The sequence below is a fragment of the Brevundimonas sp. UBA6550 genome (assembly GCF_002434505.1).
Classification (GTDB): Bacteria; Pseudomonadota; Alphaproteobacteria; order Caulobacterales; family Caulobacteraceae; genus Brevundimonas.
In genome coordinates, this window is record NZ_DJKE01000006.1 from 217,149 (window position 1) to 271,812 (window position 54,664).

Annotated in this window: 55 protein-coding genes, 1 tRNA gene and 1 other RNA gene (1 of these 57 running past the window's edge); 22 read left to right on the top strand and 35 right to left on the bottom strand. The window is 68.3% G+C overall.

The features are described 5' to 3' along the window. Positions 1-41: 41 nt before the first annotated feature. The 8 genes from B3Z70_RS07075 to B3Z70_RS07110 form a co-directional block, all read right to left on the bottom strand. Positions 42-1,214, bottom strand: a complete 1,173-nt coding sequence (locus B3Z70_RS07075) for a benzoate/H(+) symporter BenE family transporter (RefSeq protein ID WP_292045213.1) — start codon at positions 1,212-1,214, stop codon at positions 42-44. Between the two features lie 94 nt (positions 1,215-1,308). Beyond that, entirely contained in the window at positions 1,309-2,130 is an 822-nt protein-coding gene (locus B3Z70_RS07080) for an enoyl-ACP reductase FabI (RefSeq protein ID WP_292045214.1), read from the bottom strand. A 76-nt stretch (positions 2,131-2,206) separates the two neighbouring features. Further along, positions 2,207-3,085 carry a UTP--glucose-1-phosphate uridylyltransferase GalU gene (galU, locus tag B3Z70_RS07085; protein WP_292045215.1) on the bottom strand — a complete coding sequence of 293 codons (879 nt, stop codon included), beginning with the start codon at positions 3,083-3,085 and terminating at the stop codon, positions 2,207-2,209. Positions 3,086-3,206: 121 nt separating this feature from the next. Then, a complete protein-coding gene (locus tag B3Z70_RS07090) occupies positions 3,207-4,277 on the bottom strand; it encodes a substrate-binding domain-containing protein (RefSeq protein ID WP_292045216.1) in 1,071 nt (356 codons plus the stop codon). An 80-nt stretch (positions 4,278-4,357) separates the two neighbouring features. After that, on the bottom strand, positions 4,358-5,170 hold the full coding sequence (gene phnE, locus B3Z70_RS07095; protein WP_292045217.1) for a phosphonate ABC transporter, permease protein PhnE: 813 nt from the start codon (positions 5,168-5,170) through the stop codon (positions 4,358-4,360). Then, a complete protein-coding gene (gene phnD, locus B3Z70_RS07100) occupies positions 5,167-6,183 on the bottom strand; it encodes a phosphate/phosphite/phosphonate ABC transporter substrate-binding protein (protein WP_292045219.1) in 1,017 nt (338 codons plus the stop codon). Before phnD ends, phnE begins: the two co-directional genes overlap by 4 nt. Then, positions 6,180-6,989, bottom strand: a complete 810-nt coding sequence (gene phnC, locus B3Z70_RS07105; protein WP_248119368.1) for a phosphonate ABC transporter ATP-binding protein — start codon at positions 6,987-6,989, stop codon at positions 6,180-6,182. The genes phnD and phnC overlap by 4 nt, the downstream gene beginning before the upstream one ends. A gap of 91 nt (positions 6,990-7,080) precedes the next feature. Then, on the bottom strand, positions 7,081-8,304 hold the full coding sequence (locus tag B3Z70_RS07110; protein ID WP_292045222.1) for a DUF2254 domain-containing protein: 1,224 nt from the start codon (positions 8,302-8,304) through the stop codon (positions 7,081-7,083). A gap of 242 nt (positions 8,305-8,546) precedes the next feature. Between B3Z70_RS07110 and B3Z70_RS07115 the strand changes: the two genes are divergently transcribed. After that, positions 8,547-9,812: a type III PLP-dependent enzyme gene (locus B3Z70_RS07115; protein WP_292019369.1), complete on the top strand. Its 1,266-nt coding sequence runs from the start codon at positions 8,547-8,549 to the stop codon at positions 9,810-9,812. A 214-nt stretch (positions 9,813-10,026) separates the two neighbouring features. Continuing rightward, positions 10,027-11,079, top strand: coding sequence for a 1,9-bis(guanidino)-5-aza-nonane synthase (locus tag B3Z70_RS07120; protein WP_292045223.1), 1,053 nt, complete (start codon positions 10,027-10,029; stop codon positions 11,077-11,079). Here B3Z70_RS07120 and B3Z70_RS07125 read toward each other — a convergent pair whose 3' ends face one another. The 6 genes from B3Z70_RS07125 to B3Z70_RS07150 all read right to left on the bottom strand — a co-directional run bounded on the left by B3Z70_RS07125 (position 11,080) and on the right by B3Z70_RS07150 (position 16,279). Next, complete coding sequence (locus tag B3Z70_RS07125; RefSeq protein WP_292045225.1) at positions 11,080-11,496, bottom strand: endonuclease domain-containing protein; 417 nt, start codon at positions 11,494-11,496, stop codon at positions 11,080-11,082. A 67-nt stretch (positions 11,497-11,563) separates the two neighbouring features. Next, entirely contained in the window at positions 11,564-12,679 is a 1,116-nt protein-coding gene (locus B3Z70_RS07130; protein WP_292045226.1) for a CobW family GTP-binding protein, read from the bottom strand. Positions 12,680-12,723: 44 nt separating this feature from the next. Continuing rightward, on the bottom strand, positions 12,724-12,948 hold the full coding sequence (locus B3Z70_RS07135) for an alkylphosphonate utilization protein (RefSeq protein WP_017506643.1): 225 nt from the start codon (positions 12,946-12,948) through the stop codon (positions 12,724-12,726). Between the two features lie 189 nt (positions 12,949-13,137). After that, positions 13,138-15,180: an NAD(+) synthase gene (locus B3Z70_RS07140; protein WP_292019360.1), complete on the bottom strand. Its 2,043-nt coding sequence runs from the start codon at positions 15,178-15,180 to the stop codon at positions 13,138-13,140. 122 nt (positions 15,181-15,302) lie between these two features. After that, a complete protein-coding gene (gene map / locus B3Z70_RS07145) occupies positions 15,303-16,070 on the bottom strand; it encodes a type I methionyl aminopeptidase (RefSeq protein WP_292045228.1) in 768 nt (255 codons plus the stop codon). Then, the gene (locus B3Z70_RS07150; RefSeq protein ID WP_292019356.1) at positions 16,067-16,279 is read right to left on the bottom strand and encodes a ParD-like family protein; all 213 of its coding nucleotides are present in this window, start codon (positions 16,277-16,279) and stop codon (positions 16,067-16,069) included. Before B3Z70_RS07150 ends, map begins: the two co-directional genes overlap by 4 nt. A gap of 118 nt (positions 16,280-16,397) precedes the next feature. Here B3Z70_RS07150 and ftsY point away from each other — a divergent pair, with 118 nt between their 5' ends. From ftsY to B3Z70_RS07165, 3 genes are all read left to right on the top strand, one after another. Further along, a complete protein-coding gene (gene ftsY / locus B3Z70_RS07155; RefSeq protein ID WP_292019354.1) occupies positions 16,398-17,333 on the top strand; it encodes a signal recognition particle-docking protein FtsY in 936 nt (311 codons plus the stop codon). A 1-nt stretch (position 17,334) separates the two neighbouring features. Next, complete coding sequence (locus B3Z70_RS07160) at positions 17,335-17,955, top strand: inner membrane-spanning protein YciB (protein WP_292019352.1); 621 nt, start codon at positions 17,335-17,337, stop codon at positions 17,953-17,955. Positions 17,956-18,054: 99 nt separating this feature from the next. After that, positions 18,055-18,669: a MarR family winged helix-turn-helix transcriptional regulator gene (locus B3Z70_RS07165; protein ID WP_292019349.1), complete on the top strand. Its 615-nt coding sequence runs from the start codon at positions 18,055-18,057 to the stop codon at positions 18,667-18,669. 180 nt (positions 18,670-18,849) lie between these two features. On the opposite strand, the gene B3Z70_RS07170 is transcribed toward B3Z70_RS07165, so the two are convergent. The 5 genes from B3Z70_RS07170 to B3Z70_RS07190 are packed head-to-tail and all read right to left on the bottom strand — an operon-like array spanning position 18,850 to position 23,468. Next, positions 18,850-19,284 (bottom strand): phasin family protein, encoded by a 435-nt coding sequence (locus B3Z70_RS07170; RefSeq protein WP_292045230.1) that lies wholly within the window; start codon positions 19,282-19,284, stop codon positions 18,850-18,852. Positions 19,285-19,316: 32 nt separating this feature from the next. After that, a complete protein-coding gene (locus B3Z70_RS07175) occupies positions 19,317-20,090 on the bottom strand; it encodes a creatininase family protein (protein WP_292045232.1) in 774 nt (257 codons plus the stop codon). A 47-nt stretch (positions 20,091-20,137) separates the two neighbouring features. Continuing rightward, complete coding sequence (locus B3Z70_RS07180) at positions 20,138-20,770, bottom strand: TetR/AcrR family transcriptional regulator C-terminal domain-containing protein (RefSeq protein ID WP_292045234.1); 633 nt, start codon at positions 20,768-20,770, stop codon at positions 20,138-20,140. After that, positions 20,770-22,380 carry a DHA2 family efflux MFS transporter permease subunit gene (locus B3Z70_RS07185; protein WP_409514369.1) on the bottom strand — a complete coding sequence of 537 codons (1,611 nt, stop codon included), beginning with the start codon at positions 22,378-22,380 and terminating at the stop codon, positions 20,770-20,772. The genes B3Z70_RS07180 and B3Z70_RS07185 overlap by 1 nt, the downstream gene beginning before the upstream one ends. After that, positions 22,377-23,468, bottom strand: a complete 1,092-nt coding sequence (locus tag B3Z70_RS07190; protein WP_292045235.1) for an HlyD family secretion protein — start codon at positions 23,466-23,468, stop codon at positions 22,377-22,379. The genes B3Z70_RS07185 and B3Z70_RS07190 overlap by 4 nt, the downstream gene beginning before the upstream one ends. Positions 23,469-23,607: 139 nt before the next feature. Between B3Z70_RS07190 and B3Z70_RS07195 the strand changes: the two genes are divergently transcribed. Both B3Z70_RS07195 and nth read left to right on the top strand, forming a co-directional pair. Beyond that, entirely contained in the window at positions 23,608-24,909 is a 1,302-nt protein-coding gene (locus B3Z70_RS07195) for a flavin monoamine oxidase family protein (protein ID WP_292045238.1), read from the top strand. Positions 24,910-24,965: 56 nt separating this feature from the next. Then, positions 24,966-25,661: an endonuclease III gene (gene nth / locus B3Z70_RS07200; protein ID WP_292023156.1), complete on the top strand. Its 696-nt coding sequence runs from the start codon at positions 24,966-24,968 to the stop codon at positions 25,659-25,661. Here nth and B3Z70_RS07205 read toward each other — a convergent pair. Continuing rightward, the gene (locus B3Z70_RS07205; RefSeq protein ID WP_292045239.1) at positions 25,627-26,115 is read right to left on the bottom strand and encodes a MarR family winged helix-turn-helix transcriptional regulator; all 489 of its coding nucleotides are present in this window, start codon (positions 26,113-26,115) and stop codon (positions 25,627-25,629) included. The genes nth and B3Z70_RS07205 overlap by 35 nt on opposite strands. A 159-nt stretch (positions 26,116-26,274) precedes the next feature. Here B3Z70_RS07205 and B3Z70_RS07210 point away from each other — a divergent pair, with 159 nt between their 5' ends. Then, a complete protein-coding gene (locus B3Z70_RS07210) occupies positions 26,275-27,762 on the top strand; it encodes a methyl-accepting chemotaxis protein (RefSeq protein ID WP_292023160.1) in 1,488 nt (495 codons plus the stop codon). Positions 27,763-27,778: 16 nt separating this feature from the next. Here B3Z70_RS07210 and B3Z70_RS07215 read toward each other — a convergent pair whose 3' ends face one another. Continuing rightward, positions 27,779-28,651, bottom strand: a complete 873-nt coding sequence (locus B3Z70_RS07215; RefSeq protein WP_292023163.1) for an ATP-grasp domain-containing protein — start codon at positions 28,649-28,651, stop codon at positions 27,779-27,781. Between the two features lie 92 nt (positions 28,652-28,743). Here B3Z70_RS07215 and B3Z70_RS07220 point away from each other — a divergent pair, with 92 nt between their 5' ends. Continuing rightward, a complete protein-coding gene (locus B3Z70_RS07220; protein WP_292023165.1) occupies positions 28,744-29,760 on the top strand; it encodes an adenosine kinase in 1,017 nt (338 codons plus the stop codon). Between the two features lie 162 nt (positions 29,761-29,922). Here B3Z70_RS07220 and B3Z70_RS07225 read toward each other — a convergent pair whose 3' ends face one another. Further along, positions 29,923-31,053, bottom strand: a complete 1,131-nt coding sequence (locus tag B3Z70_RS07225; protein ID WP_292045241.1) for an aromatic ring-hydroxylating oxygenase subunit alpha — start codon at positions 31,051-31,053, stop codon at positions 29,923-29,925. A gap of 108 nt (positions 31,054-31,161) precedes the next feature. On the opposite strand from B3Z70_RS07225, the gene B3Z70_RS07230 reads away from it, so the two are divergent. Together B3Z70_RS07230 and B3Z70_RS07235 are read left to right on the top strand one after the other, a co-directional pair. Continuing rightward, positions 31,162-32,121 (top strand): alpha/beta fold hydrolase, encoded by a 960-nt coding sequence (locus B3Z70_RS07230; RefSeq protein ID WP_292023169.1) that lies wholly within the window; start codon positions 31,162-31,164, stop codon positions 32,119-32,121. A gap of 209 nt (positions 32,122-32,330) precedes the next feature. Beyond that, positions 32,331-34,439 (top strand): transglycosylase domain-containing protein, encoded by a 2,109-nt coding sequence (locus tag B3Z70_RS07235; protein WP_292023171.1) that lies wholly within the window; start codon positions 32,331-32,333, stop codon positions 34,437-34,439. Positions 34,440-34,521: 82 nt separating this feature from the next. Here the strand turns inward: B3Z70_RS07235 and B3Z70_RS07240 are convergent, their stop codons facing one another. The 4 genes from B3Z70_RS07240 to B3Z70_RS07255 form a co-directional block, all read right to left on the bottom strand. Beyond that, a complete protein-coding gene (locus B3Z70_RS07240; protein ID WP_292023173.1) occupies positions 34,522-34,899 on the bottom strand; it encodes a lysozyme inhibitor LprI family protein in 378 nt (125 codons plus the stop codon). A gap of 85 nt (positions 34,900-34,984) precedes the next feature. Then, on the bottom strand, positions 34,985-35,719 hold the full coding sequence (locus B3Z70_RS07245; RefSeq protein WP_292023176.1) for a M48 family metallopeptidase: 735 nt from the start codon (positions 35,717-35,719) through the stop codon (positions 34,985-34,987). After that, positions 35,685-36,965, bottom strand: coding sequence for a polyhydroxyalkanoate depolymerase (locus B3Z70_RS07250; protein ID WP_292023183.1), 1,281 nt, complete (start codon positions 36,963-36,965; stop codon positions 35,685-35,687). The genes B3Z70_RS07245 and B3Z70_RS07250 overlap by 35 nt, the downstream gene beginning before the upstream one ends. A 237-nt stretch (positions 36,966-37,202) precedes the next feature. Next, positions 37,203-37,826 carry an SCO family protein gene (locus B3Z70_RS07255; protein ID WP_292023178.1) on the bottom strand — a complete coding sequence of 208 codons (624 nt, stop codon included), beginning with the start codon at positions 37,824-37,826 and terminating at the stop codon, positions 37,203-37,205. A gap of 44 nt (positions 37,827-37,870) precedes the next feature. On the opposite strand from B3Z70_RS07255, the gene B3Z70_RS07260 reads away from it, so the two are divergent. Together B3Z70_RS07260 and B3Z70_RS07265 are read left to right on the top strand one after the other, a co-directional pair. Further along, positions 37,871-39,352: an ActS/PrrB/RegB family redox-sensitive histidine kinase gene (locus B3Z70_RS07260; protein WP_292045243.1), complete on the top strand. Its 1,482-nt coding sequence runs from the start codon at positions 37,871-37,873 to the stop codon at positions 39,350-39,352. Between the two features lie 90 nt (positions 39,353-39,442). Next, positions 39,443-39,997, top strand: coding sequence for an ActR/PrrA/RegA family redox response regulator transcription factor (locus B3Z70_RS07265; protein ID WP_248119338.1), 555 nt, complete (start codon positions 39,443-39,445; stop codon positions 39,995-39,997). A 200-nt stretch (positions 39,998-40,197) separates the two neighbouring features. Here the strand turns inward: B3Z70_RS07265 and B3Z70_RS07270 are convergent, their stop codons facing one another. The 3 genes from B3Z70_RS07270 to ffs all read right to left on the bottom strand — a co-directional run bounded on the left by B3Z70_RS07270 (position 40,198) and on the right by ffs (position 42,782). After that, positions 40,198-42,039, bottom strand: coding sequence for a DNA polymerase III subunit gamma/tau (locus B3Z70_RS07270; RefSeq protein ID WP_292045246.1), 1,842 nt, complete (start codon positions 42,037-42,039; stop codon positions 40,198-40,200). Positions 42,040-42,128: 89 nt separating this feature from the next. After that, the gene (locus B3Z70_RS07275; protein WP_292022855.1) at positions 42,129-42,506 is read right to left on the bottom strand and encodes a hypothetical protein; all 378 of its coding nucleotides are present in this window, start codon (positions 42,504-42,506) and stop codon (positions 42,129-42,131) included. A 182-nt stretch (positions 42,507-42,688) separates the two neighbouring features. Continuing rightward, positions 42,689-42,782, bottom strand: an RNA gene (gene ffs, locus B3Z70_RS07280) — signal recognition particle sRNA small type. 48 nt (positions 42,783-42,830) lie between these two features. Between ffs and nudC the strand changes: the two genes are divergently transcribed. Next, positions 42,831-43,751 (top strand): NAD(+) diphosphatase, encoded by a 921-nt coding sequence (gene nudC, locus B3Z70_RS07285; RefSeq protein WP_292022857.1) that lies wholly within the window; start codon positions 42,831-42,833, stop codon positions 43,749-43,751. A 612-nt stretch (positions 43,752-44,363) separates the two neighbouring features. On the opposite strand, the gene B3Z70_RS07290 is transcribed toward nudC, so the two are convergent. Beyond that, positions 44,364-45,086 (bottom strand): 3-deoxy-manno-octulosonate cytidylyltransferase, encoded by a 723-nt coding sequence (locus B3Z70_RS07290; protein WP_292022859.1) that lies wholly within the window; start codon positions 45,084-45,086, stop codon positions 44,364-44,366. Positions 45,087-45,225: 139 nt separating this feature from the next. On the opposite strand from B3Z70_RS07290, the gene B3Z70_RS07295 reads away from it, so the two are divergent. Next, positions 45,226-45,948, top strand: coding sequence for a c-type cytochrome (locus tag B3Z70_RS07295; protein ID WP_292045248.1), 723 nt, complete (start codon positions 45,226-45,228; stop codon positions 45,946-45,948). 78 nt (positions 45,949-46,026) lie between these two features. On the opposite strand, the gene B3Z70_RS07300 is transcribed toward B3Z70_RS07295, so the two are convergent. Further along, positions 46,027-46,641 (bottom strand): malonic semialdehyde reductase, encoded by a 615-nt coding sequence (locus B3Z70_RS07300; RefSeq protein WP_292020019.1) that lies wholly within the window; start codon positions 46,639-46,641, stop codon positions 46,027-46,029. A gap of 157 nt (positions 46,642-46,798) precedes the next feature. Between B3Z70_RS07300 and B3Z70_RS07305 the strand changes: the two genes are divergently transcribed. Both B3Z70_RS07305 and recR read left to right on the top strand, forming a co-directional pair. After that, complete coding sequence (locus B3Z70_RS07305) at positions 46,799-47,128, top strand: YbaB/EbfC family nucleoid-associated protein (RefSeq protein WP_292020017.1); 330 nt, start codon at positions 46,799-46,801, stop codon at positions 47,126-47,128. Further along, positions 47,128-47,730: a recombination mediator RecR gene (gene recR, locus B3Z70_RS07310; protein WP_292020015.1), complete on the top strand. Its 603-nt coding sequence runs from the start codon at positions 47,128-47,130 to the stop codon at positions 47,728-47,730. Before B3Z70_RS07305 ends, recR begins: the two co-directional genes overlap by 1 nt. Before the next feature lie 6 nt (positions 47,731-47,736). Here recR and B3Z70_RS07315 read toward each other — a convergent pair whose 3' ends face one another. After that, positions 47,737-48,093, bottom strand: a complete 357-nt coding sequence (locus B3Z70_RS07315; RefSeq protein ID WP_292045251.1) for a hypothetical protein — start codon at positions 48,091-48,093, stop codon at positions 47,737-47,739. Between the two features lie 141 nt (positions 48,094-48,234). Between B3Z70_RS07315 and B3Z70_RS07320 the strand changes: the two genes are divergently transcribed. From B3Z70_RS07320 to B3Z70_RS07340, 5 genes are all read left to right on the top strand, one after another. Further along, complete coding sequence (locus B3Z70_RS07320; protein WP_292020011.1) at positions 48,235-49,452, top strand: DNA recombination protein RmuC; 1,218 nt, start codon at positions 48,235-48,237, stop codon at positions 49,450-49,452. Positions 49,453-49,543: 91 nt separating this feature from the next. Next, on the top strand, positions 49,544-49,987 hold the full coding sequence (locus B3Z70_RS07325; RefSeq protein ID WP_292020009.1) for a hypothetical protein: 444 nt from the start codon (positions 49,544-49,546) through the stop codon (positions 49,985-49,987). A gap of 3 nt (positions 49,988-49,990) precedes the next feature. Then, entirely contained in the window at positions 49,991-50,197 is a 207-nt protein-coding gene (locus B3Z70_RS07330; RefSeq protein WP_292020007.1) for a helix-turn-helix transcriptional regulator, read from the top strand. Continuing rightward, positions 50,194-50,844, top strand: coding sequence for a hypothetical protein (locus B3Z70_RS07335; protein WP_292020005.1), 651 nt, complete (start codon positions 50,194-50,196; stop codon positions 50,842-50,844). The genes B3Z70_RS07330 and B3Z70_RS07335 overlap by 4 nt, the downstream gene beginning before the upstream one ends. Before the next feature lie 43 nt (positions 50,845-50,887). Further along, a complete protein-coding gene (locus tag B3Z70_RS07340) occupies positions 50,888-51,859 on the top strand; it encodes a TraB/GumN family protein (RefSeq protein WP_292045253.1) in 972 nt (323 codons plus the stop codon). 51 nt (positions 51,860-51,910) lie between these two features. Here the strand turns inward: B3Z70_RS07340 and B3Z70_RS07345 are convergent. The 3 genes from B3Z70_RS07345 to acs all read right to left on the bottom strand — a co-directional run. Then, a tRNA-Gly gene (locus B3Z70_RS07345) sits at positions 51,911-51,984 on the bottom strand. Between the two features lie 39 nt (positions 51,985-52,023). After that, complete coding sequence (locus B3Z70_RS07350; RefSeq protein ID WP_292019993.1) at positions 52,024-53,019, bottom strand: bile acid:sodium symporter family protein; 996 nt, start codon at positions 53,017-53,019, stop codon at positions 52,024-52,026. Positions 53,020-53,087: 68 nt separating this feature from the next. Continuing rightward, a protein-coding gene (gene acs / locus B3Z70_RS07355; protein WP_292045255.1) for an acetate--CoA ligase crosses the window boundary here: on the bottom strand, positions 53,088-54,664 show its 3' portion. 361 nt of this gene lie beyond the right edge of the window; 1,577 of the gene's 1,938 nt are visible here — the last part of the coding sequence; the start codon falls outside the window, past its right edge; its stop codon occupies positions 53,088-53,090.

A 54,664-nucleotide genomic window follows, 5' to 3' on the forward strand; every position in this document is an offset into this window, starting at 1 on the left:
AGCGCGAAGCGCGGTAGGCCACAGAAAGAAGCGACGCTGGGTCAGGACCTCGGTCTGACCCAGCGCATCGCCGCCAGGGCGGCGAACCCCACGACCAGTCCCCAGAAGGCCGCGCCGATCCCGAAAAGGGCCAGGCCCGAGCCGGTGGCCGCGAAGGTCAGGACGGCGGCCTCGCGCTCGTCCGGCTTGGCCAGCATGGCGCCCAGCGCCCCGGTCAGGGCCGCGATCAGGGCCAGGCCGGTGATGATGGCCAGAACCGCAGTCGGCATGGCGATGAACAGGCCCGCAAGCGGCGCTGCGAACAGGGCCACGACCACATAGAAGCCGCCGTAGATGACGCCCACGATCCACCGCCTCGCCGGATCGGGATGGGCGTCCGGCCCGGTGCATAGCGCGGCGGTGATGGCGGCCAAATTGACACCGTGCGCGCCGAAAGGGGCGGCGACCAGGCTGGTCAGGCCGGTGGCGAAGATCAGGCGGTTGGCGGGCGGCGCATAGCCCGCGGCCCTCAGCACCACCAGCCCCGGCAGGTTCTGCGAGGCCAGCGTCACCAGAAACAGCGGCAGACCCAGGCTGACGGCGACCTTCCAGTCAAAGGCGGGCATGACGGGCGTCAGACCGCCGAACAGGCCGGTCCCCGGCGGCAGGCCGATCTGGCCTCTGAACGCCAGAACGCCGAAGGCGACGACCAGCACGGCGGGCAGGGCCCAGGCGGGCCACAGCCGCCTTGCGACGATGAAGACCGCCAGCAGTCCGACCGCCAGCCCCATCTCGTCCGGCACGACCTTGAACAGCCTAAGCACGAAGGGCAGCAGCACCCCCGCCAGCATGGCCGAGGCGACCGAGGCCGGGATCTTCTGCGCCAGCCGCCCCAGCGCGGGAAGAAGGCCCGTCAGCACCATCAGGACGGCCGCAAACACGAAGGCCCCGATGGCGTTGGACCAGCCCAGCCCCAGCGTCGAGGCCGCCAGCAGGGCCGCGCCCGGCGTCGACCAGGCCAGCACGACCGGCATCCTGAACCGCCAGCTCAGCAGCATCCCCGGCAGGCCGATGCCCAGGCACAGGGCGGTCACCATCGAAACGATCTGGCTGGGACTGGCGCCCAGCGCCTGCCCTGCCTGAACCACCAGGGCGACCGTGCCGCCGAACCCGACGACGGTGGCCACGGCGGCGGCGGAGAAGCTGGCGGGGGGCGGAAGGTTGGACGCGCTCATGGCCACACGGATAAGCGGGGCCGTTGCGCCCCGAAAGCAAAAAAGGGCCGCCGGATCGCCCGGCGGCCCCCGATTGTTCACCGATCCGTTGGGATCAGCCCTCGAAATCTTCCGGCAGGCCCACGGCGTGGAAGCCCGCATCGACATGGACGACTTCGCCCGTGGTCGACCGGCCCAGGTCCGAGCAGAGCCACAGGGCCGCGCCCGCGACGCCCTCCATCGAGGTCTCTTCCTTGATCAGCGAGAACTGCGCCGACTTGGAGTGCAGGCCGCGTCCGCCCGAGATGCCCGCCAGCGACAGGGTGCGCATGGCGCCGGCCGAGATGGCGTTGACGCGGATGTTCTTTGGTCCCAGATCGCGCGCGATATAGCGGGTCGCGGCCTCCAGCGCGGCCTTGGCCACGCCCATGGTGTTGTAGTTCGGAATGACCCGCTCGGACCCCAGATAGGTCAGGGTGATCATCGATCCGCCGTTGGGCATCAGCTTGGCCGAGCGGCGCGCCACGTCCACGAAGCTGAAGGCCGAGATGTTCAGGGCCAGGAGGAAGCTGTCGCGCGTGGTGTTGTCCACGAAGCTGCCCTTCAGCTCGTCCTTGTTGGCGAAGGCGACCGAATGGACCACGAAGTCGATCGTGCCGAACTCTTTTTCCAGCTTGGCGAAGGCGTTGTCCATCGAGGCGTCGTCGGTGACGTCGGCCTGGATCAGCAGCTTGGCGCCGACGCTTTCGGCCAGCGGGCGCACGCGGCGCTCAAGCCCTTCGCCCAGATAGGTGAAGGCCAGTTCGGCGCCCTGGGCGGCCAGTTGCGAGGCGATGCCCCAGGCGATGGAGCTGGAGTTCGCGACCCCCATGATCAGGCCCTTCTTGCCCTTCATGAGGTCTCCGGTGGGCATGTCCCAGCCTTCGCTCGTCGCCATGATACGTCTCCTGATGATTTGCGGCAGGGTTAGCAGGGGCTGCGGCGAACCGGAACCCCCGCCGCCTTGCGTCGCGTCAGAGCAGCGCCGAAATCGCCGCGCGCGCGGCCTCGCCGAGGTCGGGACGTTTCAGCGCCAGGGCGACGTTGGCGCGCAGCAGGCCGATCTTGTCGCCGCAGTCGTGGGTCACGCCCGCATATTCGACGGCGGTGAAGGCCTGGGTCTGCATCAGTCGCGCCATGGCGTCGGTCAGCTGGATCTCGTTGCCCGCGCCCCGCTCCTGGGTCGCCAGGAGGTCGAAGATTTCCGGCTGCAGGATGTAGCGGCCCGCGATCGACAGGTTGGACGGCGCCGTGCCCGGCGCGGGCTTTTCGACCATCCCCTTCATGGCGATGCGATTGCCCTCGCGGGCGGCGGGATCGACGATGCCGTATCTGTGGGCCTGTTCGATATCGACCGATTCCACACCGATCAGATTGCCGCCCGTTTCGGCGTAGACTTCGACCAGTTGCTTCAGAGCGCCGGGCTTGCCGTCCACGATCACGTCGGGCAGGACGACGGCGAACGGCTCATGGCCGATGATGTCGCGCGCGCACCAGACGGCGTGGCCCAGGCCCTTGGGCTGCATCTGGCGGGTGAAGCTCATTTCGCCGGGACGCGCCAGTTCGGCGTTCATGGCCGCCAGGATCTCGGTCTTGCCCTTGGCCTCCAGCTGGGCCTCAAGCTCGATCTGGTGGTCGAAATAGTCCTCGATGGCTTCCTTGGAGCGGCCGGTCACGAAGACGATATGCTCGATCCCCGCCTCGCGCGCCTCCTCGACGATGTAGGACAGGATGGGGCGGTCGACGACGTTCAGCAGTTCCTTAGGCGTCGTCTTTGTGCCGGGAAGAACCCGCGTGCCGAGGCCGGCGACGGGGAATACGGCCTTGCGCAGGCGCGCGGGCGTGGAGGTCATAAATGAATCCTGACAGCTATGCCGCCCCTTCTAGGGCTTCATCCGCTTCAGTTGAAGCGCGTAGCGCTTCAAAGGGGCGGGCCGGCTAAAGAAGGGGCGGCGCGGCGGTCGGTTCCGACCTTTATTTGGCGGGACGCGCCATCGGGGTCATGGCGGCGATGGTCGCGCGCTGGGCCATAAGCTGATCTTCCGGCAGGGGGATCAGGCCGCGGTCGGCCAGATAGCCGCCCTTGCCGGCCGAACCTTCCGACAGGAACTCCTGCACGAACTGCTGCAGGCCGGGGATCACGCCGATGTGGGCCTTCTTCACATAGATGTAGAGGCTGCGCGACAGCGGATAGGCGCCGCTGGCGATGGTGTCGGCGGTGGGCGAGACGCCGTCGATGGTCTCGGCCTTCACCGTGTCCAGGTTCTGCTCCAGGAAGGAGTAGCCGAACACCCCCAGCGAGCCCGGCGTGCGGGTCAGGGTCTGGACGATGGCGTTGTCGTTCTCGCCGGAATCGATCCAGGCGCCGTCCTCGCGCAGGGTGTGGGCGATGGCTTCGAACCGGTCCTTGTCGCCTTCGATGGCCTTGACCCCCGGCACCAGCTTGGCGCCCGGCGTCATGCCCAGCTCCAGGAAGGCGTCGCGCGTGCCCGAGGTGGGCGGCGGGCCATAGACCTGGATGCGTTGGTTTGGCAGGCCGGCGTTGACCTGGTTCCAGGTCTTGGCCGGGTTGGCGACGAAGGTTCCGTTCGGGCCGGGCACTTCCTTGGCCAGACCTTCGTAAAGGTCGTTCAGTTCGAAGTTGAAGCCGTTGCCGTTCCGGGCGGTGGCGATGACGATGCCGTCGAAGCCGATCTTGATCTCGACGATGTCCTTGACGCCGTTCTTGGCGCACAGATCGAACTCGGACTGTTTCATCTGGCGCGACGCATTGGCGATGTCGGGGGTGTTGGGACCGACGCCCTGGCAGAAGGCCTGGATGCCGCCGCCGGTGCCCAGCGATTCGACGCGAGGCGCCGCGCCGCCGGACGTGCGGGCGAAGGTTTCGGCGACGCGCGTGGCGAACGGGAAGACGGTGGACGACCCCGCCGCCCAGATGCCGGACCGGGTTCCCGACGGCGAACCGCCCGCGCCGCCGCCGTCGCCGCAGGCCGCCAGGGCCATGAGGGCGGTCGCCGCCACGGCGTATTTCAGTGAACGGATCATCAGTCGCTCTCCCTGAGCCTCGATTTCGCGACGCTTAGACCAGAGGTTTGTGACGGTTTTTGTCGCCGTTCAGCGCCCCGTCACAGCAGGCGGCGACGCATGACCTGCGACAGGGTGTCGATCAGGGTCACGGCGACCACGACGACGATCACGATGGCCGAGACGGCGCGGAAATCGAAGGCGTTCATACTGTCGAACAGCACCTGGCCGATGCCGCCGGCGCCGATCAGGCCCAGCACCGTCGCCGAACGGCTGTTGGATTCGAAACGGTACAGCGCGAACGACGTCCACAGCGGCGCGACCTGCGGCAGCACGCCCCAGACGATCTCGTGCAGCTTGCCGGCGCCGGTGGCGCGCACGCCCTCGACCGGCCCCTTGTCGATGGATTCCACCGCTTCCGAGAACAGTTTGGCCAGCACGCCGGCCGTGTTCAGGGTGATGGCCAAAACGCCGGCCAGCGGCCCCAGGCCCACGGCCGTCACGAACAGCAGGCCGATCACCAGGTCCGGCACGGATCGCAGCAGGTTCATCACCCAGCGCACCGGCGTCACGATCCAGGCGGGGGCGATGTTGCGCGCCGCCGCCAGACCCAGCGGAATGCCCAGCAGGACGGCCAGGAAGGTGCCCCACAGGGCGATCTGGACCGTCTCCCACATCTTGGCGACGAACATCTTCCAGTCGGCGAAGTCGGGCCGCAGCAGGTCGTGGACGAACAGTTTGGTGCTGTCGTTGCCCGCGAACAGGCGCGAGATATTGCCCAGGTCCACCGCATCGATGCTGTAGAGCAGGACGGCCGCGACGCCGCCCCAGACCAGGATGTCGGCGACCCAGGCCAGGGTCGATTTCTTGGGCGCCGCCGGAATGGCCGGGGCGGGAGACGCAGTCGCGGTCAAGGACGGACCTCGCGCAGGCTGCGCAGGCGCTGCAGTTCGCGCTCGGCGGCGGCGATCCCGGCGGTGTCGTTCTTGGCGCGGGCCTCGCCCAGCTTCTGGTCGGCGATCATCTCGCGGATCGGGTCCAGATAGCTGTCGTCGGCGGCGGCGAAGCGCGAATACTCCAGGTCCGCCAGAATCTTGCGCTGGCGCTCGGCCTCGGCGCCTTCGCCCTGGCCATAGGTCAGGAAGAAGCTGCGGATCTTTTCCTTCAGCGCCGGGTCCAGGTCCTCGCGCACGACGATGCCGCTCTCGGGGATGGGCGGCGAGGTCCAGATGTCCTCGATCTGGGCGGCCAGCTGCGGGTTCTCCTTGCGCATGAACAGGGTGTTGACGCTGTTGGAGGTCGCCACGTCGATCACGCCGGTCGCCACGCCGAAGGCGTTGGCCTGGTGGTTGGCCGAGCGCACCGTCTTGAAGCACTGGCTGGGGACCACGCCGCGCGGATTGAACAGGAAGGTCAGCGGGGCCAGGGTGCCCGAGGTCGACTGGGCGTCGCCGATGCCGAAGTTGTACTGTTTGCCGCACGCCAGAACCTTGTCCAGCGTGATGCCTGAACCCTTCTTGACGATCAGGGTCGACTGATAGCTGTCCAGCCCCTCGCGGTTGACGGTGCGGGCGATGACCTCGGCCTTGGCGCGGTCGATGGCCTCGACCTCGGGCTTGGCGGAGAACCAGCCGACCTGGGTGTGGTTGCCGCGCATGGCCTCGACCAGAACCGTGTAGTTCGAGCCGAAATAGGGTTTCACCGGCACGCCGACGGCCTTGGACATGTCGTCCAGCAGCGGCTGCCACAGCGGGCCGGCCGAGGCCTGGCCTTCCGCCGACAGGATGGAGAAGGTCAGTTCCGTGGGCGCGCCGCCCGCGGTCTTCTTGTCATCGCCGCCGCCGCACGCGGCCAGGCCCAGGATCATCACGGCCGCGCCGGCCGCCGCCATCAGACGGCGGGTGGGGACAATACGGGACAGGCTCATGCCTTGGTCTCCCAGAATGCGTCCTCGAATTCGGGACCGTAGATTTCGATCAGGCGCTTTTGGTCCAGCGCCGTGGAGGGGCCGTCATAGACGATCTTGCCGCCCTGCAGCGCGATGACCCGGTCGCAGTAGCGGATGGCGTAGTCGACCTGGTGCAGGGTGACGATCACGCCCAGGCCGTCGCGCTTGTTCAGCTCGACCAGCAGCTCCATCACCTTGCGGGCCGACACCGGGTCCAGCGAGGCGACGGGTTCGTCGGCCAAAATGGCCTTGGCGCCCTGAACGATGGCGCGGGCGATGGCGCCGCGCTGCTGCTGGCCGCCCGACAAGGTATTGGCGCGCTGGGCGGCGTAGTCGCTGACGCCGACGCGGTGCAGGGCCGCCATGGCCTTGTCCTTGTCGGCCTGAGGCCACATGCCCAGAAGGCCCTGCCACGACGGCAGGCGCCCCAGGGCGCCCAGCATGACGTTGGAGAACAGGCTGAGGCGGCCGACCAGATTGAACTGCTGGAAGATCATGCCCAGCTTGCCGCGCGCCTTGCGCACCGCCCCGGTGACGCGGCCGTCCTTCTGCACCGTCTCGCCGAAGACCTGGATGGTCCCCTTGCCCGCGTCGATGGACTGAAGCCCGGTGATGGAGCGCAGCAGGGTGGATTTGCCCGACCCGGACGGTCCGATCAGGGCGACCATCTCGCCCGAGGCGACCGAAATCGAGACGCCGTCCAGCGCCTTTCGCGATCCGAAGGTCTTCGACACGTCACGCGCCTGGACTAGCCCGGGGGCGACGGCGGCTGCGGATGAACTCATGAACTCGCTAGGAGGCTGTGGCGAAGGGGCGCCGCATGACGCGACGAAGGCGTTTGGGCAAGTCCTAATCGCACGGCGCGAGGGATTTCGTCTAGCCCGCGCTTGTCCGGGCCTGGGCGCCGCAGCGCCGCAGCCGCTCGGCGTCGGCGACATTGGCGAAGTCCGCGTCCTGCATCAGCCGCGCGTCCATGACCGAGGCCGCTTGCGCCAGGACCGGGTGGGCCGACAGGGAGGCCAGCGCCTTGCGCAGCCTGACCGCGCTGGTCAGGTCGTGGGCGCCGTGACGCACCACGGGGCCGAAGATGTCGTCCAGCAGATCGTGCGCCGACAAGGGTTCGGCCAGCACGCGGTCGCAGGGCGGCCGATCCTCCGGCGCCGCCTCGGCCCACAGATCCAGAAGCCGCACCCCCGAGCCGATCACCCCGACCACGGTGCCGATGTCGTTGACGGCGGCCGACAGGGCCTTGTCCGCGACCTCGCCCAGCACGATCAATCCATACCGGGGGTCCTGGTCGAACGACCGCTCTCGCCCCAGGGTAAAGGCGGTCTGCACCGCATCGGGGTCTATGGCGTCCTGGCTCAGCCGCGCCAGGGGTTCGCCCCGCATCACGAAGGCGCCGGGCCGGGCGATCACCTGGATGCGCCCCTCGGCCCGCTCGGCCGCCGCCTGCAGCCGCTGGATGTCCACGTTCAGCACATAGCCGGTCTGGGGCGCCGCGATGATCGGCCCGTGGTCCAGCACGCCGGCCGACGCGCCCATGCGCGGCCGCTTCGCCTCGGTCATCAGGGCGGTCAAGGTCTCGGCCTCGACCCGCTCGACCGTATGGCTCAGGCGCGCCAGTCGCGTCAGGCGGCTGACCCAGGTCAGCAGGCGAAAGGCGACCAGGGCCACCACCACCAGGCTGAACAGGAAGATGATCGCCCGGCCGCCCGGCCCGTAATACTGCGCATTGATCGCCGTCACCCCGACGATGGCGTAGAGAAAGGCCCCGACAAAGGTGGCCAGGGCCTTCTGGGTGCTTTCGTCGCCTGTGATCAGGGCGGCGGCGCGCGGCGTCGCGGCGCTGGAGACGCTGGTGTAGGCGGTGACCATGGCCCCCAGCGAGAATGTCGCCACGGCCAGCAGGCTGGACGCCAGTATGGTCAGCACCGCCTCGACGGAATCCCCGCCGAACCGCTCGGCCAGGACCGGCGGCGCGAACGGCGCGCCCCAGGCTCCGGCCAGGGCCGCGACCACGCCGAGCGCCGCATACAGGCTGGCCCGCCACCACAGCTGTCGCGACATCCGTCGAAATGCGAATATCCAACGGTTCATTCTTGCCTCCCCAGATGTGAGCAACGCGCAAAGGCCAAGGTTGCCGCAGTCTGCGGCATTAGGGGGTGCGCGGACAATTGTGACAGTCGACCTCGGGCCAAACCCAGGCCCTGCCATGAAATTACCGCTTTACATGACAGTCCACAGCCCCCATATCGCGCTCTCCGGCGGACCCCGTAGGTCTAACCGTTACGCGCTGCTAACGCCGGTCTGGGTTAACAATTAGCAGGGGGCTACGTGAATTGCGCACGTATCAACTTCCCCTGGACCTGGTCCGTGAGCGGCCTCCTGAACGTCCCGTCGCACTCGTGCGGCCGCGTTCGGTATCCGTAGCGGCGCGCTGGTTCCAGGATAATCTGAAAGCCGACGTCTTCTATGCTGTGAAGGCCAACCCCTCGCGCTGGGTCATCGAGACCCTGATCGAGGCCGGCGTTCGCGCCTTCGACGTGGCGTCCGTCGCCGAGATCGAACTGGTCCGTTCGGTCAGCCATGACGTGCGTCTGGCCTTCATGCATCCGGTAAAGAGCCGGTCTGCGATCACCAAGGCCTATTTCGACCACGGCGTCCGCACCTTCTCGCTGGACTGCGTGGAAGAGCTGAACAAGATCCTCGACGCCACCGGCGGCGCCGACGACCTGAACCTGATCGTTCGCATGGCCGTTTCGGCCGACGGCGCCGCCTACACCCTGTCGGGCAAGTTCGGCGTGTCGTCGGATCAGGCCCCCGCCCTGCTGCTGGCCACCCGCCAGGCGGTCAAGGAAGGGCTGATGGGCGTCAGCTTCCACGTCGGTTCGCAATGCATGCGCCCGACCGCCTATCAGGCGGCCATGGCCCAGGTCGGCCGGTCGATCAGCCGCGCGGGCGTGATCGTCGACATCGTCGATGTCGGCGGCGGCTTCCCGTCCGTCTATCCGGGCATGGTCCCGCCGGACATGAGCGAATACGCCGACGCCATCCATCGCGGCTTCAACGAGATGCCGGTGTCGGAAACGACCGAGCTGTGGTGCGAGCCCGGCCGGGCGCTGGTCGCCGAAAGCTCGTCGATCCTGGCCCGGGTCGATCTGCGCAAGGGCGACGCCCTTTATCTGAACGACGGCTCCTACGGTTCGCTGTTCGACGCGACCCACTCGCGCTGGCCCTTCCCGACCAAGCTGGTCCGGGACGGCGAAGCGTCGGGCGAGTTGAAGGCGTTCCAGTTCTACGGCCCGACCTGCGACAGCATCGACCATATGCCGGGCCCGTTCTGGCTGCCGGCCGATGTGCGCGAAGGCGACTTCATCGAGATCGGAATGCTGGGCGCTTACGGCGTCGCCATGTCGACCGGCTTCAACGGCTATGGCGAACACGACATCGCCGCGGTCGAGGACGCCCCGATGGCCTCGCTCTACGGCCTGGCCCCGCGCTCCATCCCCACCGTGCGCACCACGGCGGAAGAGAACGCGCGCAAGGTCGTGCGCCTGTCACGTCCCAAGGGTAAGGCCGGTCAGCGCAAGTCGCGCCGGAAGTAGGGCGCCCGCACCTCGTATCCGTCATTCTCGGGCTCGACCCGAGGATCGGCCGCTGTGCGTTTCCCTTGCGGGGAGGGCGCGGCGGAACCTCCGACCCTCGGATCAAGTCCGAGGGTGACGGCTGAAGGTTGGGCGTTTATCGGTGCTGTCGGTCGCTCCGTCCCGGCATGTCTGTGTGTTCGACGGGCGCTCAAATCACAGGGAAACCGCCGAAATGAACGCACCCATATCGTCCAACACCAAGGCCCAGCTGCTGCAGAAAGTCGTCGAGCATGTCGACATCACGTCCTTTGATGCGCGTCCGATCATCGATAGCATGCGCAAGATGTCCTTTTCGTCGCGCGACACCGCCCGCGCCGCCGACATCTTCTCGATGGCGATCGAGGACGCGGACTGCTCGCCCTGGCTGATCCTGGCCGGTTCGACCTCGGCGGGCGGCTGCATGGACGTCTATCGCGACATGGTGAAGTTCGGCATGGCCGACGCCGTGGTCGCCACCGGCGCCTCCATCGTGGACATGGATTTCTTCGAGGCCCTGGGCTTCAAACACTATCAGGCCGCCGGTCAGGTGGACGACAACGTCCTGCGCGACAACTACATCGACCGCATCTACGACACCTATATCGACGAGGAAGAGCTCCAGGCCTGCGACCACACCATCCTGGAGATCGCCAACCGGCTGGAGCCGCGCGGCTATTCCAGCCGCGAGTTCATCTGGGAAATGGGCAAGTGGCTGAGCGAGGGCAACGCCAAGAAGCCCGGCTCCCTGATCCAGACCGCCTATGAAGAGGGCGTGCCGATCTTCTGCCCGGCCTTTGTGGACTCGTCCGCCGGCTTCGGCCTGGTCAAGCACCAGAAGGAGCGCGCCGCCGCCGGCCAGCCCTATCTGATGCTGGACGCCATCGCCGACTTCCGCGAACTGACCGACATCAAGATCGCAGCGGGCGTCACCGGCCTGTTCATGGTCGGCGGCGGGGTGCCCAAGAATTTCGCCCAGGACACGGTCGTCTGCGCCGAAATCTTGGGCGTCGAGGCCGAGATGCACCGCTATGCGGTCCAGATCACCGTCGCCGACGTCCGCGACGGCGCCTGCTCGTCCTCGACGCTGAAAGAGGCGGCCTCCTGGGGCAAGGTCCAGACCACACACGAACAGATGGTCTTCGCCGAAGCCACCACTGTCGTCCCCCTGATCGGCTCCGACGCCTACCACCGCGGCGCCTGGAAGGCCCGCGAGAAGCGCCGCTGGAACAAGCTGTTCGGGAAGTAATCAATCGTCGCATGCCTTCTCCCCTCGGGGGAGAAGGTGGCCGGCGGAGCCGGTCGGATGAGGGGGCTGTATCCGCGCCCTCGCATGCTGGCGTATGGCCTCGGTCACGACCGCCGGATTCGTTGAAAACTCGGCGTTCCTGAATCGCATGACGGTATAGCCCGCGACGCGAAGCCGCTCGTCCCGCACGGCGTCGCGCGCCTCGTGCAGATCATGCACCCCGCCATCCAGTTCGATGATCAGCCTGATCTCATGACAGGCGAAGTCGGCGATCGCGCCAGCAACCGGCGCCTGCCGCCTGAACTTCAAACCACCCAGTTGCCGATTTCGCAGCATCGACCACAGGATCGCTTCCGCGCCTGTCATGTCGGCGCGAAGGCGGCGGGACTGTCGGGTTCTTGGCGGCGACTGCCACATCTGCGTCTGACAGCCCCCTCATCCGACCCTACGGGCCACCTTCTCCCCCGAGGGGAGAAGGGTCAACTCAGGCGGCGCAGGCCTCGAACCCAGCCTTCAACGCCGCCTCGTCCAGGTCACGGCCGATGAAGACGGCGCGGCTCCAGCGGCGTTCGGCGGCGCCCCATTCGCGTTGCAGGTCGCCTTCCAGGATCATGTGAACGGCCTGGAAGACCAGGCGGCGGTCCTCGCCCTTCACGTCGATGATGCCCTTGGCGCGCAGGATGTTCTGGCCCTGCTCGCCCAGCAACCGGTCCAACCAGGCGGTGAACTTGGCGCCGTCCAGCGGGCGGTCCAGCGACAGGGAGATCCCCTTGATGTCGTCCTGGTGCGCGTGGCCCCGCGCGCCGTGATCATGATGGTGGTGGTCATGCCCGTGGTCGTGGTCATGATGGTGGTGATCGTGGCCGCAATGTTCGTCGTGCACATGGCCGTCCGCGCCATGCGGCGGGTTCACGAAGTCCGGCTTGACCTCCAGAATTCGCTCCAGATCGAAGGCGTGCAGGCCCAGCACCTGATCCAGCGGCACGTTCGACCGTTCGGCCCGCACGATGGGCGCCAGCGGATTCAGCGCCCGCAACCGCGCCTCGACCGCCTCCAGTTCGTCCGCCGTGGCCAGATCGACCTTGTTCAGGATGATGCGGTCGGCGAAGGCCACCTGTTCGCGCGCCTCTTTGGAGTCGTCCAATCGCGCCATCACGTGTTTGGCGTCGACCAGGGTCGTGACGCTGTCCAACTGGGTCTTGGCCTTGACGTCCTCGTCGACGAAGAAGGTCTGGGCCACCGGACCAGGGTCGGCCAGGCCGGTGGTTTCCACGATGATGGCGTCGAAGGCGGGTTTGCCGGGGCGCTGGCGCTTCATCAGGCCCGCGACCACGCGGATCAGGTCGCCGCGCACCGTGCAGCAGACGCAGCCGTTGTTCATTTCGAACACGTCCTCGTCGGCCCCGACCACCAGGTCGTTGTCGATGCCGATCTCGCCGAACTCGTTGACGATCACGGCGTAGCGCTTGCCATGATCCTCGGTCAGGATGCGGTTCAGCAGCGTCGTCTTGCCCGCCCCCAGATAGCCGGTCAGGACGGTGACGGGGATCTTGCCGTTCGTTGCGGCGGTCGAGGTCGGGGCGGCGAAGGTGTCGGTCATAGGCCGCTAGATGGCGGCTGACATCACGCTTGGGAAGAGGGGCTTCAAGCCTTCTTGACGAACTCGGTGCGCAGGACCAGGCCGCGCACCTTTTCGACATTAGCCTCGATCTCGTCGGGATCGCCGGTCAGGCGGATGTTCTTGACCAGGGTCCCGCGCTTCAGCGTCACCCCGCCCGATCCCTTGACCTTCAGGTCCTTGATCAGGGTCACGCTGTCGCCATCGGCCAGGATGTTGCCGTTGGAGTCTTTGGTCACGTCGTCGGTCATGGTGGGGGTTCTAGCGGCTCGACTTGCTTTCGTCATCCTCCGGCAAGCCGCTTGCGGCGCAGACCGGGGGACCCAGCGGCGCCGAAGGCGATGCGTCGGCTTCACGGATGTCAGCGAGTCCGCGACAGGTTCGCGCTCGCGCGCCGCTGGGTCCCCCGGTCGCTTCGCGCCGGAGGATGACGAAAGAGATCAGTCCGGCACGTTTGCCTCAAGCTCATCCAGCCACACCCGCGCCGAACCATCCGACGGCGCCCGCCAATCGCCGCGCGGCGACAGCGACCCGCCGGTCACCACCTTTGGCCCGTTCGGCAGGGCCGAGCGCTTGAACTGGGCCGTCTGGAAGAAGCGGATCAGGAACTTCCGCAGCCAGCCCTTGATGGTGGCCAGGTCGTATTCGACCTTCTCGTCCTCCGGCGTGTTCGCCGGCCATTCGCCCGCGCCCGCATCGCCCCAGGCCTGGTGCGCCAGGAAGGCGACCTTGGATGGGTTCATCCCGAACCGGCTGAGGTAGAACAGAAAGAAGTCGTTCAGCGCATAGGGGCCGACCGTCCCCTCGGTCGACTGGATCACCCCGTCCTTGGCCGGCACCAGTTCGGGCGAAATCTCGGTGTCCAGAATGGCGTGCAGCGTCTCGCGCGCCTCGCCGCCGATCAGATCGCCCGCCGCCACCCAGCGGATCAGGTGGCGGATCAGCGTCTTGGCCACCCCGCCATTGACGTTGTAGTGGCTCATATGGTCGCCGACGCCATAGGTGGCCCAGCCCAGCGCCAGTTCCGACAGGTCGCCGGTCCCCAGCACGAACGCCTTGTTCTGGTTCGCCAGCCGGAACAGATAGTCGGTCCTAAGGCCCGCCTGCACGTTCTCGAAGGTGATGTCGTGAACCGGCCGACCCTCGGCGTAAGGGTGGCCGATGTCCTTGAACATCTGTTCGGCGGCGGGGCGGATGTCGATCTCGGCCCCTGTGACGCCCAGCGCGGTCATCAGCGCCCAGGCGTTGGACTTGGTCCCGTCCGAGGTCGCGAACCCCGGCATCGTATAGGCCAGGATGCCGGTCCTCGGCAGGTCCAGCCGGTCGAAGGCGCGACAGGCGACCAGCAGGGCCTGGGTCGAATCCAGCCCCCCCGACACCCCGATCACCAGCGACCTGGCGCCCGTCGCCGTCATCCGGCGCATCAGCCCCTGCACCTGAATGTTGAACGCCTCGTAGCAGTCCTGATCCAGCCGCCCGGCGTCGTCCGGCACGAAGGGAAAGCGATCCAGCGGCCGGATCAGGTCGCTGGCCTCATGATCCTCGCGCGCCAGGAAGGGCACGACGGTGGCCGCCTCGCCCTCGTTCCGGGCGCATTCGGAAAAGGTGCCGTTCCGCAGCCGATCCAGCCCGATCCGGTCCACGTCCACATCGGCGAGGGTCAGGTGGCTGTCCAGGGCGAACCGCTCGCCCTCGGCCAGTTTCGACCCCAGTTCATGGATCGTCGCCTGCCCGTCCCAGGCCAGGTCGGTGGTGCTCTCGCCCCAGCCCGAGGCGGCGAAGACATAGGCCGACAGGGTGCGGGCCGAATGGCTGGCGCTCAGCATCGACCGCTCGTCCGCCTTGCCGATGACGATGTTGGACGCCGACAGGTTCAGCAGGATGCGCGCCCCCGCCAGTGCGGCCCGCGTGGACGGGGGCAACGGCGCCCAATAGTCCTCGCAGATTTCGACGGCGAAAACGAAGCCCGGCCGGTTCGCTGCCTCGAAGATCAGGCCCGGCGCGAAATCCACCGTCTCGCCGTTCAGCCGGACCACGTCCTCGGTCCGCGCCGTCGCCGGGGCGAACCAGCGTTTCTCGTAATATTCGCGGTAGTTGGGCAGATAGGTCTTTGGCACGACGCCCAGCACCTCGCCCCCGCCCATCACCACGGCGCAGTTGAACAGGGCGTCTCCGCTGCGGATCGGCGCCCCGACCACGGCGACCAGATCGGCGCCGGCCGTCGCCTCGGCCAGGACCGCGATCTGCCGCTCCACCTCCTCCAGCAGGGCCGCCTGCATATGAAGGTCGTCGATCGCATAGGCCGACAGCGACATCTCGGGAAAGACCATCAGGTCCACGCCCTGTTCGCCCGCCTGGCGGATCAGCGCCAGATGCTCGCCCGCGTTCGCCTTCGGATCCCCGACGTGCGCCACGGGCGTCGCCGCCGCCACGCGCACGAACCCGTGGGTCTTGGGCGAGAAGAAGGAAGAAGCATCGGTCATCGGATCGTCCTGCGCCGGGCCTGGCCGGTCCCTGACCCTCATATAGGCGCGAAAGATGAAGGGACGGAATCGCCTTCGCCAAGGCGAGGCGAGGCGCAAAGCGAAACGAAGGACTATCTCGCCTAACGCCCCGGCGTCTCGTCCGGCCTCAGGGTCAGCACGCGCACGCCGTCCCTTGTCACCGCCACCGTATGCTCGAACTGGGCCGACAGTTTTCCGTCCGAGGTGACCACGGTCCAGCCGTCGTCCTCGGTCAGGACCGTGCGGACGCCCTGGTTCAGCATCGGCTCGATGGTGAAGGTCATGCCTTCGCGCAGGACGACGCCCGTTCCCGCCCGGCCGAAATGCAGGACCTGCGGCTCCTCGTGCATCTCGCGGCCGATGCCGTGCCCGCAATAGTCGCGCACGACGGAGTAGCCCGCCTGTCTGGCGTGGCGTTCGATGGCGAAGCCGATGTCGCCCAGGCGCGCGCCCGGCCGCACGGCGCGAATGCCCTTCCACATCGCCTCGTAGGTGGTGCGGACCAGGCGGCGCGCCTGCGGCCCCACCGATCCGATCAGATAGGTCTTGGAGGAATCGGCGATGAAACCGTCCTTCTCCAGGGTGGTGTCCAGATTGACGATGTCGCCGCTCTTCAGCACGTCGTCGGCCGAGGGCACGCCGTGGCAGACGACCTGGTTGATCGAACTGTTCAGCACGAAGCCATAGCCGTACTGGCCCTTGCTGGCCGGACGCGCCTTCAAGACATCGACAATGAAGGTCTCGACCCGCGCGTCGATCTCCAGCGTCGTCATCCCCTCCAGCGCCATTGCGTCCAGATGGGTGAAGACCGAGGCCAGCAGCCGGCCCGAGGCGGCCATCAGCTCGATCTCCTGCGGCGTCTTGGTCACGCCGCTGCGCCCGTCGTCGTCGGCGCGGCGACGCCCGCCGCCTTCAGCTCGCGCGCGACCAACTCCTGAAACGTCAGGCCGGGGTTCGTCTCGCCCAACATGCCGATCCTGATCCAGAAGGCCGCCTGGGCGTTGATGGAGCGATAGGAGGCCTTGGCGGCCCGACGCAGCTGCTCGTGCAGTTCGTCCTCGATGTTGACGATGCCCATGTCTGGTCCCGACTATATGAAACGTATTCGAAGCATATATTCTGTCGGCGATCCGCCGCAAGCGCGTCTTTTTGCGAATGCGGATGACGTCCGCCTTCGCCCCCGCTAAAGCCATCCCATGACCGACACGCCGAAAAAAGGCTGGTTCCAGCGCCTGTCCGCTGGGCTCTCGCGCTCCTCCAAACAGATGACCGACCAGGTCGTCGCCACCTTCGTCAAGGAACCCCTCTCCGAGGCGTCTCTGGAGCAGCTGGAGGAGCATCTGCTGGAAAGCGACCTGGGCCCGGCCGCCTCGGCCCGGATCGTCGAACGCTTTCGCGGCCTGAAGTTCGGCAAGGACGCGCCGGAACGCGAGGTCAAGGAGGCCCTGGCCGAGGCGGTCGCCGCCGAACTGTCGCCGCGCCAGGCGACCTTCGATCCGTTGAGCGGGCCCAAACCCTATGTCGTCCTGTTCGTCGGGGTGAACGGCTCGGGCAAGACCACGACCCTGGGCAAGATCGCCGCCGATCTGACGGCCAAGGGCGCCAGGGTTATGATCGTCGCCGGCGACACCTTCCGCGCCGCCGCGCGCGAACAGTTGAAGGTCTGGGCCGAACGGGCGGGCGCCGATTTCGAAAGCCGTCGCGACGGCGCCGATGCCGCCGGCCTGGCCTTCGACGCCTATCAGAAGGCCAGGGCCGAAGCTTACGACGTCGTCCTGATCGACACGGCCGGCCGGCTGCAGAACAAGTCGGCCCTGATGGACGAGCTTCTCAAGATCGTCCGCGTGCTGAAAAAGGTCGATCCCGAGGCGCCGCACGACACCCTGCTGGTGCTGGACGCCACCGTGGGTCGCAACGCCTTGGCTCAGGAACAGATTTTCGGCCGCACCGCCTTCGTGACCGGCGTGGTCATGACCAAGCTGGATGGCACGGCGCGCGGCGGCGTGCTGGTGCCGGTGGCCCAGGCGTCGGACGCCCCCCTGATGCTGATCGGGGTGGGCGAGGGGGTCGAGGACCTGCAACCGTTCGACGCCCGCGCCTTCTCCCGCTCGCTGGTGGGACTGGAAGACTGACATGACCGACACGCCGAAAAAGGCTTCCAACATCCGTCAGGCCGTCGACTTCGGCGCCCTGGTCGCCTTCATGGCCGCCTACGCCGTCAACCGCTTCGCGCGGGGTCTGGACGGGCAAGAGGCCCTGGTCCAGGCGACCTGGGTTCTGGTCGGCGCGTCCCTGATCGCGCTGATCGTCGGCTATGCGGTGGAGAAGCGCCTGGCGCCTTTGCCGTTGCTGACGGGCGGGTTCGCCCTGATCTTCGGCGTGCTGACGATTATGTTCCACGACCCGGACCTGTTGAAGATCAAGCTGTCGATCCAGAACGGGCTGCTTGCCGCGGTGCTGCTGGGCTCCCTGCCGCTTAACCGCTATCCGTTCAAATACCTGCTGGGCGAGGCGATCAAGATCACCGACCGGGGCTGGCGCGGCCTGACCCTGCGCTATGGCCTGTATTTCGCGGCCGTGTGCATCGTGAACGAGATCGTCTGGCGCACCCAGTCGGATGATGCGTGGGTCGCCTTCCGCGGCGGGCTGTGGATCGCCTCGGCCGTCTTCGGCGTGTGGCAGGTCTTCTTCATCATGAAGCACATGATCAAGGACGATGAGCCCGCGCCGGTCTCGCCCGATACGGGATTGTAGAACCGCAAGCGGAACTGTCACGGAACCGACGCGCTTTTCCCGTCAAATCGTAAAGCTGAGCTGATACGTGTTCGGACGAAACTTTTGGGGAGCGGTGCGATGGTGAAGGCCGGTAAGTCAGGGCGCAGGGTCGGGCCGCTGGGCGCCTCGCCCAGCCATCTGATGCACCGCGCGCTGCAGCTCGCGCTGGACATCTACGCCGACGAGACGGGCGCCGACGGCCTGACCCAGCGTCAGTTCGCCGTGCTGGAAGCCGTGTCCCTGAAGGCCGGCCTGACCCAGACCGAACTGGTCCGCATGACCGGCATCGACCGCTCGACTCTGGCCGATCTTGTCACGCGCATGACGGCCAAGGGCCTGTTGGAGCGGGAACGCTCGACCCTGGACGCCCGCGCCAAGGCCGTGCGTCTGTCCACGGAAGGGGCCGCCCGGCTTGAGGCCGCTCGTCCGCTGGTCGAGGCCGCCGACAAGCGGATCATGGCCCTGTTGCCCAAGGGCCAGCGCGAGAGTTTCCTGGCGCAGCTGGCCGAACTGGCCGCCGCCGCCGACGCCGCACCCGACGCCGCCAAGGCCGAGGCCAAGGCCGCCAAGAAGGCGCTGAAGGCGGCCGAGAAGGAAACCCGCAAGGCCGAAAAGGCGGCCCGCAAGGCCGACCGCCCGGCCAAGCCCGCCAAGGTCAAGAAGCCCAAGCTGAAGCTGGTCGAGCCGGCCTGATTTCGGCCGCAAGCCCCCTCTGACCGTCATTCCGGGGCCGAGCATTGCGAGGAACCCGGAACCCAGGGCCGTCGTCGCCCTGCCAACGGCGTCGGGCGCCTTGACCATCCCCCTGGCTTCCGGGTTCGTCCTTCGGACGCCCCGGAATGACGATCAAACGAGGTGGGGATCTCGAAGTCGCTAGGTCTTCTTGCGCAGCCGTTTCGCATTGGCGACGGCGGTCTTGTGGATGGGGGCCATCGCCTCGGCCTGGGCCTTCATCAGTTCGCCGTTCAGGGTCATGGCCTGGGTCGTCGCCCGGCTCCACCAGCCCATCGCATAGCGGAAATGCGCCTCCGCCGCCTGGGCCGGGGTGCGCGCCTGGGTGACCGCTGCGGCGGCCCGCAGCGCATGGGCGCCTTCGTCCATCGCCACACGCCCCAGCCGCTGGCCGATGGCGCCCGCGCTGGCGGTCACGGCCCCGGCCGAGGCGGACAGGGCCTCGGCCTTTTCCGAGCTCATCAGCGACAGCTCCTTGAAATCCTGTCCCTTGGCGCTGGTCAGCCCCTGCGCCATCCGGCCGGTGCGGGCCGCGATCACCTCGGCGGAGGCGGCCATCAACTCGGCCCCGACCATGGCGGCGTCCGCGACCGTGGGGGTCCGGCGGCTCAGGACGCGACCTCCGGCTGGACTTCGGCGGCGAAGGCCGCGACGTCGCCGAGCAGGGCGGGAACCGCCGCCTCGATGATCTGTCGGCCCTTTTCTGGGCTGGCCTGGGCGGGGTCCGAGCCGATGCGGCCGTCGGGGAAGCGGGCGCGATAGTCCAGGGCGTCGCGGATCGGGCCATTCGGCGCGATCTGCGGCGAATAGTCCGCCGTCTTGATCCGGTCGGGATAGGCGGCTTGCGTCACCGCGATCTCGGACGGGGTGGCGTGCATCCCGTGGCCGGTCGGAAACAGCCGGTTGCACAGGCCGTTCACGCCCGGCAGGTCCCACCAATTCTTCAGCTTCAGGATAAACGGCGGCTGATCCTCGACGAAGCTCCATTCGGCGTAGATTTCCGAGATGGTCGCCTCGATGGTTGCGACATTGCCGCCGTGGCCGTTCAGGAAATAGATCCGCTCGAACCCGTGCCGGCTCAGCGACGACACCCAGTCCGTGATCGCGGCCATGAAGGTCGAGGGGCGCAAGCTGATGGTGCCGGCGAAGGCCAGATGGTGCTGGGCCATGCCGATGTTGAAGGTGGGCGCCACGATCAGGTCGGCGTCGGTCTTCTCGGCTTCGTGGGCGATGATCTCGGGGCACAGCCAGTCGGTGCCCAGAAGGCCGGTCGGCCCGTGCTGCTCGTTCGAGCCGATGGGCACGACCACCGTCTTGGACAGCGCCCCGCCGTCCTTCAGACGGGCGTCGATCTCGGGCCAGGAGGACAGGTGGATCAGCATGGGCGGGCTTTCACTCTACGATACGCGCCGACGTTAGCGCGCCCGGATCAGGAAGTCGCCTGAAGCGACGAGGCGGGGGACGATTTGGGAGCATGGGCCACCACGAAGATGCGCGCCGCCTCCCTGGCCCGCGCCGCGCGCTTCTCGGGCGCCAGTTGCGGCACGTCCAGCATGGCGCGCAGATGGCCGTGGCCCAGCACCAGGCCCGAGAACATCTCGGCCGCCTGCTCGGGATCGGCGACCTCCAGCCGGCCCAGCCGCGTCTGTTCGGCCAGCCACGCCGCCATCTCGCGCAGGCTGCGTTTCGGTCCGGCCTCGTAGATGGCGTGGGCGATCTCGGGCGCCTCGGTGGAGATCAGGGCGACCCCGCGCATAGAGCCCACCTTGTCGGCGCTGCACACCCGGTTCAGCAGCGTCAGGGCCAGGGTCTCCAGCACCGTCTGCGGATCGCCGGCGGTGCGCAGGGGCGCCACGATGTCCTCCACCCGTTTGGCGGCCAGGGCCTGGGCGATCTCCAGCTTGGAGGCGAAGCGGTTGTAGACCGTCTGTTTGGACACCCCGGCCAGTTTGGCGATCTCGTCCATCTTGGCCTGCAGCCCCTTGTCGGCGAACAGGGCGGCGGCGGCGTCCAGGATCGCCTCGCTCTTCTTCTCGTCCACCTGACCGCGACGGCGCGCCATCAGTGGGCGTCCGACGGCGGCGCCCCGGCCTGGGCCTTCACCGGCTGGGCCAACAGGGTGACGAAGGCCGCGCCCGCGCACATGACGCCCAACAGGGCGAAGGCGTCGCCGAACGCCATGGTCGTCGCCTGCCGTTGCAGGATCCCGTAGATGGCCTTCATCGCCGAGGCGGCCGGGTCGATGGTTCCGGCGAACCGCTGGGTCATGCCGGCCAGCATCTGGCGCACCGCCTGATCGCCCTGGCCGATGGCGCTGGTCAGTTCGGTCAAATGCAGGGCGGTGTTGGACGTCAGGCTGGTGTTCAGTATGGCCAGGCCGAAGGCGCCGCCGACGTTGCGGGCCAGATTGACCAGGCCCGAGGCGTTCTTGACCATGTGCGGCGGCAGGGTGGCCATCGTCACCTGCTGCGAGGCGATCATGGCCAGCATCACCCCTATGCCCCGGAACGCCTGGACCGAGGCGAACTCCCAGAAGCCCCAGGTCTCGGTCACCAGACGCGCCTCCCACATCCCCCAGGCGCACAGCATGAAGCCGCCGAACATCAGGATGCGCGCGTCCATCTTGCGCACCAGCCGCCCGGCGAAGGGCGCGGTGGCGAACATGGCCAGACCGGAAACGACCATGGTGGTGCCGACCTCCGACGACGAATAGTGCAGCACCCGACCCAGGAACAGCGGCAGCAGGAAGGTGCCGCCGAACAGGGCGAAGCCGACGATGAAGGTCATGATGAAGCCGACCAGGAAGTTGCGGTTGCCAAAGGCGCGCAGCTCCACGATCGGCTGGCGATAGGTCAGCGACCGCCACACGAAGATCGGCCCGGCGATGGCCGCCACCACCGACAGCAGCAGGATGTGGGTGTCGTCGAACCAGTCGTTCTTGGCCCCTTCTTCCAGCACGAACTGCATCGACATCAGGAAGACAGCCATGAAGCCCAGGCCCCACCAGTCGAACCCCTTGGCCAGGGACGGATCGCCCTTGTCGAAGTTTCCGTAGCGGCCGACCAGGAACAGCACGAGCAGCCCCGGCCCGACGTTGATGAAGAACAGCCAGCGCCAGCTCAGCCATTCCGTCAGGTGCCCGCCCAGCGTCGGCCCCACGGTCGGGGCCAGGGTGACGATCAACCCCATCACGACGCTGGCCGTGACTCGCTTGTCCGGCGGGAAGGCGGTGAAGGCGACGGCGAAGACGGTCGGGATCATGGCCCCGCCGACGAAGCCCTGGATGGCGCGGAACAGGATCATCGTGTCGATCGACGACGACAGGCCCGTGGCGATGCTCATCAGCACGAAGCCGGCGCACGAGGCCAGGAACAGCCGCTGCGTTCCCCACAGGCGCGACAGGAACCCCGACAGCGGGATCATCACCACTTCGGGGATCAGATAGGCGGTCTGGATCCAGCTGATCTCGTCGGCCGAGGCGCCGACCCCGGCCTGGATCTGGGGCAGGGAGGCGGCGACGATCTGGATGTCCAGAATGGCCATGAACTGGCCCACCACCATGCCGGCGAAGCCCAGCAGCAGCATGGTCCAGTTGATCTCGGGATGGCCGGCGACGGGGCCCTTTGACGCGGTGGGGGCCCCGCCGTCGGCGGCGGGGGTGGCGGCGGTCACTGGCCTGCGGCTCCGGCCACGGTCCCGGTCGCGGCTTCGGCGAAGCTCTGGCCGCCCTGGCTCTTCAGGTCGATCTTGACGTCGACCGACAGGCCAGGACGCAGGGCCAGGTTCCGGTCGTCGCCGCTGACCACGATCCGCACCGGCACGCGCTGGGTGATCTTGGTGAAGTTGCCGGTGGCGTTCTCGACCGGGATCAGGGCGAACTCGGACCCGGTGGCGGGGGCGAAGCTGTCGACCCGGCCCTGGATCTTGCGGCCGGGGAAGGCGTCGGCCGAAATCTCGACCGCCTGGCCCAGGCGCACTTTGTCCAGCTGCGTCTCCTTGAAGTTGGCGACGATATAGGTGTGGGTCAGGGGCACGATGGACAGCAGTTGCGTGCCGGCGTTGACGAACTGGCCGGGGCGCACGCTGCGGGCGCCGACGACGCCGGCGGCGGGCGCGCGGATGACGGTGCGCTCCAGGGCGATGCGGGCCTGATCGACCACGGCGCGGGCCTGTTCGACGGCGGCGACGCTCTGCTGGCGGGTGGAGCCCAGCACGCCGGCGGTGCGCTGTTCGGCGACCAGGGCGGCCTGGGCCTGCTGCACGCTGGCGGCGGCGGTGGCGGCCGAGGCGCGCTCGGTCTGGATGCGCTGCTGCGAGACCCAGCCCTGTTCGGCCAGCCTGCCGTAACGGTCGACCTCGGCGCGGGCCAGGCCGGCCTGGGCGTGGGCCTGGCTGACGGCGGCGGCGCGGGCGGCGATGGTGGCCTGTTCCTGCTCGGCCTGGGCGTCGACATGGCCCACGGCGGCGACGGCGGCGGCCAGATTGGCCTCGGCCTGGGCCAGCTGGGCCTTCTGGTCGGAATCGTCCAGCTTGACCAGGATCTGACCGGCCTCGACCCGCTGGTTGTCGCCCACCAGAACCTCGGTCACGCGCCCCGACAGCTGCGGGCTGACCAGGGTGGTGTCGGCCTGGACGAAGGCGTTGTCGGTGCTTTCCCACCGCTGGCCGTTCAGCCACCAGATGGTCCCGCCGACGACCAGGGCCACGACGACGATCACCGCCGCGATCAGCGGCAGACGTTTCTTGAGTTCAGGCGACATGGCGAAATCCGGGGGGAGGGGGTGCGACCGATTGAAGCGGCGCTAAAATGGACTTCGCCGTCCAGAAATCAATGACCTCCGATACGAATGTTTTGCGTCCTGTCCGGGCGGGGTGGATTTCGTGTATCTTTCCCGCCTCATGACCGATTTCGCCCAGGCCTCCAATCCCCTTCCGTCCCAGGTCGACGTGGTCGTGGTGGGGGCCGGCGCGGCGGGGATCGCGGCGGCGCGGCGTCTGATGCGGCCCGGGCTTTCTCTCTTGGTTCTGGAGGCGCGGAGCCGGATCGGCGGGCGCGCCTTCACCCAGCGGATCGAGGGCGAGGGCCTGGACATGGGCTGCGGCTGGCTGCATTCGGCCGACGACAATGTTCTGGCGGACCGGGTGGAGGCCGAGGGGCTGACCCTGGACCAGACCCCGCCGCCCTGGCGCAGCCAGGCCTTCGACCACGAGATGACGCCGGCGGACCAGGCCGCCTTCGGCGAAGCCTTCGCCGCCTTCGACCAGCGCGTCGCCGAGGCGGCGACGCGGGGCGAGGACCGTCCCGCTTCCGACTTCTTCGATCCCCACAGCCGCTGGAACGCCCATATGGACGCCATATCCGGCGCCCTGAACGGCGCGCGCTTCGCCGAGGTCTCCAGCCTGGACTACGACGCCTATGGCGACACCGGCGTGAACTGGCGGGTGCGCGAGGGATACGGTCGACTGATCGCGCGCCTGGGCCACGCGGCGGCCCCGGTCACGGTGACGGACTGCGCGGTGCGCCGCATCGACCGCTTCGGCCCCCAGCTGCGGCTGGAGACCAGCCGGGGCCAACTGACCGCGCGCATCGTCATCCTGACCACGCCCAACAGCCTGATCGCCAACGAAACCGTCCGCATCGACCCGCCGGTCCCGGCCCTGCTGGAGGCGACGGCGGGCGTGCCGCTGGGCCTGGCGTCCAAGGTGCATATGACGGTGCGGGGCGCGGCGGATTTCCAGCCCGACACCCAGCTGTGGACCCGCACCGACACGGCCCAGACCGGCGGCTATCACCTGCGACCGTTCGGTCGGCCGATGATCGAGGCCTATTTCGGCGCCGACCTGGCCTGGGGGCTGGAGGCCGAAGGGCCGGCGGCCCTGGCGGACTTCGCCGTCGCCGAACTGGTCTCGGCCCTGGGCTCGGACATGCGCCGTCGGCTGGAGCCGGTCGCCGTCAGCGGCTGGGGCGTCGATCCCTGGTCGCAGGGCGCCTATTCCCACGCCCTGCCCGGCCATGCGGCGGATCGGGCCAGGCTGCGCGTCTCGGTCGAGGACCGCCTCTTCCTGGCCGGGGAAGCGACCGCCCCGGTCTATTACGGCACGGCCCACGGCGCCTGGATGGAGGGCGAGCGCGCCGCCGACGCCGCCCTGTCCGCCCTCGGCGTCCAACCCGACCGCCGCCCGGAAGAGACCGCATCGTGAAGCCGGTCAAACCCCGAAAACCCGCCGCCAAAGCGACCGCCAGACGCCCTGCGGTCATGACCGGCGCCTCCATTCCCATCCTGCGCTGGCCGCCCGACGAGGATCGGGTGGAGGAAATCTTCGAGCGCCTGTCCGGCGTCATGCCCGACCCCAGGACCGAGCTGAACTTCTCCAACCCCTATACGCTGGTGGTCGCCGTCGCCCTGTCGGCCCAGGCCACCGACGTCTCGGTCAACAAGGCGACCGACCGCCTGTTCCAGGTCGCCGACACGCCCGAAAAGATGCTGGCCCTGGGCGAAGAGGGGTTGATCCCCTACATCGCCTCCATCGGCCTTTATCGCGGCAAGGCCCGGAACGTCATCGCGCTGAGCCGCATCGTGCTGGAGCAGCACGGCGGCCAGGTTCCCCTGAACCGCGCCGAACTTCAGGCCCTGCCCGGCGTGGGGCGAAAGACCGCCTCGGTGGTGCTGAACGAACTGGGGATCGAGGCGGCCATCGCCGTCGACACCCACGTTTTTCGAGTCTCCCACCGGCTGGGGCTGGCCAATGCTGGAACGCCGGACAAGGTGGAGGCCCAGCTGTTCAAGGTGGTGCCGGAGGACTGGCTGCCCAAGGCGCACCACTGGCTGATCCTGCACGGCCGCTACACCTGCACGGCGCGAAAACCCAAATGCCTGTCGTGCGTGATCGCCGACCTGTGTCCGTCGCGGGCGGGGCTTATGGCGTCGGGGGAAGCCGCTCCGTCGCCCTGAAGGCGTCCGGCCCTTTCACCAGCCTGTCGGATAGGGCGTTCAGCACCCGAAGGGCGGCGGCCATGTCGGCCTCCGACACGTCCTGGAACATCCGCTGGCGCATGGCCGAGGCATGGACCTCGAAATCCTTCACGGCCTGATGGCCGGCCGGCTCCATCGCGATCAGCCACGACCGGTCGTCGCCCACCATGCGGCGACGGCTGACCATCCCGTCGCGCTCCAGCCGTTGAACCAGCCGGGTCAAGGAGGCGCCCGACAGCTCCATCCGCTCGCACAGCTCCGACAGCGTCAGACCCTTGGGATGGTCCGCCAGGAAATAGAGCACGATGGTCGGCGCGCCGGTATGGCCGCTATCGCGAAACAAATCCGCGACCCGCAGTTTCCAGCGTTTCGCCGTCACCATGATCTGCATGGCGACCTGCAGCTGCAGCGTTTCTCGCGCAGTGGCGGACAAGCGGAACCTCCTGGCGATCAGGGTTTGAGGCAGGATTGCACGGCAAACGCGAACGACGAATCGCCAGGGTTGAGCCTTAGCTTGCTAACCATGAAATCACGGCTTTTAAACCGTCGTCGTGCGATTCCTGTTCCTGGTTTCGTCTTGAAAGTCCTGCACATGCGCCTGTTTCGAAAACGCGAGGAGGACAATGGCCTCGCAGAACTGCGCAGCATGGTCGCCGCCATCGACCGCTCCCAGGCGGTGATCCAGTTCGATCTGGACGGCACGGTCCGCGAGGCGAACGCCAACTTCCTGTCCGTCCTGGGCTATGAACTGGACGACATCGTCGGGCGTCACCACCGGATGTTCGTCGACCCCGCAGAGGTCGACGGCCCGGCCTACGCCGACTTCTGGCGACGGCTGAATGCGGGCGAGTTCATCACCGACAAGTTCGTCCGCTATGGCCGCAACGGCCGCCGCGTCGTGATCGAGGCCAGCTACAATCCCGTCTTCGACGCGACCGGCCGCGCCTACAAGGTGGTCAAGTTCGCCGTCGACGTGACCGCCGTGGAGGAGGAGCGCGAGCGGCGCCTGCAGGCGGAGCGCCAGGCGGCGGCCATCCAGACCGCCGTGGTCCAGGGCACCGCGCGGGGCCTGTCGGCCATGGCCGCCGGCGACCTGGCCTATCGGATTCAAGAGGACTTTCCCGGCGACTACGCCGCCCTGCGCGACAACTTCAACGCGGCCATGGCGGCGCTGGACGAGGCGGTCGGCGTGATCGGGATCAACGCCGTGGCCATGCAGTCCGGCGCCCATGAGATCAGCAGCGCCGCCGACGACCTGTCGCGCCGCACCGAACGCCAGGCCGCCAGCCTGGAACAGACCGCCGCCGCCCTGGACCAGATCACCGCCACCGTGCGCAGGACCGCCGAGAACGCCCAGGCGGCGGACAGCGTCGTCGGCCAGGGCCGCAGCCAGGCCGAGGTCGGCGCCACGGTGGTTCGGCGCGCCGTCGCCGCCATGGGCGAGATCGAACACTCCTCGGGCCAGATCAATCAGATCATCGGGGTGATCGACGAGATCGCGTTCCAGACCAATCTTCTGGCCCTGAACGCCGGGGTCGAGGCCGCGCGCGCCGGCGAGGCGGGTCGTGGATTCGCCGTCGTGGCCTCAGAGGTCCGCGCCCTGGCCCAGCGTTCGGCCGAGGCCGCAAAGGAGATCAAGACCCTGATCTCGTCCAGCGCCGGCCAGGTCAAACAGGGCGTGGACCTGGTGCGGCAGTCGGGCGAGGTTCTGACCGGCATCGCCGACCGTATCGCCGAGGTCACCACCCTGATGGCCGAGGTGCGCGCCTCCACCCAGGAGCAGTCGGTCGGCCTGGCCGAGGTCAACACCGCCGTCAACGAGATGGACCAGGTCACTCAGCAGAACGCCGCCATGGTCGAACAGTCGACCGCAGCCAGCCTCAATCTGACGCGAGAAGCGGCCGAACTGGCGGCCCTGGTCGGCCGGTTCACCGTCAGCGCCGGCGCCGGTCCCGCCCCCGCGCATGGGTCGCCGGTCCATCAGGCCCAGGCCCGCATCGAAACCTTCGCGCGCGATCATGCCGCGCCGACACGGCCCCGACGGGTCGCGGGCGGCGGGGGCGAATGGGCGGCCTTCTGACCGGGGCCGTTCGCGCTCAGCCGCCCAATCGTCGGCCCACGGCGGCGGCGAAGCCCGCGCCGTTCGCCGGGTCGTGGTCCAGATAGAAGTCCGGCTCGATCAGTTCGGCCTCCATCAGCACCCAGCGTCCGGCGTCGTCGCGGGCCAGGTCGATGCGGGCGTCGAGCAGCGGTTCGTCGATGGCCGCCAGCACCTGCTGCGCCAGGGCCATGGCCTCGGCGTCCGGCGTCACGGTCCGATAGAGGCCGCCGAACTGCATCTGGATGCGGAAGTCGCCCGGCACGGGGCGTTTGTTCACCGCATGGCTGAACCGGCCGCCGAAGAACAGCAGCGAGGTCTCGCCCTCCGTCTCGATGGACTTCAGATACGGCTGGATCATCGCCGCCCCCTCCGGCGCCTCGGTCAGGGCCTCGCCAGGCGACAACCGCAGGGTGCGGAATGCGCCCGCCGACACCGTCGGCTTGACGATCAGGACCGGCGCGCCCGTCTCGGCGAAGGCGGCGTCCACCTGATCCCGGGTCACGCCGTCGGTCCAGCGCGTCGGAGGGATCGGCACGCCCTTGTCCGCCAGCCGCGTCAGATAGGTCTTGTCCGAGTTCCAGCGCAGCACCTCGGCCGGATTGTCCATCGGCAGGCCCGCGCGGGTCCAGGTCTCGCATCCCGCCAGCCAGCGGTCGTGATCGCGATGATAGCCCCAGGCGATGACCGGCAGGATCAGATCATGGTCCGTCAGCCCCGAGGCGTCCTCCACATGATCGGTCCAGGGCGTGGCGACCACCTGCGCCCCGGTGGTCTCCAGCGTCGCCTTCAGCCGCGCCAGCACCTCGGGCCAGCGCCCGATGTAGGAGCGGTCGGACGGATCGGGGGTCAGCACGGCGATCTGGGTCATGCGCTCCTCATATCGAAGCCGGAACGGGCATATAAGGGCTTCCTTATATGATTTCGGGTGACGCGCGGTCTTCCAGCGGCTAAGGCGCGATCATGACCCAGAACACCGCCCAATACGACGTCTGCGCCGTCGGCAACGCCATCGTCGACGTCCTCAGCCCCTGCGACGCCGCCTTCCTGGCCGCCCAGGACCTGGCGCCAAACTCCATGCAGCTGGTCGACGCTGAACGCAGCGCCGCCCTGTACGACGCCATGGCGCCGGGCGTGGAGGCTTCGGGCGGGTCGGCCGGCAACACGGTCGCGGGCGTCGGCGCGTTCAGCGGTCGCGCGGCCTATATCGGTAAGGTCGCCGACGACACCCTGGGCCAGGTCTTCACCCACGACATCCGCGCGGCGGGCGTGCATTTCGACACCCCGGTCCTCACCGGCGGCGCCGACCAGGGCTTTGGCACCGGCCGCTGCCTGATCAACGTCCTGTCGGACGGCGCGCGCACCATGGCCACCTTCCTGGGCGCCGCGAACCAGCTCTACGCCGACGACATCGACGAGGCCCTGATCGCCGCCAGCCAGATCGTCTATCTGGAAGGCTATCTGTTCGACCCGGCCCCGGCCCGCGCCGCCTTCGAACGCGCCGCCGCCGCCGCGCACCAGGCGGGCCGCAAGGTCGCCATCACCCTGTCGGACACCTTCGTCGTCGCCCGTTGGCGCGCCGAACTGCTGGACTTCATCACCCAGTCCGCCGACATCGTCCTGGCCAACGAGGCCGAACTGGGCGCCCTGTTCGAGACGGACGACTTCGACGCCGCCGCCGCCCAGCTGGCCGCCATCGTCGAGATCGCCGCCGTCACGCGCGGCGAACACGGCTCGGTCGTGATCAAGGGCGACCAGCGCGTCGTCGTCGCCGCCTATCCGGTCGCCAAGGTCATCGACACCACCGGCGCCGGCGACCAGTACGCCGCCGGCTTCCTGCTGGGCGTCGCGCGCGACCTGCCGCTGGAAGACGCCGCAAAGCTGGGCTCCCTCGCCGCCTGCGAAGTCATCGCCCACTGGGGCCCGCGCCCGATGGTGAAACTGTCCGATCTGGCGGCCGAACACGGGCTGAAGATCTAAGACGCTCAGTCTCCTCCCCATCTCATGGGGAGGTGGCTCGGAGCGCAGCGGAGAGACGGAGGGGCTCTTACCGCATCGCCAGCGTCTGTGGGACTTAAAGAGCCCCTCCACCACGCTGCGCGCGGTCCCCCTCCCCACAAAGTGGGGAGGAGACGCACGGCGTCAACTCTTCCACCTCAGCGTCGTGGGCTGGATCGGGTTCACGAACGGCCGACCCTCGGCGCGGCTCCTGGACCATTCCCGCTTCAGCTGCTGGTACCATTTCGCCTGTTTGTCGGCGTCGTCGATCCAGATCAGGGCGGGGTCGTAGCGCAGGCCCTCGTTCTGCAGGTTCACCATGCCGCCGTCCTGTTTCAGGAAGGCGACCACCCCCATCCGCAGGAAGGGTTTGGCGATGTCGAACACCCAGTGGTCGGACCAGAAGATCTGGGTGATGCGGGTCCTGGTTTCCGTGATCGGGGTCAGGCAGGTCAGAGCCAGCACCTGTTTTTCGCCCACCTGAATATGCTCCCAGCGATAGCCGGGCAGGCGGAAGGTGATCTCGGTCGCGGGCGCGCCGCCCAGGATCTTGTAGAGGCGGCTGTTCGACGACGGCGCATGGCGCACCGTGGCCCAGCCGAACTCGGTCGGGGCGAAGGCCTTGGCCTTTTCGTGCATCGAATGTTCGGATCGCCACCACCATTGCTGGTGGACGTAGGGGCCATGGGCGGGGTCCATCAGGCCGACGACCGCGTGGTCGATGTGGCTGTCGAAATTCATCGCCTCGACCAGCTTGGCCTCGCCCCCGACCACGCCGGGAAAGACCGGCGGTTCGTGGTCCGGCTCCATCGGATTGCGGGTGTCCGACGCCATCCAGACGAAGACGATCCCCTGGCTTTCGCGCACCGGATAGGACCGCACGCGGATACGGTTCGCCTCGAACGCCTGGTCCTCGACCAGGGACGGGATGGCGGCGCAGACCCCGTCGGGCCGAAAGCGCCAGCCGTGATAGGGGCATTCGACCGTCTCGCCCTCGCCCGGCTTGTCGACCATCCGACCCGCCGACAGGGGCGCCGCGCGGTGAGGGCAGATGTCGCGCATCGCATAGACCTGGCCCGCCTTGGTGCGTCCGATCAGCACCGGCTCGCCCATGATCTCGTGCCGTTTCAGGCTGGCGGGCGCGACGTCGCGGCCCAGGGCGACGAAATACCAGGCGTCGGTGACGAACCCCTTGCCGAACGGCTGCGCGCCCGCCTTGGACGGGGCGGCTTCGGCTTGCGGGGGCTGGACGGGAGGGGGCGCGGCGGGCTTCATGGCGTCTGTCTAACAGAGGGCTGCGTCTTCTGTCTCAGGCAACATGTAGAGTGCTTTACACAACAAAGTAAGAGCGCCATAAGGGGTGTCTCAAAGGGGAGCTACACCATGTCCGTCGCTGATCTTCTCGTCCGCGCCGCCGCTGCGGCCATCATCGTCGCCGCGCCTGCGGCATTCGCTCAGGACGGCCACGGAACCCATGCCGACCAGGGTCATGCGCACGGCGGCCCGCACGCCGCCTTCCAGTCCGACCGCATCCACGTCCGCGTCGATGGCGACGCCGGCGGCCGCGACATCATCCTTATCCCCGGCCTCAGCTCCTCGCCCGAAGTCTGGCAGGGGACGGTGGATCATCTGGGCGCCGGCTGGCGCGTCCACCGCATCCACGTCCAGGGCTTCGCCGGCGCCCCGGCCGAGGGCAACGCCCAGGGCGCGACGCCGTCGCCCGTCGCCGCGCCCGTGGCCGAAGAAATCGCCCGCTATATCCGCGAACAGGGTCTGACCAAGCCGATCGTCGTCGGCCATTCGATGGGCGGGACCATCGGCCTGATGCTGGCCGCGCGTCACCCCGACGCGGTGGGCAAGCTGATGGTCGTGGACATGGTGCCCTTCATGGGGGCGATGTTCGGCGCGCCGGGCGCCACGGCCGAAAGCGTCACCCCCGTCGCGGACCAGATCTGGGCCGCCCAGGCCAACAGCCCGCACGCCGCCTACGAAACCCATGCGACCGCGACGATCAACGGCATGATCAACACCGAAAGCCGCCGCGCCCAGGCGCTGGAAGACATGCGGAACAGCGATCAGAAGGTCTCGGCCGCCGCCTTCCGCGAACTGATCGTCACCGACCTGCGTCCCGAACTGTCGAAGATCGCCGCCCCGACCGAGGTGGTGTACGTCAAATTCAACGACCCGCGCATGACGCCCCAGATCACGGACGGCGTCTATCGGGCCTCGTTCGCCAATCTGAAGAACGTCCAGCTGAAGCGGATCGACGACAGCGCCCACTTCATCATGTTCGACCAGCCCCAGGCCTTCTACGCCGACCTGGACGCCTTCCTGGCCCAGTGAGGGTGACTGTGACCCATCCGGCGGCGAAACGGATCGTCGGCCTTTATCGGGACAAGGCCGACGACTGGATCCGGGCCCGGCGCGCCATTCTTTAGGCGAAATGGCCGCTCACGATCCCGTGAAGTCGCCGGGACCGTTTCGGCGGTCGTTCATACGCGATACACAGCCGTGAACGAAAACCCGCCCAGCGCGGCATCTGAAGGACGGACATGGCGGGACCAGTGAACGCGGGCGGACCACAGGCGCGGGGCAAGCCCCGCCGGTCCGCGTTGCAACGGCTGCTGTATTGGAGCGCGGTTCTGGCGGTGTGGGGGCTGATCTTCCTGGTCGTCTTCTTCGCCGTCTTCGCGCGCGGCCTGCCCGACACCTCCAGCCTGTATCGGGTCGATCGCCAGCCCTCGATCACCTATCTGGATCGCAACGGCGCCCTGATCGCGACGCGGGGCACCCAGATGGCCCCGCCCGCCGACCTGGACGCCCTGCCGGACTATGTGCCGGCGGCCTTCATCGCCATCGAGGACCGGCGCTTCTATCATCACCCCGGTTTCGATCCCATCGGCATGATGCGGGCCATGGCCACCAACGTCCGCGCCGGACGGGTGGTGCAGGGCGGTTCGACCCTGACGCAGCAACTGGCCAAGAACCTGTTCCTGACCCCCGACCAGAACCTGCGCCGCAAGGTGCAGGAGCTGATGCTGGCCGTCTGGCTTGAGATGAAATTCTCCAAGAAGGAGATCCTGGCCCTCTATCTGAACCGGGTCTATTTCGGCGCCGGCGCCTATGGGATCGAGGCGGCGTCGCAACGCTATTTCGACAAGTCGGCCAAGGATCTGACGGTCGGAGAGGCCGCGCTTCTGGCGGGCCTGCTGAAGGCCCCCTCGCGCTATTCGCCGGTGTCCGAGAGCGAGCGCGCCGCCGCCCGCGCCACCGTCGTGTTGAACGAAATGGAGGAGGCGGGCGTCATCACCGCCGCCCAGCGCGAACAGGCCGTGACCCAGCCGGTCATCGTCTCGCGGACGCTTGCGACCCAGCACGCCCAGTATTTCATCGACTGGCTGGACAAGTCGATCCGCGGCCTGGTCGGCGAACCGACCGAGGACATGGTGGTCGAGACCACCTTGGACCTGACGCTGCAGACGGCCGCCGAACGGTCGGTGCGCCGCATCCTGGACCGCGACGCCGGCAAGGGCGTGCAGCAGGCGGCCCTGGTCGCCCTGGACGGCGACGGCCGGGTGCGGGCCATGATCGGCGGCTCCTCCTATGCCGACAGCCAGTTCAACCGCGCCGTCGATGCGCGCCGTCAGGCCGGTTCGTCGTGGAAGCCCTTCGTCTATCTGGCGGCGATGGAGGCGGGCTTCACGCCCCAGACCCCGGTGGTCGATCAGCCGATCACCATCGGCGCCTGGTCGCCCCGCAACTATTCCGGCACCTTCAGCGGTCCGATGACCATCGCCCAGGCGGTGGCCCAGTCGACCAATACGGTGGCCGCCTCGGTCGCCGATCAGGTGGGGCGCGACAGCGTGGCCCGCGCCGCGCGCCGCCTGGGCATAGAGAGCCGCATCGGCCTGGAGCCGGCCATGGCGCTCGGCGCCGTCGAGGTGTCGCCGCTTGAGATGGCCACCGCCTATGACGCCTTCGCCAACGGCGGGCGCAGGGTCGAGGCCTACGGCATCAGCCGTATCCGCACGCCCCAGGGCCGCGTCATCTATCAGCGCGAGAGCGGCCAGAGCGGCCAGGCGATCAACAATCCGCCGCTCTATTACATGAACCAGATGCTGCGGGGCGTGGTGACGGGCGGTTCGGGCCGGTCGGCGGCCATCGCCGGCCGCGATCTGGCGGGCAAGACCGGCACCACCTCGGACTACAAGGACGCCTGGTTCGTCGGCTACACCGGCGGCTTCGTCGCCGCCGTCTGGGTGGGCAAGGACGACAACACCCCCATGCGCGGCGTGACCGGCGGCTCCTCGCCCGCCGCCATCTGGAAGGGCTTCATGGAGGCGGCCCTGCCGCGCCTGAACGCCCCCGCCATCCCCAACGGCCCCGCCATGCCCGAGGGCTGGGTCGCGCCCGATCCGGTCGGCGACCTGATGAGCGGCCTGGATCAGGGCGGCGTCCTGGTCGATCCGGTCGATCCCGACCAGGGCGAACCCTATGTGGACCAGCCCGGCGCCGTCGTTCAGCCGATACAGCCCAAACAGCCCGCGCCCCAGCAGCCGACCAAGCCTTCCGGCCCGCCGCCCGGCTATCGCGATCCGCCGAACCAGCAGCCCGAGGGACGGCCTCAGCCCGAGCGCAAGGGCGACGCCCTGTTCTTCTGATCGCGCCGACCACGGCCGGATAAAAAGGAAGGGAGGCGGCCCTGCGGCCGCCTCCCTTTTTCACGTTCGGTCCATGCCGGCCTCAGCGCGGGCAGGACAGATCGCCCTCCTGGCATTGGCTCAGGGTCCGCAACTGCTGGGTCCGCTCGGTCGTCAGGCGCGCCAGGCAGGTGGAATGCACCATCGGATAGGCGGACCCGCCCTGGACGCCCGACGCCTCGAACCGGCACTGCTGATCGCGGAAGCTGATCCAGGTGCGCTGGGCGTTGCGCAGCAGGGTGCGGCTGGGCGTCGACAGCCGGTTCATGGTGGCGGTGTATTGGGTGTTCAGACTGCGGTCGGCCCGCTGCAGATCCTGGGCGGCGTTGGCGTTCATCGTCGCCTGCGACTGGGCGCTGGCGGAAGAGGCGGCGGCGACGGCGAGGCCGAGGGCGACCGACAGCGTGATCATCGTTTTCATGGGGCGTTCCTGATTGGGTTGGCGGGCATGAAACGCACCGGGCCGCAGGAGTTTCCGCCGCAAACGCAATCCGGCGACGCTATCCCTATCGCCCCACCGCGTGCAGCGCGCCGCCGTAATCCCTCAACCACTTTCGCCACGGCCTGTGATCCCCGACCAGCCGTTCGACCACCGACCAATAGGCCGGGCTGTGGTCGGCGTGGACCAGATGGGCGACCTCGTGGGCGGCCAGATAGTCGATCACCGGCGGCGGGGCCATGACGACCCGCCAGGAATAGCGGATGGTGCGGTTGTGCGGGCTGCACGAGCCCCAGCGCGACCGGGTGTCGGCGATGGTCACCTTGACCGGCGCCTGGCCTAGCGTCCGCAGATGATGGTCGGTGCGTTCCAGCAGCGTGTCGCGCGCCTCGCGCTTCAGCAGGTTCTCGACCCGGCGCGCATAGGCCTCGCCCTCGCCGCCCGAGCGGATCACCGTTCCTTCTTCGACCAGCCGCGCTGCGCCCGCGCCGGGCACGGCCTCCAGCCGCACGGGCCGCCCCCGCAGCGAAATGACCTGGCCCGGCTCCAGCGGCCGGCCCTTGGGCCGCACCGCCAGCCGTTCGCTGATCCAGACCGCCTTGGATCGAGCGAAGGCGACCGCCTGGCTCAGGCCGCGCTCGCTGGGGGCGATCACCACCGCCTCGCCCGCCCGCGCGTCGATCCGCACCGACAGGCGTCGGGCGCGCGGATTGACGGACAGTCTCAGGGTCGGGCCGGAACCTTCGCTCCCGCCGGCCCCGCTTTCGTCAAGCGGCAGCCGCTGACCGTTGCGGTACGCCACCGACAGCCTCGTTCTGGGCGATGAAATCGCGGACGCGGGGATAGATTTCGTCGCGGAAGCGACGGCCGTTGAACACGCCGTAGTGGCCCACGCCCGGCTGGACGTAGAGGACGCGCCGATCCTCGGGCACGTTCGGACACAGGCCGTGCGCGGCCTGGGTCTGGCCGACGCCGGAGATGTCGTCCTTCTCGCCCTCGACCGTCATCAGGCCGATGTCGGTGATCCGGGTCAGATCGACCTTGCGCCCGCGATGCTCCAACAGGCCCCGCGCCAGCAGGTGCTGCTGGAAGACGATGTCGATGGTCTGGAGATAGAACTCCTCGGTCAGGTCCAGCACCGACAGATATTCGTCGTAGAACTCCTCGTGCTTCTCCACCCCGTCGCCGTCGCCGGCGATCAGGCTGTTGAAATAGCTCCAATGCGCGTCGCGGTGACGATCCTCGTTCATCGACATGAAGCTGTAGAGCTGGACGAAGCCCGGATAGACCCGCCGCCCGAAGCCCGCATAGGGCAGGGGCACGGTGTGGATCATGTTCGACTTGAACCAGGTGAACGGCTTTTCCTCGGCCAGCTGGTTGGTCACGGTCGGCGACAGGCGCGCGTCGATGGGCGAGCCCATGAAGGTCATGGACAGGGGCCGGTTCTCGTCGCCGTCCTCGGCCATCACCGCGCCGGCGGCCAGAACCGGCGGGCCGGGCTGGCACACGCCGACGACGTGGGCGCGTCCGCCGATCTCGGCCAGCATCAGGCGGATGTGGTCGATATAGTCGAAGAAGTCGAACCGCCCCTCCAGCACCGGAACCTGACGGGCGTTGATCCAGTCGGTGACATAGACGTCGTGGTCCTGAAGAAAGGCCTCGACCGTGCCGCGCAGCAGGGTGGCGTAGTGGCCCGACAGCGGGGCGACGATCAGGACGGCGGGCCCGGCGGCGGGCTTCCTGGCCCGTTTCAGATCGCCGATGTTGCGCGCGAACCGGACCAGGCGGCACCACGGGCTCTGCCAGATCACCTGTTCGGTGGTGCGCACGGTCTTGCCGCCGATCTCCAGCGTCTCCAGCTTCCACGCCGGCTTGCCGTAGCGCCGCGTCACGCTCTCGAACAGTTCGGCCGAGGCGTAGGCCGTGCGCCCGATGGCGGTGTCGGCCGCCGGGTTCAGCGGCGAGGTCCAAAAGCTGCGGGCCATCTGCGCCCCGATGCGGAAGGGCAGGGCCGACTGATAGGCGAGTTCGTGAAAGGCGTAGAGCATGACGATCCGTGACGGCTGAACGCCGTTTGTGCAGGGCAACATATAACGCCGCACCCTGCAAAAGGATTATGAGGCTGCGGAACAGCCCTTAGTCGGATGCCTTGCACGACACCCGTCATCCTAGGCCTTGTGCCTAGGATCCATAGACTCGGACGCGACCGTTGATCGACAGGCGCCGGCCGCCAAACCTAGACACCGGGCGTATGGATCCCAGGCACAAGGCCTGGGATGACGAGCTCACCCCCGCGCCATCGCGTCCTCGATGATCCGGGTCGTCTTGTCCGGCCCCATCCCATAGGCGACGGCGGTGCGGAACCGGCCGTCCGGTCCCATCAGATAGACGGTCAGGGAGTGGTTCATCGTATAGGTCTCGCCCTCGCCCACCTTCTGATAGAAGGCGCGGTAGGCCTTGGCCGCCGTCGCCACCTGTTCGGGCGTGCCCGTCAGGCCGATGGTCCCCTTGGGAAAGCCGTCCGACGACAGATAGTCCTTCAGCATCTGGGGCGTGTCGCGCTGCGGGTCGATGCTGACGAAGACGATCTGCAGGTTCTGGGCCTTGTCGCCCAGCCGCTGCTGCACGGCGGCCAGTTCGGCCAGGGTCGTGGGGCAGAACTCGGGGCAATAGGTGAAGCCGAAGAAGACCAGGCTCCATTTGCCGTTCAGCATCGTCTGATCGACCGTGCGGCCGTTCTGGTCCACCAGCTGGAAGTCGCCGCCGATCAGTGGCTGGCCGGTCGATGTGGTCTCCGCGCCGTTCGTCGGCGCGCCGCGCCCGCTGACCACGACCACGGTGATGATGGCCAGCGCCGCCGCCACGGCGATGCAGGCGCCGGCGAACAGCAGGACGGAACGACGCGGCATGACGACCTCTCACGAAATGGTTCTGGTCGGTCTATAGAAGTCGCGTGACCTCGACAGAAGCCCGCATTGCGCCGCATGGCGCGCCATCGCCCCATGCCTTGCCGTCCGATCCGCTGGACGGCTGGCGCGACGCGCCGCGACGGGGCCGGGGTTTTTCGCTCAGAACGCTGATCGTGCTGCGCTGGCTGACCATCCTGGGTCAGAGCGCGGCGATCCTGACCGCGCACCAGGTGTTGCACTTCCCCCTGCCGCTGTGGCCCTGCCTGATCGTGATCGCCATCAGCGCGGCGGTGAACGTGGGCGCCATGGCGCGTGTGCGCCGCCTGGAGGCCAGCCTGCCCGACGGCCGCCAGACCGCGATCCATCTGGGCTTCGACATCTTCCAGCTGGGCGTGCTGCTGGCCCTGACCGGCGGGCTGGAGAACCCCTTCTGCCTGTTGCTGGTCGCGCCCGTGACCATTGCGGCGGCGGCCCTGCCGGCGCGCCAGGCCCTGGTGCTGGGCGTGCTGGCCCTGGTGGCGGTCGGCATCCTGTTCTTCTGGTCCGAGCCGCTGCCGTGGCGCCCCTACGAGGATTTCCACCTGCCGCTGCTCTACCGGCTGGGCATGGCCATGGCCCTGGTGACGGGGGTGGTCTTCACCGCCGGCTACGCCTGGCGGGTGGCGGCCGATGCGGAAAAGCTGGAGCTGGCCCTGGCCACGACCCAGGACGTGCTGCAACGCGAACAGCGGCTGGCGGCGCTGGGCGGTCTGGCGGCGGCGGCGGCGCATGAACTGGGCACGCCCCTGGCCACCATCCAGGTCGTGGCCAAGGAGCTGCAGCGCGCCTCGGCCCCCGACAGCGACGCGGCCGAGGACGCCGCCCTGATCCTGCAACAGGCCGAACGCTGCCGGGGCATACTGACCCAGCTGTCGCAACAGCCCGAGGGCGACGACGCCCTCTACGCCGACGTGTCGCTGAAGGCCCTGCTGGAAGAGGTGGTGGAGCCGCACCGGGGCTTCGACCTGGCGTTCGACGTCCTGGTCAAGACCCCGCCCGGCCAGCCCGCCCCGCGCGTGCGTCGCCTGCCCGAGGTGATCCACGGCCTGTCCACCCTGGTCGAGAACGCCGCCGATTTCGCCGCCGCCACCGTGCGGGTCCAGGCGGTGGTCGACGCCGGCTGGATCGAGATCGACATCCTGGACGACGGGCCGGGCTTCTCCGGCGACATCCTGCCGCGTTTGGGCGAGCCCTATGTGACCAGCCGGCCCCAGGGCAAGGCGCGCCAGGCCCTGGCCGCCCAGATCGCCGCCGCCGCCCGGCCGTCCAAACGCCGCGCGACCGTCGACGCCCCCATCGCCCCCAGCCAGGGCGGCATGGGCCTGGGCTTCTTCATCGCCCGCACCCTTCTGGAACGCACCGGCGGATCGGTCAGCGTGGGCCAGGGCCTGCCTCAGCCGGGCGCCGCGCCCGAGGCCAAGGTGGTCCCGCGCGGCGCGCGCGTCGCCGTGCGCTGGGCCCGGCCCGCCCTGGAAGTCGCGGCGTGACCCCGCTGGGTCGAAGCGTCGCAGGCGGAACCTTGACCTTGACCCGCGCGCTACCGCTCCCGACTTGAAGGGGCAGGAGAAACCAAGACAATGTCCGAACTCGAAACCCGCATCGCCGCCCTGCCCGACAAGTCCCTGTTGCTGCTGGACGACGACCAGGCCCTGCGCACCCGCATGGGACGGGCGCTGGAGGCGCGCGGCTTTCAGGTGACGACCGCCGAATCCGTCGCCGAGGCGACCCAGGCCCTGCGCGACAAGGCCCCCGCCTTCGCCGTGCTGGACATGCGGCTGGAGGACGGCAACGGGCTGAAGATCGTCGAGGCGGTGCGCGAAAAGCGCCAGGACGCCCGCATCGTCATGCTGACCGGCTACGGCGCCATCGCCACGGCGGTCGCGGCGGTCAAGGCCGGCGCCGTCGACTATCTGTCCAAGCCCGCCGACGCCGACGACGTGGTCAAGGCCCTCCTGGCCACCGGCGAGGCGCCCGAACCGCCCGAAAACCCCATGAGCGCCGACCGCGTCCGCTGGGAGCATATCCAGCGCGTCTACGAGCTGTGCGACCACAACGTCTCGGAAACCGCCCGGCGCCTGGGCATGCACCGCCGCACCCTGCAACGCATCCTGGCCAAACGCGCGCCGCGGTAGGGGCGGGGCGCCATTCGGTTGATCAGCTTTCCGGCTCGTCATTCCGGGGCTGAGCGTGGCGAAGAACCCGGAAGCCAGGGCCACACGCGGGCTGTTAGAACCCTTCGACGCGCGATGACGCCTCCTGGGTTCCGGGTTCGTCCTTCGGACGCCCCCGGAATGACGACTATCGACCGGCTATCGACTTGACCGAAACGACCTCAGTCCTCGTCGTCGTCCTCGGACGCATCGGGGATTTCCGGGGTGACGACGGTGGGGGCGATGGTGCGGATCTCGCCCAGCTTGGCGCCGGGGAAGGCCAGCATGACGGCTTGGACGAACGGATTGGCCTCGACCTCGGCCCGCGCTGTGGCGCGTTCCTTCTTCTGCAGTTCGATGACCGTCTCGGCGCCGCCCTGGCCGTTGGCGGCGATCAGCCAGGTGCGGCCGGTCCATTCGCGCAGGCGGGCGGCCAGTTTGCGCGCCAGTTCGACCGGCGCGCCCTGCACGCTCTCATAGACGATGGCGCCGGGCTTGAACGAGACCGGCTTGACGAACCGCTCCACGTCCATCTGCAACCCGACCTCGCGCTTCTGTCCGATCAGCGCGACCACCTGTTCGAAGCTCTGCGGATCGGGCAGGGCCGGGGCCATGACCGGCCGCGCCGCCAGCTGCGCCGAGCTTCCGCCGCCGCCGCCTCCGCCGCCGCCGCGCGGGCCGGCGCCCCCGCCCAGCGGTTCGCCGGACTGCAACCGCTTCAGCGCCTCTTCCGGTCCGGGCAGGTCGGCCGCGTAGGCCAGGCGCACGATGGCCATTTCCACCGCATCGGCCGGATTGGGCGCGCGCCGCACCTCGTCCAGCGCCTTCAGCAGCATCTGCCAGGTGCGAGACAGGGTCGCCGCCGGAATGGCCGCGCCCAGGGCCGCCAACTTCTGCGCCTGATCATTGGGCAGGCGGGTGGCGTTCGGACCCAGCATCTTGGCGACGGACGCCGCGTGGCAATGCTCCAAGAGGTCGTTGGTCACCTGCACCGGATCGGCGCCGAAGCCATACAGGGTGCGGAACGTCTCCAGCGCCTCGGGCGTGCGGCCGGCCATGACGCTTTCGAACAGGGCGATGGTCTGGGTCCGGTCGGCCAGCCCCAGCATGTCGCGCACCGTGTCGGTCTTGACCATCTGGCCGCGCTCGGCCTGGACCAGGGCCTGATCCAGCAGCGACAGGCCGTCGCGCACCGACCCCTCGGCCGCGCGCGAGATCAGGGCCAGGGCGTCGGCCTCGATCTTCATGCCTTCGCGGTCGGCGATCCGGCCCAGGTGTTCGACCAGGATTTCCGGCTCGACCCGACGCAGGTCGAACCGCTGGCACCGGCTCAGGATCGTCACCGGCACCTTGCGGATCTCGGTGGTGGCGAAGATGAATTTGGCGTGGGGCGGCGGCTCCTCCAGCGTCTTCAGCAGGGCGTTGAACGCCTGCGTCGACAGCATATGCACCTCGTCCAGCACATAGACCTTGTAGCGCGCCTCGACCGGCGCATAGCGGACGCTTTCCAGGATGTCGCGGATGTCGTTGACGCCGGTGTGCGACGCCGCGTCCATCTCCATCACGTCCATGTGCTGGCCGGCCATGATGGCCGCGTCGTGCCGACCGTGGGCGGTCAGGGCCAGCGACGGCTTGTCGATGCTGTCGGTTTCGTTGTTCAGCGCTCGCGCCAACAGACGCGCGGTCGTCGTCTTGCCGACCCCCCGCACCCCGGTCAGCATGAAGGCGTGGGCGATCCGCCCCGTGGCGAAGGCGTTGGTCAGGGTGCGAACCATCGCCTCCTGCCCGATCAGATCCTCGAAGGTGCGCGGCCGATATTTGCGCGCCAGCACCTGATAGGCGGCGGCGCCGTCGACATGGGCCTCGACCTCGGACGGAGCCGGCTTGGCCGCGACAGGCGCAGCAACGGCCGCCGCGACCGGCTCAGCGGGCGCGCCGAACATGTCGTCGGTGTTCTCGTCGCGCTCCACGACCTCGTCCTCATCCCAGGGCGGGCCGTCCATGTTGGTGTCGCTGTCCGTCATGGATGAAGTCTTACAGCGGCAAGGGGGCGGGGCGAAGCCAGCCGCTCATTAAAAAAAATGAAGCCGATCTGCGTCGATCAAGGGAGAGCCTAAATCGGCGTGTTCCTTAATCGTATGCGCGAATACCCTCGCATCGACAGATCCCGCATGATCATTTCAACGTCCCGATAACGCGCGGCCTTATCCGCCCGCACATAGATCGGATGTTCGACGTCAACGCCGAGGGCATAAAGGCTTCGGCCAATCTCGATCCTTGAATCCAGAAGCGCTTGCCCGCCAGACCAGGTGGCGACTTCGACCGTTCCGTCCGCGTTAAGGCCAATCTCAGCCGCGTCGGATGGCGAAATGCCGAAGTCGCACCCCATCCCAGGGGGCATGCGAATCTCAGTCAGCAGCGGGCGCGGCTCCGTCGGCGCCGATCCACAGGCGCACAGGGGCAGCATCGCAATGAGCCACAGCCACTTCATATAACGACAGTCTCATAGTCAGCCGTTGCCGACAATGACCGAGATGGCGGGATAGCCGCCGCGCGGCGAGCGTTCGCGCAAACACACGCTCAAGCAGCGAGCGACCGCGTCGCGCGCGTTAGCGCAAAAACGCGCTCAAGCAGCGAGCGACCGCGTCGCGAGCGTTAGCGCAAAAAAGAATGAAGGGTGGAGACCGCGACCCGAAGGGGAATTCGTTGTGGCTGCTGCCTTCCGGCCCTGACCAGATTGGCGAAGCCTTCGCCCGCGATCTCCGATTGGGGATATGACGGGTGCGACGGTTGGAATCAAGAGCTACAAGGACGCATGGCCCATCAGAACATCTTCGCCGGCAATCCGCTCGACCGGGCCGGCGATCTCAGGAACGACCCCGACTGGCTGGCCGAACAGGCGGACAAGCCCTACGCCCAGGCCCTGGTGCTGTGGGAGGGGCGGCCGCTGATCGAGGAGACGGATCAGGGGCCGCGTCTGGTCTGGCTGTCGATGAAACACGCGCGGACCCTGGTGCGCGACCGCGAGGTCTTTCTGGGCCTGTGGAAGGACGAGCCGGTCTTCGCCATCGAGTTCGAGGGCTCCATCGACCCCGCCGACGGGCCGGTCGGGGGCTTAGGCGTCTTTCACGACATGCGCTCGGCCGCCGCCCTGTTGCCGGCGTCGGATGCGGCCATGGCGGGCGGGGCGAAAAGCCTGTTCGACTGGCGGCGCAAACACGGCTTCTGCGCCAACTGCGGCGCCCTGTGCGAGACGGCCTCGGGCGGCTGGAAACGGCGCTGCCCGGCCTGCGGGACCGAGCATTTCCCCCGCGTCGATCCCGTCACCATCATGCTGCCGATCTACACCGGCGGGGCCGAGCCGATCTGCCTTTTGGGGCGTCAGGCGGCCTGGGCGCCGGGGCGGATGTCGGCGCTGGCCGGCTTTCTGGAGCCGGGCGAATCGATCGAGGAGGCCTGCGCCCGCGAGGTGAAGGAGGAGGCGGGGTTGACCGTGGTCGCGGCGACCTACCACTCCAGCCAGCCCTGGCCCTTTCCGTCCCAGCTGATGATCGGCCTCTTGGCCCAGGTGTCCGACGATCAGGCCCGGCCCGACCAGACCGAGCTGGAATCGGTCGCCTGGCTGACGCGCGCCGAGGCCCGGGCGGTGCTGGCCGGGGACCATCCGACCATCAGCGCGCCCCCGCCCTTCGCCATCGCCCACAGCCTTATCCAGGCCTGGGTCGAGGAAAAATAGGCTTCGATCGTCTCCCTCCCCGTATCGGGGAGGGTGGTCGCGCAGCGACCGGGTGGGGGCGGCCGACGGGGCCGCACCTGCTTGAGGGGGGCAGGTTGGGCCGTCGCCCTGCCGCCCCCACCCGACCTCGCTCCGCTCGGCCACCCTCCCCGCCGGGGGAGGGAGAAACACCGTCCCCATCCTAATTTCGAAAACGAACCCACGCCGTTTCAAAGGCTTGCGGCCTCGCATCGACCCTTTGCCATACAGGGGTTCGATCCGGCCTATAATCGCCGCCGGGTCTTTGACATCGTGATGGCGCACCAGGATCGCCGACTTGGACAGTCCAAGTCGGTTTTCGAAAATTCGCCAGCAATAACAATGGCCGAAAGCTAGAGTTGGACTCGTTGGACTGTTTTTTTCAAAGTCCAACAACCGCCGCTAAGGCTAATCGACATTCAACTTCAAATCGTCATTTCGGGGCGTCCGAAGGACGAACCCGGAACCCGGGGGCGCGCGTCCGGCGTCGGATGCGTTCAGCGGCGCGACCTTAGCCCTGGGTTCCGGGTTCTTCGCTTCGCTCAGCCCCGGAATGACGATCTGATAATCCGATTGACTGAATGTCGATTGAACCTAGACCAGCGCCCGCGCCGCCTCCAGGTCCGCCGGATTGTCGACCGACAGGGGGGCTTCGTCGATGACGGCGGCCCAGATCTGCATCCCCATCTCCAGGGCGCGCAGCTGCTCCAGCTTTTCGCGCTTTTCCAGCGGCGACTGGGGCGCGGCGCAGAAGCGGTTCAGGGCCTCGCGGCGATAACCATAGACGCCGATATGGCGCCACACCGGCGCATCGCCATACAGGGTGGAGCGGGTGAAATACAGGGCGCGGCCCTGACGCTCGCCCTCGCCCAACGCCAGCACCGCCTTGACCACGTCGGGGTTGGCGCGGTCGGACGCCTCGGCTTCGGCGGCGACCAGGGTGGCGATGTCGCAGGTCGGCTCGCCGTGCAGGATGGCCGCGCAGGCGGTGGCCAGGCCGGGGCTGGCGAACGGCATGTCGCCCTGGACGTTGATCACCGCGTCAAAATCGCCTTCGGGGTCGATGGCGTCCACGGCGGCGCGGATGCGGTCCGATCCGCTGGGCAGGGCCGGGTCGGTCAGAATGGCGCGCCCGCCCTCGGCCTCGATCGCCTCGACGATCTCGGGATCGCCGGCCGCGACCGCGACCGGCAGGCCCGAGGCCTCGGCCTGGCGATAGGCGCGCACGATCATGGGCACGCCGCCGATCAGGGCCAGCGGCTTGTTCGGCAAACGGGTCGCCGCCATGCGAGCGGGTATCATTATCAAAGGATTCATCGGCTTCCCTGGCGCCTTGCGGGGCCGGCGCCTGCCGGGCCGGTTGCGAAGGTCGCGCTAGCGTGCCAGACAGCCCAAGGCAAGACTATGACCGGGCGGTTCAACGGCCTGGAAGCGGCAGAGGGGAGCGACGGGGCGCATGAGCGGCGATCTGAAGTGGAACAAGATTTTCGGCGCGGCCCTGGGGACGGCCTTCGTCATCCTGGTGGTCCAGCAGGCCTCGGGCCTGGTCTATCATTCCGCGCCGCCGGAAAAGATGGGCTATTTCGTCGATGCGCCGGAAGAGGCCGCAGGCGGTGAAGCGCCCGAACTGGCGCCGGACTGGGGCACGGTCCTGCCGGCCGCCGATCTCGCCGCCGGCGAGGCCGCCTTCGCGCGCTGCCAGGCCTGTCACGACGCGCATCAGGGCGGCGCCGACAAGATCGGTCCGAACCTGTGGGGCGTGGTCGGCGGTCCGGTCGAACACCGCCCAGGCTTCGCCTATTCCGACGCCATGACCAAGCACAAGGGCGAGGCGCCGACCTGGGGCTACGACCAGATCAACAGCTTCATCACCGCGCCCGCCAAATATGTGCCGGGCACCAAGATGTCCTTCGCCGGCATCCGGGATACGCAGACGCGCATCAATCTGATCGCCTGGCTGCGGACCCAAGGGTCGGGCGGCTTCGCCATTCCCGCCCCCGATCCCTCGCGTCAGCCCGGCGCCGCCGCGCCCGCCGCCGGCGCCGAAGCCCCCGTGACCGAAGGCGCCGCCGCGACCGAGCCGACCGGCGCGACGCCTGCCGAGGGCGCGCCCGCTGCGACCCAGGCCACGCCCGCGGCCCCGCCCGCCGCCGCCAGCCCGGCCCCGGCCAACCACTGATCGCGAAAGCGACGCCAGGACGACAAAGGGCGGCCCCTGCGGGCCGCCCTTCTTCGTTTCCCGAGACGAATCGCCGCCTCAGAGAATCTGCGCCGCCTCCTCGAACGACAGGCGCGGCGAGCGGGGGAAGAGGTTCTCGTCCGAGCCATAGCCCAGGTTGAGGATGTAGTTCGGCTCGACGTTGCTGTCGGGGAAGAACTCGGCCTTGACCCCCGCCGGGTCGAAGCCGGACATCGGCCCGACGTCTAGGCCCAGGGCGCGGGCGGCGATGGTCAGATAGCCGCCTTGCAGCGAGGCGTTGCGGAAGGCGGTCTCCCGACGGCCGGCCTCGTCGGCGAACCAAGCGCTAGCGCCCGGCGCATGGGGGAACAGGGCGTCCAGATGGTCGTGGAAATCCATGTCCTGGCCGATGATCAGGGTGACGGGCGCCTGGCGCGTCTTCTCGCGATTGCCCTCGCTCATCAGCGGGATCAGGCGCGCCTTGGCCTCGGGCGAGGTGACGAAGACGAAGCGGGCGGGCGAGCCGTTGACCGCCGTCGGGCCGAACTTGGTCAGCTCGTACAGCCGGCGCAGCAGGTCCGGCGCGACGGGGCGGTCGGTCCAGCCGTTGCGCGTCCGCGCCTCGGTGAACAGTTGCGACAGGGCGGCGTCCGACAGCGGGGCGTCGCGTGAAGTGGTGGCGTCGTAGGCCATGGAATGCCTTCCTGATTAGAATAGCAACTAATGTGGGTGCTATTTAAGTCGGATCGGAGCGGTCGCAAGCGCGAATGCGGCGCCTCAACGTTTCCGATTCTGCGATCCGCCGCCGAAACCCCTGTCGCGCCGGCCGTCTTCGCCCTATCTAGGAGCCATGAAAGATCTGACCCAACTGATGCAGCAGGCTCAGGCGATGCAGCAAAAGCTGCAGGACGCCCAGGCCAAGATGGCCGAAACCGCCGCCGACGGCTCCTCGGGCGGCGGTCTGGTGTCCGTGTCCCTTAAGGGGCCGGGCGAGATCACCGCCATCAGGATCGACGACAGCCTGCTGACGCCGGGCGAAGGCGACATCCTGGCCGATCTGATCGTCGCCGCCCATGCCGACGCCAAGCGCAAACTGGACGAACAGAACAACGCCCTGATGCGCGAGGCCGCGGGCCCCATGGCCGGGATGAACATTCCCGGAATGCCGAAACTGTTCTGATGGCCGCTTCCGCCGGGCCGGAGATCGAACGGCTCATCTCGCTTCTGGCCAAGCTGCCGGGCCTGGGGCCGCGCTCCGCCCGGCGTGCGGCCCTGGCGCTGCTGAAGCGGCGCGAGCAGCTGCTGGTCCCGCTGGCGGCGTCTCTGGCCGAGACGGCGGAGAAGGTGGTGTCCTGTTCGGTGTGCGGCGCGCCCGACACCCGCGACCCCTGCGCCATCTGTTCGGACGGCGCCCGCGACAACGGCCTGATCTGTGTGGTCGAGGAGGCGGGCGCCCTATGGGCGATGGAGCGGTCCGGCGCCTTTCGTGGCAAATATCACGTGCTGGGCGGCCTGTTGTCCGCGCTGGACGGGGTGGGGCCGGAGCATCTGCGGATCACCGAACTGGTCGGGAGGGTGAGGGGCGGCGGCGTTCGAGAGGTCGTGCTGGCCCTTCCGGCCACCGTCGATGGCCAAACCACGGCCCACTATGTGGCCGAGCGCATCGCCGGCCCGGAGGTGGAGGTCACCTCCCTGGCGCGCGGGGTGCCGGTCGGGGGCGAACTGGACTGGCTGGACGACGGCACCATCGTCCAGGCCCTGAAGGCCCGCCGCCCGACCTGATCGGCCTTAGTGCGAAGGCTGGGTCGGGGCGTTGACGTTGGGCGCCTCGCCGGTCGGAACGGATTGGGCGCGGCCCGTGGAATCGGTCGGGGCGTCGGCGGCGGGCGGCGTCTGGCTGTCGCCGTCGAAGGCGCGGGCGTCCGCCGCCTGTTCGCCGGTGGTCGGGTTCTGGGAATCGAAGGCGCCGTTCGACACGAACCAGAAGCCCAGCAGCAGCACCGCCGCCGCCAGGGTGGATGCGACCAGCAGCACCAGGATGCGCGGGTTCTTCTTGCCTGCCCGGACGTATTCGGCGTCGACCGGCTGGCCTTGATGAACGGCGTCGGCGGCCTTGTCGTGGCGGGCGGGTTCTTGCGGGTTCATGGGGATCCTCCTCCGATTTCAATCAAACCAACGTGATGCGAACGGCTACGTTCCTGACCGCGACGTCCGGCCGCCGATCCGCCGGCGCGGGCGAGAGCGCCGCCGCTTCTCATCGCCGGCGACTCTCGCTAGGAACGGAGCATGAACATGATCGTCGTCGTTCTCGCCCTCGTCGCCGCCGCCTTTGCGGGCGGCTTCCTGTGGGCCTTCATGGGCTGGCAGAGGACGCGCGGCGAACTGGCGGCGGCCGAGGCGCGGGTGGAGGCGGTCGAGGACAGCCGCGTCACCATGGCCGAACTGCTCAAGGCCCAGGCCGCCCAGTCGGCCCAGGTCGTCGCCGACCAGATGGTCAGCCGCGCCACCGAGACCTTCCGCGCCCAGGACCTGCTGGCCCGCGAACGGATGGCCGCCCAGCTGAAACCCGTCTCCGACACCCTGACCAGGTTCCAGGAGCATGTCGCCGCGCTGGAAAAGACCCGCTCGGAAGAGACGGGGGGCTTGCGCGAACAACTGGCGGCCCTGATGGCGGCTTCGTCCGCCACGCGCGACGAGGCGCGCAAACTGACCGAGGCCCTGCGCGGCAACACCGGGCGGCGGGGCCGCTGGGGCGAACAAACCTGCCGCAATGTGCTGGAGGCCGCCGGCATGGCCGGGCGGTTCGACTTCACCGAACAGACCTCCAGCGCCGACGACGAGGGGCGCCAGAACCGACCCGACTTCATCGTGCGCCTGCCCGGCGGGGGCATGTTCGTGATCGACGCCAAGGTGCCCCTGGCCTTCGAGGACGACGACGGCGACGAGGAGGCGCGCGCCCGCTCCGTCGGTTTGCGCACCGCCGCCAGCCTGAAGACCCACGTCCGCCAGCTGTCATCCAAGGCCTATCAGGACCAGTTCAAGCCCAGCCCGGACTTCGTGGTCCTGTTCGTGCCCGGCGACAGCTTCCTGGCCACGGCGCTGGACCATGCGCCGGACCTGCTGTCCGATGCGATGGAATCGCGCGTCGTCATCGCCACCCCCTCGACCCTGTTCGCCCTGTGCAAGGCCGTGGCCTATGGCTGGCGGGCGGAGGAACAGGCCGCCAACGCCGACAAGGTCGCCGCCCTGGGGCGCGAGCTTTACAAGCGGCTGTCCGTCATGGGCGGCCACGCCTCGGCCGTCGGTCGGGCGCTGGATCAGGCGGTCGGCAAATACAATCAGTTCGTCGGCTCGCTGGAGAGCCAGGTCATGGTCTCGGCCAGACGGTTCGAGGACCTGCAGGTCGACCACGAGGGCAAGACCCTGCCCGATCTGACGCCGGTCGAGACCGCGCCGCGCGTCCTGAGCCGTCCCGAGCTGATCGCCGCCTCGCCCAACGACTGATCCGCCGTCCATTGCTGGAAAGGGTGTTTGACATCGCGAAAGGCTGATGTAAAAGACGCTTGTCTAAGCATTCAGCCAGCGGCGAGCCTTCATGAAATCCGTCAAACCCCTCGGCGCGGCCGGTCTCGTCGGCATGATCGTCGTGCTGTTCATCCTGGGGCTGATCGGCGGGATCGGCTCGGCCTTCCTGTCGGATCGACCGGGCGTCGGCGGCCTGGTCGGATCGGGCGTCTTTCTCGTCGCCGTCATGACTGCCGTTCTTGTCGTTACGATCTGGTGGTTGCGCCGCCTCGACGAGGCCGCCCGCGAGGCGCACAAATGGGCCTGGTATTGGGGCGGCAGCGCGGGGATGGCCGTGGGCCTCGCGCTCGTGTTGACCGTGACGACCCGCAATGTCGACCTCGGCCGGTTCGTGACGGCAGACGCCAGCCCCGGCGACCTGATCGTGGGCGGAATGATGAGCATCCTGCTGTTCCAGCTGGCCGGCTACACCCTGGCCTGGGGCTGGTGGTGGCTGGCGCGGATGCGGGGCTGAACCATGAACAACCGTCTCAAGGTCCTGCGCGCCGAGCGTGACTGGAGCCAGGCGCAGCTGGCCGAACAGCTGGGCGTATCGCGCCAGACCGTAAATGCGCTGGAAACCGGTCGTTACGACCCGTCCCTGCCGCTGGCCTTCAAGATCGCCCGCGTCTTCGGCCAACCCATCGAATCCATCTTTTCGGACGCGCAGGAGCCGGCGAAATGAAGTCTGTGTCCCTTTCTCCGTCGTCGTGGCCCCGCTGGGTGCGCGCCCTGGCCTTTGGCGCCCTGTTCGGGATGGTCGGATACGGCGTCGGCGGCTGGTTGGCCAAGGTCGCGCCAGGCGGGTTGGGCCTGACGGGCAAGGCCATACGCTGGTCGGACGCGCTGGCCCTGGTGGTCGGGGCCGCCCTGGTCCTGGGGTCGCTTTGGGCGCTTTACGTCAGCCTGGACGCCAGGCGGCTGGGCCGGATGTATGATCTGGAAGGCGACGCCTCGGCCGAAGAGACGGCGGTCGCGCGGTTCCAGGCGGCGGTCATGGGCTTCTCCGGCGTCCTCCTGGCCTTGCCGATCGGGTTCAGCCTGGCGGGCGTCAGTCCCGTGCTGGGCGTCGGGGCGCTGGCCCTGCTGGTGGCGCTGCACACGGTGATGAATGTGCGCGTCTATCGCCAGGCGGACGAACTGCTGCGCCGCGTGGTGATGGAGACCGCCGCCGTCACCTTCTTCGCGGGTCAACTGGTGCTGTTCCTGTGGGCCGCCGCCGAGCGTCTGGGCGCCGCGCCCGCGATCACCGCCTGGGACATCTATGCGGTGCTGATGACCCTTTATCTGGCCGCCTCCCTCTGGATCAGCGTCCGGCGCGGCCTGGCCTGACCCCCTCCTTTTCATTCCTGTTCCGACCTCTGGAGAGACGCTTATGACCTTCGCCGCCCGCCTTCGATCCTCCGTCTCCACCCTTGCCCGCGGCGCCGTCGGCGTGGCCGGGGGGCTGGCCCTGTTCGCCGCCATCGCCGGCGCGCCGGCCGACGCCCTTGCCCAGGCCCAGCCGGCCGCGCCCGCCGCCGCCCCGGCGCCGATCCAGGGCCAGGGGCCGGCCTTGTGGGTGATCAAGGACGCCGATTCCACCCTTTATCTGTTCGGCTCGGTCCATGTGCTGCGCCCGACCACGGGCTGGGCCAGTCCGCGCGTCCAGGCCGCCTTCGACAGCGCCTCGGACATCTGGTTCGAGATCAGCAATCCCGACGACCAAGCGGCCATTGTGCCGCTGATGCAGCAATACGGCCTATCGCCGACCTATCGAAACGCAACGGCGTTGACGACTGGCGAACTGACGTTGTTCGGCAATGCCGCTCAAAGCGTCGGCTCGGACGCTGTCAGAATGGACAACTATCGGCCGTGGCTGGCGGCCCTGACCCTGTCGGTCGCCCCGCTGGTCAAGGCGGGCTACGATCCCAAGTCGGGCGTGGAACTGGTGCTGAAGGCGCGCGCCGAAGCGGCCGGCAAGCCGATCCACGGCTTCGAGACCATCGACAAGCAGATCGGCATCCTGGCCGGCCTGCCCGACGACGTGCAACTGGTCTTTCTGCGCGAGACGCTGAAGGACTACGAGAACGCGGCGACCAAGCTGGACGAAATGGTCTCGGCCTGGGCCAGGGGCGACGTGGACGTCCTTAGCCGCGTGATGGTCCAGGAGATGAAGGACGCCTCGCCGGCCCTGTACCAGTCCATTCTGGTGGACCGGAACACCGACTGGGCGAACCAGATCCAGACGATGCTGCAGGGCTCCGGCGCCGCCTTCATCGCCGTGGGCGCCGGGCACCTGGCGGGCGACGACAGCGTCCAGGCCATCTTGGCCAAGCGCGGCGTCACGGTCGAAGCGGTGGAGTGAGGCCAGAGGCCGGGCGGCGCGTCGACCGGATCGGCGGCGCGTCGCGGCGGCTGGAGCGGGCAGCGGGAATCGAACCCGCACGAAAAGCTTGGGAAGCTTTCAGGCTACCACTACATCATGCCCGCGATGGCCTGAGGGCGGTCTAGCCCAAGGCCGGGCATGGCTCAAGGGTGGATGGGGCCGGCCGCGCGCGCCGCATTCTCTCGCGCATAGCGCTGGGCGATGATGGTGCAGGCGAACAGCTGGATCTGGTGGAACAGCATGATCGGCAGGACGATCAGCGGGACCGAGGCGCTGGCGAACAGAATGCCGGCCATCGGAATGCCGGTGGCCATGCTCTTTTTCGAGCCGCAGAACAGGATCACGATCCGGTCGGGGCGGTCGAACCGCAGCGCCCGGCCGATGAACAGCGTCAGGCTCAGAACAATGGCCAGCAGCATGACGTTCAGGCCGATCACCTTGGCCAGGTCCATCGGCGCGACCTGGGACCAGACGCCGGCGACCACCCCCTCGCTGAAGGCGGCGTAAACGATCAGCAGGATCGAGCCGCGATCCACCAGGCCGGTCAGTTTGGCGTGGCGGCCCAGCCAGTCCTTCAGCAGCGGCCGGCAAAGCTGGCCCACCGCGAACGGCGCCAGGATCTGCAGACCGATGTCGAGGATGGACTGCAGATGGATGCCTCCACCGGCGCCGCCGATCAGCAGGGCCACCAGCAGCGGCGTCACGATCACCCCCAGCAGGTTCGACAGGCTGGCGCCGGTCAGGGCGCCCGCGACATTGCCGCCGGCGATGGAGGTGAAGGCGATGGACGACTGCACCGTGGACGGCAGCAGACACAGATACAGCATCCCCGTCAGCAGGTCGGGCTGAAGCGATCCCCGCATCAAAAAGACCAGCCCCAGCCCCAGCAGCGGGAACAGCAGGAAGGTCGACAGGAAGACCGTGCCCTGCAGCCGCCAGTGCAGCAGGCCCGCGCCGATGGCCGCCGGCGACATCCGCGCGCCATACAGGAAGAACAGCAGGGCGATGGCGGCCTTGACCACCCAGTCCATGACCACGGCGGCCTGTCCGCTGGCGGGTAGAAGCGCCGCCAGGACCACCATGCCGATCAGGGCCAGCAGATAGTTGTCGATCGGCAGGCGGGACAGGAAACGGCGCATGGGCAAGGCTCGATAGGCGTCAGGATCGCCCCTGATAGGCCTCTATGCCCCTGCGTTGAAACCCCGCGTCACGCCCCGGCGCGGTTCTTGACCAGATCGTCCACCACCGACGGATCGGCCAGGGTGGAGGTGTCGCCCAGCGCGCCGATCTCGTTTTCGGCGATCTTGCGCAGGATGCGCCGCATGATCTTGCCCGACCGGGTCTTGGGCAGGCCCGGCGCCCACTGGATCACGTCGGGTGCGGCGATGGGGCCGATCTCCTGACGGACTTGGGCGATCAGGGCCTTGCGCAGCGCCTCGGTCGGCTCGACCCCCTTGTTCAGGGTGACATAGGCGTAGATGCCCTGGCCCTTGATGTCGTGGGGGAAGCCGACCACCGCCGCCTCGGCGACATCGTCGTGCAGCACCAGGGCGCTTTCGACCTCTGCGGTGCCCATCCGGTGGCCCGAGACGTTGATGACGTCGTCCACCCGCCCGGTGATCCAGTAATAGCCGTCCGCGTCCCGACGGCAGCCGTCGCCGGTGAAATACCGGCCCGGATAGGTCGAGAAATAGGTGTCGAAGAAGCGCTGGTCGTCACCATAGACGGTGCGCATCTGGCCCGGCCAGCTGTCGGTGATGCACAGATTGCCGGACACGGCGCCCTCCATCGGCTGACCCTCGGCGTCCACGATCTCAAGCTCGACGCCCGGCAAGGGCAGGGTGGCCGATCCGGGCTTCAGGTCCGTGGCGCCGGGCAGGGGGGTGATCAGATGGCCGCCCGTCTCGGTCTGCCACCAGGTGTCGACGATGGGGCAGCGGCCGTCGCCGACCACCTCGTGATACCAGCGCCAGGCTTCCGGGTTGATCGGCTCGCCCACCGTGCCGAGCAGCCGCAGCGAGGCGCGCGAGGACGCCTTGACCGGCGCGTCGCCCTCTCGCATCAGGGCGCGAAGGGCCGTGGGGGCGGTGTAGAAGATCTCGACCTTGTGCTTGTCCACCACCTGCCAGAACCGGCCGGCGTCGGGATAGTTGGGCACCCCCTCGAACATCAGGGTCGTCGCCGCGTTCGCCAGCGGCCCATAGACCATATAGGAATGGCCCGTGACCCAGCCCACGTCGGCGGTGCACCAGAAGACCTCGCCGGGGCGATAGTCGAAGACGATCTCGTGCGTCCAGGCGGCCCAGAACAGATAGCCGCCCGTGGTGTGCAGCACGCCCTTGGGCTTACCCGTCGAACCCGAGGTGTAGAGGATGAACAGCGGGTCCTCCGCGTTCATCGGCTCGGGCGGGCAGTCGGCGCCGACCTTGGCGGCCTCCAGCCCATAGTCGAAGTCGCGGCCCTCGGTCATCGGCACATCGCGGTCGGTGCGACGCACGACCAGGACGGTGTCGACCTTCACCTTCTTCAGCGCCTCGTCGACATTGGCCTTCAGCGGCACGTGCTTGCCGCCGCGCAGGCCCTCGTCGGCGGTGATGACCAGGTTGGAGCCGCAGTCCTCGATCCGGCCGCACAGGCTGTCGGGCGAAAAGCCGCCGAACACCACCGAATGGATCGCGCCGATCCGCGCGCAGGCCAGCATGGCGTAGGCGGCCTCGGGGATCATCGGCAGATAAAGGGTGATGCGGTCGCCCTTCTTGGCCCCATGCGCCTTCAGCACATTGG

Bases quoted from the DNA above. Each gene is read 5' to 3' on its own strand.
- B3Z70_RS07275 (WP_292022855.1), bottom strand. From the start codon at position 42,506: ATGAAGTGGCTGTGGCTCATTGCGATGCTGCCCCTGTGCGCCTGTGGA.
- B3Z70_RS07340 (WP_292045253.1), top strand. From the start codon at position 50,888: ATGACCTTCGCCGCCCGCCTTCGATCCTCCGTCTCCACCCTTGCCCGC.
- B3Z70_RS07315 (WP_292045251.1), bottom strand. From the start codon at position 48,093: ATGAACCCGCAAGAACCCGCCCGCCACGACAAGGCCGCCGACGCCGTT.
- B3Z70_RS07120 (WP_292045223.1), top strand. From the start codon at position 10,027: ATGAACGCACCCATATCGTCCAACACCAAGGCCCAGCTGCTGCAGAAA.
- B3Z70_RS07125 (WP_292045225.1), bottom strand. From the start codon at position 11,496: ATGTGGCAGTCGCCGCCAAGAACCCGACAGTCCCGCCGCCTTCGCGCC.
- B3Z70_RS07160 (WP_292019352.1), top strand. From the start codon at position 17,335: ATGACCGACACGCCGAAAAAGGCTTCCAACATCCGTCAGGCCGTCGAC.
- nudC (WP_292022857.1), top strand. From the start codon at position 42,831: ATGGCCCATCAGAACATCTTCGCCGGCAATCCGCTCGACCGGGCCGGC.
- B3Z70_RS07335 (WP_292020005.1), top strand. From the start codon at position 50,194: ATGAAGTCTGTGTCCCTTTCTCCGTCGTCGTGGCCCCGCTGGGTGCGC.
- B3Z70_RS07190 (WP_292045235.1), bottom strand. From the start codon at position 23,468: ATGTCGCCTGAACTCAAGAAACGTCTGCCGCTGATCGCGGCGGTGATC.
- nth (WP_292023156.1), top strand. From the start codon at position 24,966: ATGACCGGCGCCTCCATTCCCATCCTGCGCTGGCCGCCCGACGAGGAT.
- B3Z70_RS07305 (WP_292020017.1), top strand. From the start codon at position 46,799: ATGAAAGATCTGACCCAACTGATGCAGCAGGCTCAGGCGATGCAGCAA.
- B3Z70_RS07215 (WP_292023163.1), bottom strand. From the start codon at position 28,651: ATGACCCAGATCGCCGTGCTGACCCCCGATCCGTCCGACCGCTCCTAC.
- B3Z70_RS07220 (WP_292023165.1), top strand. From the start codon at position 28,744: ATGACCCAGAACACCGCCCAATACGACGTCTGCGCCGTCGGCAACGCC.
- B3Z70_RS07295 (WP_292045248.1), top strand. From the start codon at position 45,226: ATGAGCGGCGATCTGAAGTGGAACAAGATTTTCGGCGCGGCCCTGGGG.
- phnC (WP_248119368.1), bottom strand. From the start codon at position 6,989: ATGAGTTCATCCGCAGCCGCCGTCGCCCCCGGGCTAGTCCAGGCGCGT.
- phnD (WP_292045219.1), bottom strand. From the start codon at position 6,183: ATGAGCCTGTCCCGTATTGTCCCCACCCGCCGTCTGATGGCGGCGGCC.
- recR (WP_292020015.1), top strand. From the start codon at position 47,128: ATGGCCGCTTCCGCCGGGCCGGAGATCGAACGGCTCATCTCGCTTCTG.
- B3Z70_RS07330 (WP_292020007.1), top strand. From the start codon at position 49,991: ATGAACAACCGTCTCAAGGTCCTGCGCGCCGAGCGTGACTGGAGCCAG.
- B3Z70_RS07320 (WP_292020011.1), top strand. From the start codon at position 48,235: ATGAACATGATCGTCGTCGTTCTCGCCCTCGTCGCCGCCGCCTTTGCG.
- B3Z70_RS07235 (WP_292023171.1), top strand. From the start codon at position 32,331: ATGGCGGGACCAGTGAACGCGGGCGGACCACAGGCGCGGGGCAAGCCC.
- B3Z70_RS07350 (WP_292019993.1), bottom strand. From the start codon at position 53,019: ATGCGCCGTTTCCTGTCCCGCCTGCCGATCGACAACTATCTGCTGGCC.
- B3Z70_RS07170 (WP_292045230.1), bottom strand. From the start codon at position 19,284: ATGGTCGGGGCCGAGTTGATGGCCGCCTCCGCCGAGGTGATCGCGGCC.
- B3Z70_RS07225 (WP_292045241.1), bottom strand. From the start codon at position 31,053: ATGAAGCCCGCCGCGCCCCCTCCCGTCCAGCCCCCGCAAGCCGAAGCC.
- B3Z70_RS07090 (WP_292045216.1), bottom strand. From the start codon at position 4,277: ATGATCCGTTCACTGAAATACGCCGTGGCGGCGACCGCCCTCATGGCC.
- B3Z70_RS07110 (WP_292045222.1), bottom strand. From the start codon at position 8,304: ATGAACCGTTGGATATTCGCATTTCGACGGATGTCGCGACAGCTGTGG.
- B3Z70_RS07230 (WP_292023169.1), top strand. From the start codon at position 31,162: ATGTCCGTCGCTGATCTTCTCGTCCGCGCCGCCGCTGCGGCCATCATC.
- B3Z70_RS07180 (WP_292045234.1), bottom strand. From the start codon at position 20,770: ATGGCGCGCCGTCGCGGTCAGGTGGACGAGAAGAAGAGCGAGGCGATC.
- B3Z70_RS07290 (WP_292022859.1), bottom strand. From the start codon at position 45,086: ATGAATCCTTTGATAATGATACCCGCTCGCATGGCGGCGACCCGTTTG.
- B3Z70_RS07175 (WP_292045232.1), bottom strand. From the start codon at position 20,090: ATGCTGATCCACCTGTCCTCCTGGCCCGAGATCGACGCCCGTCTGAAG.
- B3Z70_RS07080 (WP_292045214.1), bottom strand. From the start codon at position 2,130: ATGGCGACGAGCGAAGGCTGGGACATGCCCACCGGAGACCTCATGAAG.
- B3Z70_RS07250 (WP_292023183.1), bottom strand. From the start codon at position 36,965: ATGCTCTACGCCTTTCACGAACTCGCCTATCAGTCGGCCCTGCCCTTC.
- B3Z70_RS07240 (WP_292023173.1), bottom strand. From the start codon at position 34,899: ATGAAAACGATGATCACGCTGTCGGTCGCCCTCGGCCTCGCCGTCGCC.
- B3Z70_RS07075 (WP_292045213.1), bottom strand. From the start codon at position 1,214: ATGAGCGCGTCCAACCTTCCGCCCCCCGCCAGCTTCTCCGCCGCCGCC.
- B3Z70_RS07300 (WP_292020019.1), bottom strand. From the start codon at position 46,641: ATGGCCTACGACGCCACCACTTCACGCGACGCCCCGCTGTCGGACGCC.
- B3Z70_RS07150 (WP_292019356.1), bottom strand. From the start codon at position 16,279: ATGGGCATCGTCAACATCGAGGACGAACTGCACGAGCAGCTGCGTCGG.
- B3Z70_RS07140 (WP_292019360.1), bottom strand. From the start codon at position 15,180: ATGACCGATGCTTCTTCCTTCTTCTCGCCCAAGACCCACGGGTTCGTG.
- B3Z70_RS07265 (WP_248119338.1), top strand. From the start codon at position 39,443: ATGTCCGAACTCGAAACCCGCATCGCCGCCCTGCCCGACAAGTCCCTG.
- galU (WP_292045215.1), bottom strand. From the start codon at position 3,085: ATGACCTCCACGCCCGCGCGCCTGCGCAAGGCCGTATTCCCCGTCGCC.
- B3Z70_RS07270 (WP_292045246.1), bottom strand. From the start codon at position 42,039: ATGACGGACAGCGACACCAACATGGACGGCCCGCCCTGGGATGAGGAC.
- B3Z70_RS07210 (WP_292023160.1), top strand. From the start codon at position 26,275: ATGCGCCTGTTTCGAAAACGCGAGGAGGACAATGGCCTCGCAGAACTG.
- B3Z70_RS07325 (WP_292020009.1), top strand. From the start codon at position 49,544: ATGAAATCCGTCAAACCCCTCGGCGCGGCCGGTCTCGTCGGCATGATC.
- B3Z70_RS07135 (WP_017506643.1), bottom strand. From the start codon at position 12,948: ATGACCGACGACGTGACCAAAGACTCCAACGGCAACATCCTGGCCGAT.
- B3Z70_RS07195 (WP_292045238.1), top strand. From the start codon at position 23,608: ATGACCGATTTCGCCCAGGCCTCCAATCCCCTTCCGTCCCAGGTCGAC.
- B3Z70_RS07165 (WP_292019349.1), top strand. From the start codon at position 18,055: ATGGTGAAGGCCGGTAAGTCAGGGCGCAGGGTCGGGCCGCTGGGCGCC.
- B3Z70_RS07130 (WP_292045226.1), bottom strand. From the start codon at position 12,679: ATGACCGACACCTTCGCCGCCCCGACCTCGACCGCCGCAACGAACGGC.
- ftsY (WP_292019354.1), top strand. From the start codon at position 16,398: ATGACCGACACGCCGAAAAAAGGCTGGTTCCAGCGCCTGTCCGCTGGG.
- B3Z70_RS07255 (WP_292023178.1), bottom strand. From the start codon at position 37,826: ATGCCGCGTCGTTCCGTCCTGCTGTTCGCCGGCGCCTGCATCGCCGTG.